54 protein-coding genes and 1 other RNA gene (2 of these 55 only partly in view) are annotated in these 56,013 nt (G+C 64.1%); 19 read left to right on the plus strand and 36 right to left on the minus strand.

Translation table 11 applies throughout. From position 1 onward, the window contains the following. The 17 genes from lpxC to mraZ all read right to left on the minus strand — a co-directional run. Window positions 1-454, minus strand: partial view of a UDP-3-O-acyl-N-acetylglucosamine deacetylase gene (lpxC, locus tag KVT37_RS02960; protein ID WP_217569452.1) — the 5' end (the start) only. 494 nt of this gene lie to the left of the window's left edge; the window shows 454 of its 948 coding nt (coding positions 1-454); the start codon lies at window positions 452-454; the stop codon falls past the left edge of the window. A gap of 379 nt (window positions 455-833) precedes the next feature. Continuing rightward, entirely contained in the window at window positions 834-2,495 is a 1,662-nt protein-coding gene (gene ftsZ, locus KVT37_RS02965; protein WP_217569454.1) for a cell division protein FtsZ, read from the minus strand. Between the two features lie 67 nt (window positions 2,496-2,562). Then, a complete protein-coding gene (gene ftsA, locus KVT37_RS02970; RefSeq protein ID WP_135872273.1) occupies window positions 2,563-3,870 on the minus strand; it encodes a cell division protein FtsA in 1,308 nt (435 codons plus the stop codon). Next, window positions 3,867-4,811, minus strand: coding sequence for a cell division protein FtsQ/DivIB (locus tag KVT37_RS02975; RefSeq protein ID WP_217569456.1), 945 nt, complete (start codon window positions 4,809-4,811; stop codon window positions 3,867-3,869). Before KVT37_RS02975 ends, ftsA begins: the two co-directional genes overlap by 4 nt. Further along, window positions 4,799-5,725 carry a D-alanine--D-alanine ligase gene (locus KVT37_RS02980; RefSeq protein ID WP_217569458.1) on the minus strand — a complete coding sequence of 309 codons (927 nt, stop codon included), beginning with the start codon at window positions 5,723-5,725 and terminating at the stop codon, window positions 4,799-4,801. Before KVT37_RS02980 ends, KVT37_RS02975 begins: the two co-directional genes overlap by 13 nt. Window positions 5,726-6,342: 617 nt before the next feature. Next, window positions 6,343-7,308 (minus strand): UDP-N-acetylmuramate dehydrogenase, encoded by a 966-nt coding sequence (gene murB / locus KVT37_RS02985; protein ID WP_217569460.1) that lies wholly within the window; start codon window positions 7,306-7,308, stop codon window positions 6,343-6,345. Then, window positions 7,305-8,711: a UDP-N-acetylmuramate--L-alanine ligase gene (gene murC / locus KVT37_RS02990; protein WP_217569462.1), complete on the minus strand. Its 1,407-nt coding sequence runs from the start codon at window positions 8,709-8,711 to the stop codon at window positions 7,305-7,307. Before murC ends, murB begins: the two co-directional genes overlap by 4 nt. Then, entirely contained in the window at window positions 8,708-9,832 is a 1,125-nt protein-coding gene (gene murG, locus KVT37_RS02995) for an undecaprenyldiphospho-muramoylpentapeptide beta-N-acetylglucosaminyltransferase (RefSeq protein ID WP_217569464.1), read from the minus strand. Before murG ends, murC begins: the two co-directional genes overlap by 4 nt. A gap of 6 nt (window positions 9,833-9,838) precedes the next feature. After that, window positions 9,839-10,990, minus strand: coding sequence for a putative lipid II flippase FtsW (gene ftsW / locus KVT37_RS03000; RefSeq protein ID WP_217569466.1), 1,152 nt, complete (start codon window positions 10,988-10,990; stop codon window positions 9,839-9,841). Further along, entirely contained in the window at window positions 10,990-12,393 is a 1,404-nt protein-coding gene (murD, locus tag KVT37_RS03005) for a UDP-N-acetylmuramoyl-L-alanine--D-glutamate ligase (RefSeq protein WP_217569468.1), read from the minus strand. Before murD ends, ftsW begins: the two co-directional genes overlap by 1 nt. 10 nt (window positions 12,394-12,403) lie before the next feature. Continuing rightward, entirely contained in the window at window positions 12,404-13,486 is a 1,083-nt protein-coding gene (gene mraY, locus KVT37_RS03010) for a phospho-N-acetylmuramoyl-pentapeptide-transferase (protein ID WP_217569470.1), read from the minus strand. A gap of 26 nt (window positions 13,487-13,512) precedes the next feature. Then, on the minus strand, window positions 13,513-14,946 hold the full coding sequence (locus KVT37_RS03015; RefSeq protein WP_217569472.1) for a UDP-N-acetylmuramoylalanyl-D-glutamyl-2,6-diaminopimelate--D-alanyl-D-alanine ligase: 1,434 nt from the start codon (window positions 14,944-14,946) through the stop codon (window positions 13,513-13,515). Next, entirely contained in the window at window positions 14,943-16,397 is a 1,455-nt protein-coding gene (locus KVT37_RS03020) for a UDP-N-acetylmuramoyl-L-alanyl-D-glutamate--2,6-diaminopimelate ligase (RefSeq protein ID WP_217569474.1), read from the minus strand. Before KVT37_RS03020 ends, KVT37_RS03015 begins: the two co-directional genes overlap by 4 nt. 54 nt (window positions 16,398-16,451) lie before the next feature. Further along, window positions 16,452-18,176 (minus strand): penicillin-binding protein 2, encoded by a 1,725-nt coding sequence (locus KVT37_RS03025; protein ID WP_217569476.1) that lies wholly within the window; start codon window positions 18,174-18,176, stop codon window positions 16,452-16,454. Next, entirely contained in the window at window positions 18,173-18,568 is a 396-nt protein-coding gene (locus KVT37_RS03030) for a hypothetical protein (RefSeq protein WP_217569478.1), read from the minus strand. Before KVT37_RS03030 ends, KVT37_RS03025 begins: the two co-directional genes overlap by 4 nt. A gap of 4 nt (window positions 18,569-18,572) precedes the next feature. After that, a complete protein-coding gene (gene rsmH / locus KVT37_RS03035) occupies window positions 18,573-19,589 on the minus strand; it encodes a 16S rRNA (cytosine(1402)-N(4))-methyltransferase RsmH (RefSeq protein WP_217569480.1) in 1,017 nt (338 codons plus the stop codon). Then, window positions 19,586-20,044: a division/cell wall cluster transcriptional repressor MraZ gene (gene mraZ / locus KVT37_RS03040; RefSeq protein ID WP_135885531.1), complete on the minus strand. Its 459-nt coding sequence runs from the start codon at window positions 20,042-20,044 to the stop codon at window positions 19,586-19,588. Before mraZ ends, rsmH begins: the two co-directional genes overlap by 4 nt. A gap of 394 nt (window positions 20,045-20,438) precedes the next feature. Between mraZ and KVT37_RS03045 the strand changes: the two genes are divergently transcribed. Then, a complete protein-coding gene (locus KVT37_RS03045; protein ID WP_217569482.1) occupies window positions 20,439-21,554 on the plus strand; it encodes a cystathionine gamma-lyase in 1,116 nt (371 codons plus the stop codon). Between the two features lie 4 nt (window positions 21,555-21,558). Here the strand turns inward: KVT37_RS03045 and KVT37_RS33445 are convergent, their stop codons facing one another. The 7 genes from KVT37_RS33445 to KVT37_RS03080 form a co-directional block, all read right to left on the minus strand. Further along, window positions 21,559-21,756, minus strand: a complete 198-nt coding sequence (locus KVT37_RS33445) for a type II toxin-antitoxin system RelE/ParE family toxin (RefSeq protein ID WP_306796729.1) — start codon at window positions 21,754-21,756, stop codon at window positions 21,559-21,561. Window positions 21,757-21,798: 42 nt separating this feature from the next. Beyond that, on the minus strand, window positions 21,799-22,083 hold the full coding sequence (locus KVT37_RS03055) for a type II toxin-antitoxin system ParD family antitoxin (protein ID WP_254633753.1): 285 nt from the start codon (window positions 22,081-22,083) through the stop codon (window positions 21,799-21,801). A 144-nt stretch (window positions 22,084-22,227) separates the two neighbouring features. Continuing rightward, window positions 22,228-22,624, minus strand: an RNA gene (gene rnpB, locus KVT37_RS03060) — RNase P RNA component class A. Window positions 22,625-22,783: 159 nt separating this feature from the next. Continuing rightward, a complete protein-coding gene (locus KVT37_RS03065) occupies window positions 22,784-23,488 on the minus strand; it encodes a lytic transglycosylase domain-containing protein (RefSeq protein WP_217569484.1) in 705 nt (234 codons plus the stop codon). A 185-nt stretch (window positions 23,489-23,673) separates the two neighbouring features. Beyond that, window positions 23,674-24,441: an N-acetylmuramoyl-L-alanine amidase gene (locus KVT37_RS03070; RefSeq protein WP_217569486.1), complete on the minus strand. Its 768-nt coding sequence runs from the start codon at window positions 24,439-24,441 to the stop codon at window positions 23,674-23,676. Continuing rightward, the gene (locus KVT37_RS03075) at window positions 24,438-25,157 is read right to left on the minus strand and encodes a DnaJ family molecular chaperone (RefSeq protein ID WP_217569488.1); all 720 of its coding nucleotides are present in this window, start codon (window positions 25,155-25,157) and stop codon (window positions 24,438-24,440) included. The genes KVT37_RS03070 and KVT37_RS03075 overlap by 4 nt, the downstream gene beginning before the upstream one ends. 132 nt (window positions 25,158-25,289) lie before the next feature. After that, window positions 25,290-25,496 (minus strand): hypothetical protein, encoded by a 207-nt coding sequence (locus KVT37_RS03080; protein WP_217569491.1) that lies wholly within the window; start codon window positions 25,494-25,496, stop codon window positions 25,290-25,292. A 175-nt stretch (window positions 25,497-25,671) separates the two neighbouring features. On the opposite strand from KVT37_RS03080, the gene KVT37_RS03085 reads away from it, so the two are divergent. The 5 genes from KVT37_RS03085 (at window position 25,672) to KVT37_RS03105 (ending at window position 32,056) form a co-directional block, all read left to right on the plus strand. Further along, window positions 25,672-29,304 (plus strand): hydantoinase B/oxoprolinase family protein, encoded by a 3,633-nt coding sequence (locus KVT37_RS03085; protein WP_217569493.1) that lies wholly within the window; start codon window positions 25,672-25,674, stop codon window positions 29,302-29,304. A gap of 43 nt (window positions 29,305-29,347) precedes the next feature. Further along, window positions 29,348-30,646, plus strand: a complete 1,299-nt coding sequence (locus tag KVT37_RS03090) for a DUF3419 family protein (RefSeq protein ID WP_217569495.1) — start codon at window positions 29,348-29,350, stop codon at window positions 30,644-30,646. Continuing rightward, a complete protein-coding gene (locus KVT37_RS03095; RefSeq protein WP_217569497.1) occupies window positions 30,643-31,308 on the plus strand; it encodes a class I SAM-dependent methyltransferase in 666 nt (221 codons plus the stop codon). The genes KVT37_RS03090 and KVT37_RS03095 overlap by 4 nt, the downstream gene beginning before the upstream one ends. A gap of 161 nt (window positions 31,309-31,469) precedes the next feature. After that, window positions 31,470-31,739: a type II toxin-antitoxin system RelE/ParE family toxin gene (locus KVT37_RS03100; RefSeq protein ID WP_254633800.1), complete on the plus strand. Its 270-nt coding sequence runs from the start codon at window positions 31,470-31,472 to the stop codon at window positions 31,737-31,739. Between the two features lie 8 nt (window positions 31,740-31,747). Continuing rightward, entirely contained in the window at window positions 31,748-32,056 is a 309-nt protein-coding gene (locus tag KVT37_RS03105; RefSeq protein WP_217569499.1) for a HigA family addiction module antitoxin, read from the plus strand. A gap of 16 nt (window positions 32,057-32,072) precedes the next feature. Here the strand turns inward: KVT37_RS03105 and KVT37_RS03110 are convergent, their stop codons facing one another. Next, entirely contained in the window at window positions 32,073-33,455 is a 1,383-nt protein-coding gene (locus tag KVT37_RS03110) for a serine hydrolase (RefSeq protein WP_217569500.1), read from the minus strand. 290 nt (window positions 33,456-33,745) lie between these two features. Between KVT37_RS03110 and KVT37_RS03115 the strand changes: the two genes are divergently transcribed. From KVT37_RS03115 to KVT37_RS03125, 3 genes are all read left to right on the plus strand, one after another. Beyond that, window positions 33,746-34,537, plus strand: coding sequence for a glycoside hydrolase family 25 protein (locus KVT37_RS03115; RefSeq protein WP_217569502.1), 792 nt, complete (start codon window positions 33,746-33,748; stop codon window positions 34,535-34,537). 182 nt (window positions 34,538-34,719) lie between these two features. Continuing rightward, complete coding sequence (locus tag KVT37_RS03120) at window positions 34,720-35,898, plus strand: lytic murein transglycosylase (protein WP_217569504.1); 1,179 nt, start codon at window positions 34,720-34,722, stop codon at window positions 35,896-35,898. Window positions 35,899-35,916: 18 nt separating this feature from the next. Beyond that, entirely contained in the window at window positions 35,917-36,300 is a 384-nt protein-coding gene (locus KVT37_RS03125) for a hypothetical protein (protein ID WP_217569506.1), read from the plus strand. A 4-nt stretch (window positions 36,301-36,304) separates the two neighbouring features. Here the strand turns inward: KVT37_RS03125 and KVT37_RS03130 are convergent, their stop codons facing one another. Beyond that, window positions 36,305-37,198, minus strand: a complete 894-nt coding sequence (locus KVT37_RS03130; RefSeq protein ID WP_217569508.1) for a LysR family transcriptional regulator — start codon at window positions 37,196-37,198, stop codon at window positions 36,305-36,307. A 120-nt stretch (window positions 37,199-37,318) separates the two neighbouring features. On the opposite strand from KVT37_RS03130, the gene KVT37_RS03135 reads away from it, so the two are divergent. Beyond that, a complete protein-coding gene (locus tag KVT37_RS03135; protein WP_217569511.1) occupies window positions 37,319-38,050 on the plus strand; it encodes an SDR family oxidoreductase in 732 nt (243 codons plus the stop codon). A gap of 165 nt (window positions 38,051-38,215) precedes the next feature. Here KVT37_RS03135 and KVT37_RS03140 read toward each other — a convergent pair whose 3' ends face one another. Next, on the minus strand, window positions 38,216-39,436 hold the full coding sequence (locus tag KVT37_RS03140; protein ID WP_217569513.1) for an alanine racemase: 1,221 nt from the start codon (window positions 39,434-39,436) through the stop codon (window positions 38,216-38,218). A gap of 213 nt (window positions 39,437-39,649) precedes the next feature. On the opposite strand from KVT37_RS03140, the gene KVT37_RS03145 reads away from it, so the two are divergent. Further along, window positions 39,650-40,570: a DMT family transporter gene (locus KVT37_RS03145; protein ID WP_217569518.1), complete on the plus strand. Its 921-nt coding sequence runs from the start codon at window positions 39,650-39,652 to the stop codon at window positions 40,568-40,570. Between the two features lie 388 nt (window positions 40,571-40,958). Here the strand turns inward: KVT37_RS03145 and metF are convergent, their stop codons facing one another. Further along, window positions 40,959-41,876, minus strand: a complete 918-nt coding sequence (metF, locus tag KVT37_RS03150) for a methylenetetrahydrofolate reductase [NAD(P)H] (RefSeq protein WP_217569519.1) — start codon at window positions 41,874-41,876, stop codon at window positions 40,959-40,961. Continuing rightward, the gene (locus tag KVT37_RS03155) at window positions 41,876-42,883 is read right to left on the minus strand and encodes a metalloregulator ArsR/SmtB family transcription factor (protein WP_217569520.1); all 1,008 of its coding nucleotides are present in this window, start codon (window positions 42,881-42,883) and stop codon (window positions 41,876-41,878) included. The genes metF and KVT37_RS03155 overlap by 1 nt, the downstream gene beginning before the upstream one ends. Before the next feature lie 141 nt (window positions 42,884-43,024). Here KVT37_RS03155 and tsaA point away from each other — a divergent pair, with 141 nt between their 5' ends. The 4 genes from tsaA to KVT37_RS03175 all read left to right on the plus strand — a co-directional run bounded on the left by tsaA (window position 43,025) and on the right by KVT37_RS03175 (window position 45,945). Beyond that, window positions 43,025-43,531 (plus strand): tRNA (N6-threonylcarbamoyladenosine(37)-N6)-methyltransferase TrmO, encoded by a 507-nt coding sequence (tsaA, locus tag KVT37_RS03160; protein ID WP_217569521.1) that lies wholly within the window; start codon window positions 43,025-43,027, stop codon window positions 43,529-43,531. Then, entirely contained in the window at window positions 43,528-43,842 is a 315-nt protein-coding gene (locus KVT37_RS03165; protein ID WP_217569524.1) for a DUF2293 domain-containing protein, read from the plus strand. Before tsaA ends, KVT37_RS03165 begins: the two co-directional genes overlap by 4 nt. A gap of 84 nt (window positions 43,843-43,926) precedes the next feature. Further along, window positions 43,927-44,886: a D-amino acid aminotransferase gene (locus tag KVT37_RS03170; protein ID WP_217569525.1), complete on the plus strand. Its 960-nt coding sequence runs from the start codon at window positions 43,927-43,929 to the stop codon at window positions 44,884-44,886. Between the two features lie 216 nt (window positions 44,887-45,102). Beyond that, a complete protein-coding gene (locus KVT37_RS03175; protein WP_217569527.1) occupies window positions 45,103-45,945 on the plus strand; it encodes an SDR family oxidoreductase in 843 nt (280 codons plus the stop codon). 45 nt (window positions 45,946-45,990) lie between these two features. On the opposite strand, the gene KVT37_RS03180 is transcribed toward KVT37_RS03175, so the two are convergent. Then, a complete protein-coding gene (locus KVT37_RS03180) occupies window positions 45,991-46,605 on the minus strand; it encodes an MOSC domain-containing protein (RefSeq protein ID WP_217569529.1) in 615 nt (204 codons plus the stop codon). A gap of 5 nt (window positions 46,606-46,610) precedes the next feature. Continuing rightward, a complete protein-coding gene (locus KVT37_RS03185; protein WP_254633754.1) occupies window positions 46,611-47,318 on the minus strand; it encodes a TetR/AcrR family transcriptional regulator in 708 nt (235 codons plus the stop codon). 33 nt (window positions 47,319-47,351) lie between these two features. Here KVT37_RS03185 and KVT37_RS03190 point away from each other — a divergent pair, with 33 nt between their 5' ends. Both KVT37_RS03190 and KVT37_RS03195 read left to right on the plus strand, forming a co-directional pair. Then, window positions 47,352-47,771, plus strand: coding sequence for a hypothetical protein (locus tag KVT37_RS03190; RefSeq protein ID WP_217569531.1), 420 nt, complete (start codon window positions 47,352-47,354; stop codon window positions 47,769-47,771). A 92-nt stretch (window positions 47,772-47,863) separates the two neighbouring features. Next, complete coding sequence (locus KVT37_RS03195; protein WP_217569533.1) at window positions 47,864-48,430, plus strand: isoprenylcysteine carboxylmethyltransferase family protein; 567 nt, start codon at window positions 47,864-47,866, stop codon at window positions 48,428-48,430. A 15-nt stretch (window positions 48,431-48,445) separates the two neighbouring features. Here the strand turns inward: KVT37_RS03195 and KVT37_RS03200 are convergent, their stop codons facing one another. The 4 genes from KVT37_RS03200 to ettA all read right to left on the minus strand — a co-directional run bounded on the left by KVT37_RS03200 (window position 48,446) and on the right by ettA (window position 52,655). Further along, window positions 48,446-49,567 (minus strand): beta-ketoacyl-ACP synthase III, encoded by a 1,122-nt coding sequence (locus tag KVT37_RS03200; protein WP_217569535.1) that lies wholly within the window; start codon window positions 49,565-49,567, stop codon window positions 48,446-48,448. A 187-nt stretch (window positions 49,568-49,754) separates the two neighbouring features. After that, the gene (locus KVT37_RS03205; RefSeq protein ID WP_254633755.1) at window positions 49,755-50,051 is read right to left on the minus strand and encodes a hypothetical protein; all 297 of its coding nucleotides are present in this window, start codon (window positions 50,049-50,051) and stop codon (window positions 49,755-49,757) included. Window positions 50,052-50,199: 148 nt separating this feature from the next. After that, entirely contained in the window at window positions 50,200-50,967 is a 768-nt protein-coding gene (gene tam, locus KVT37_RS03210; RefSeq protein ID WP_217569539.1) for a trans-aconitate 2-methyltransferase, read from the minus strand. Between the two features lie 38 nt (window positions 50,968-51,005). Continuing rightward, the gene (gene ettA, locus KVT37_RS03215; RefSeq protein ID WP_217569541.1) at window positions 51,006-52,655 is read right to left on the minus strand and encodes an energy-dependent translational throttle protein EttA; all 1,650 of its coding nucleotides are present in this window, start codon (window positions 52,653-52,655) and stop codon (window positions 51,006-51,008) included. Window positions 52,656-52,921: 266 nt separating this feature from the next. On the opposite strand from ettA, the gene KVT37_RS03220 reads away from it, so the two are divergent. Then, a complete protein-coding gene (locus KVT37_RS03220) occupies window positions 52,922-54,199 on the plus strand; it encodes a diguanylate cyclase (RefSeq protein ID WP_217569543.1) in 1,278 nt (425 codons plus the stop codon). Between the two features lie 27 nt (window positions 54,200-54,226). On the opposite strand, the gene KVT37_RS03225 is transcribed toward KVT37_RS03220, so the two are convergent. After that, the gene (locus KVT37_RS03225) at window positions 54,227-55,237 is read right to left on the minus strand and encodes a ribonuclease (RefSeq protein WP_217569545.1); all 1,011 of its coding nucleotides are present in this window, start codon (window positions 55,235-55,237) and stop codon (window positions 54,227-54,229) included. A 251-nt stretch (window positions 55,238-55,488) separates the two neighbouring features. Between KVT37_RS03225 and KVT37_RS03230 the strand changes: the two genes are divergently transcribed. Then, window positions 55,489-56,013 carry the 5' portion of an alpha/beta fold hydrolase gene (locus KVT37_RS03230; RefSeq protein ID WP_217569547.1) on the plus strand. Its footprint extends 408 nt past the window's final position, so only the first 525 of its 933 coding nucleotides appear in the window; the start codon lies at window positions 55,489-55,491; its stop codon lies off the right edge, out of view.

The raw sequence follows: 56,013 nt of genomic DNA on the forward strand, positions 1-56,013 counted from the left end.
ACTCCGCCCAGGAAGCGCCGGCTTCCACGCGCACCGGCTTGACCACGCGGATATAGCGCCGCTTCATCGCCAGCGTCTCGATGCCGGCCTGGTCGAAGGCTTCGACGAAGGCCATGGCGCTGCCGCCGAGAATCGGAACTTCCGAACCGTCGATCTCGATGACGAGGTTGTCGATGCCAAGACCGAACACAGTGGCCATCAGATGCTCGACGGTGCCGATATGCTCGCCTGCCGGATCGCCGAGCATGGTGCAAAGATCGGTGGCGCCGACTTCCGCGACCAGAGCGCGGAACTCACGGGCTTCGCCGCCATTCGAAAGAAGGAAGACGATGCCCGTATCGGCGTCGGCCGGCAGGAAATGAACGGTGACGGGTTTGCCGCTATGGACGCCGATGCCAGTCAGCGTCGCGCGCGATTTCACTGTCGTCTGATAGTCGTGCAAGAGTAACCCCATACGCCCAAAATGCCTGCGTCCGCTCTATCGGCCTTGGGTATCTTGCAGCCAGATGGATGGTCTGGCGCTCGCACAAAGGCGGCAAAATAAGCAAGAGCATGCGGCTCTGTATGATCGGCAGGCAGGGCTACTCCCCGAATCCCGGCAAACCGACTTTAGTCCGTGGCGAAGATAATGGTCCCCTTGGGAGACTCCAAATCACGGTTTCTTACCCCGTGTAACCACCGGAACGCGTCAGAAATATCTCGTAACGCATTGTTATAAATACCCTTTATAAAAGCAACAGGCAGACGATTTCTCGCCTGCCTGTTAACAACCGTTATATATCGTTAACGATCGGCGGTCCGCCGTATCGGCGATCGGCGGTCCGCTGTATCGCTCAGTTGGCCTGGCGGCGCAGGAAAGCCGGGATCTCCAGCTGGTCGTCTTCCTGGACCGTGCGGGCCTGCGGCGTCAGCCGGCCCTGATCGTCGAGCTGGCCACGGCGCGGCGCGTAGAGCTGCGGATCCTGGCTGGCGAGGCGGCGCATCTCCGGTGCCGCCTGGCGCAGCTTCGGCTCGCGCGGCTGCGCCGGCTGGAGCCGGGCCGGCTCTTCCTCGCGGCGGGTCAGGCCGTTGGTCAACCGCTTGATCAGCCCCATCGGACCGCTGTTTTCATGATCCGCGGGCCGCGTCTTGGCTTCGACTTCAGCCCTTACGACCGGCGGAAAGTCTTCCACGCGCGGCATGCGCTGCGGCGCCACGGCCACCGGCTGCGGCATCTCGCGCTGCGGCGCGGGCTGCTGCATGACCTGCTGCGGCACCACAGGCTGTGGCTGCGGCTGGGCCGGCGGAGCCTGGAAGATCTTGCTCTGCGGCCGGAAGTCGTCGACCGGCATGGGGCGCGCCTGCGCCATGGCGGCGGCGTTTGCCTCGGCGAGTTGGATCGCCTCGGCGACGGGATCGACCGCGCGCGGTTCGTAGACCTGCTGCTGAACCGGTGCCGGGCGGATTTCAGCCACCGGAGCCGCCGCCGGACGGCCGGCCGGCTTCTGCGGCGCGCGGATCGAAATCGGCGCCGCGGCGATTTCGGCGGCCGACTTGTCGATGCCGGTGGCGACGACCGATACGCGGATCACGCCTTCCAGCTCCTCGTCGAAAGTGGCGCCGAGGATGATGTTGGCGTCCTGGTCGACCTCTTCGCGGATGCGGGTCGCGGCTTCGTCCACCTCGAACAGGGTCAGGTCGCGGCCGCCGGTGATCGAGATCAGCAGGCCCTTGGCGCCCTTCATCGAGGTCTCGTCGAGCAGCGGGTTGGCGATCGCGGCTTCCGCCGCGGCCATCGCGCGGCCTTCGCCCGAAGCCTCGCCGGTGCCCATCATCGCCTTGCCCATCTCGCGCATCACCGAGCGCACGTCGGCGAAGTCGAGGTTGATCAGGCCTTCCTTGACCATCAGGTCGGTGATGCAGGCGACACCCGAATAGAGCACCTGGTCGGCCATGGCGAAGGCGTCGGCGAAGGTGGTCTTGTCATTGGCCAGCCGGAACAGGTTCTGGTTGGGAATGACGATCAGGGTATCGACGCATTTCTGCAGTTCCTCGATGCCCATATCGGCCGTCTTCATGCGGCGCTGGCCTTCGAAATGGAACGGCTTGGTGACGACGCCGACGGTGAGGATGCCCTTCTCGCGCGCCGCGCGGGCAACGACCGGAGCAGCGCCCGTGCCGGTGCCGCCGCCCATGCCGGCGGTGACGAAGCACATATGCGTGTTGGACAGGTGATCGATGATCTCGTCGATGCACTCTTCCGCCGCCGCGCGGCCGACTTCCGGCTGCGAGCCGGCGCCAAGGCCTTCGGTGACATGCGCGCCGAGCTGGATCAGCCGCTCGGCCTTCGACATGGTCAGCGCCTGCGCGTCGGTGTTGGCAACGACAAATTCGACCCCGCGCAGACCGGCGGTGATCATGTTGTTGACGGCATTGCCGCCGCCGCCGCCGACACCGAACACGGTGATGCGGGGCTTAAGCTCGGTGATGTCCGGCTTTTGCAGATTGATGGTCATTGTCTCCGTCCTTTGCCTTTCCCGCCGCCTCGCCGCTGCGGCCGCCTATGGGGCTGTCCCCGTCAAATTAAAAACTGTCTCTCAACCACTGACTCATGCGATGCAGTTTTCCGCCCGTCCCGGTCATCCTGAAACCGGAAAGTCCTTTCGCCGAATGGCTCTCGAAGCTCGCCATCTGCGGATAGATCATCAGTCCGACCGGGGTCGAGAACGCCGGTCCCTTGGCCGCTTCCGGCAGGCCGGCCACGCCGAGCGGCCGGCCGATGCGCACATTGCGGCCCAGAATGCGGCGCGCCGCTTCCGGCAGGCCGGAGAGCTGGCTGGCGCCGCCGGTCAGCACGACGCGTTTTCCCACGGCGTTGCCGTAGCCGGACTTGTTCAGCCGGTCGCGCAGAAGCTCCAGCGTCTCGTCGATGCGGGCGCGGATGATGCGCGTCATCACCGAGCGCGGGATCTGCAGCGGCACATCGCCTTCCTCGCCGATCGGCTGGATCGAGACGAGGTCGCGGTCGTCGGCGCTGCCGGGCAGCGCCGAGCCGTGCATCACCTTCAGCCGTTCCGCGGCGTCGAGCGACGTCGACAGGCCCTTGGCCATGTCGAGCGTCACATGGTTGCCGCCGATGGCGATGGCGTCGCCATGGACGAACTTGCCTTCCGAGAACACCGAAATGGTCGTCGTGCCGCCGCCCATGTCGATGCAGGCGGCGCCCATTTCGAGCTCGTCATCGACCAGCGAGGCAAGCCCGCTGGCGTAGGGTGTCGCCACCATACGCTCGACCGACAGATGCGAGCGGTTGATGCAAAGCTCCAGATTGCGCATGGGTGCGGCATCGCCCGTCAGCACATGCATGTCGACGCCAAGCGCATCGCCGACCATGCCGCGCGGATCGCGCATGCCGCGCTCGGCATCAAGCGAGAAACCGACCGGCAGCGAATGGATCACCTCGCGCTCGGCCCTCAGCGCCTGCTTGGCGCCGGCCGCAAGCACGCGCTTGATGTCGACTTCCTCGACCTGATGGCCGCCGAGATTGATGGTCGCCGAGAAGGCTTCGCTCTTCAGCCGGCCGGCCGTCATGTTGACGATGAGGGAATCGACCGTGAGCCCGGCCATGCGCTCGGCTGCATCGACGGCCAGGCGAATGGCATGTTCGGCGCGGTCGAGATCGACCACGACGCCCGACTTCACGCCCTGCGACTTCTGGTGACCGATGCCGATCACCTGGATGCGGTGCGAACGCCCGCGCAGCAGCTTGCCGTCTTCGTTCGGCTTGAGCTTCGCCACCACGCAGCAAACCTTGCTGGAGCCGACATCGAGCACCGTGAGCGTGCCCGACCGGCGCGAAGAAGCATCGGCACTGCCGCCAAGCCAGTTCATATCTTTGTCCCCGCCTTGCGCTTGGCCAGGTTCTTCGGCTTGTCGCTGAGCGCGGCCTCGCGCTGCGTCGCGGCTTCCGGCGAAAGCTCCACGACCAGCCGGTCAGGGAGCCGCATGTCGACGGCAGCGATGTCGCGCGTCAAAAGCCCGTTGTCATGATCGATCTTGACCAATTCGGCGACCGCCTGGCCCTCGTCGTCTTCCGGCAGCTTGATCGTGATGCCGTTTTCAAGCCTCAGATCCCAGCGGCGCTCGCCGACCCGGATGTAGCCTTTGACCCGCGCCTCAAGCTCAGGATAGCGCTTGATCTTCTCCAGAAAGGCCGGCGCCATGGCCGGCGCGCCCGTGCCGATGATCAGCGGCAGCTGTGCCTGCTTGCCGCCCGAGAACGGCGCGATCACTTCGCCCGACCGCTCGATGACCGAGACCGAAGTGCCCTGCTGCCAGAGCGCAAAAGCCTCACGCTCCTCGATGCGAACCTCCAGCGTGTGCGGATAGATCTTGCGCACCGCTGCGCCCTCGACCCAGGGCAGCGTCGCGATGCGCTCGCGCGCGGCCTCGGCGTCGAAGCCGATCAGCGAGGTCCAGCCATCGAGGCCGAGCCGGTCGAGCACATCGATTTCGGACGTCTGGCGATTGCCGACCACCTTGATCTGGTCGACGGCAAAACCGGTGCGGGCCGTGATGCCCTGCACGACGGCGTCGGTGTAGCCGCCAAGATAGGCGCCATAGGCGCTGCTCGACGCGATGAGCGCGGCGGAAAGGATCGCCGCCGAAAAGCGCGGCGCTTCATACTCGCCGCCGCACAGGCGCCCCAGCACCCGCACCGGCCGGCGAAGCTGACGCGGCAACACGAAACGGTCGAATGACAGCGACATGCCGAACAGCGCGAAACCAGCCGCGCCTCCGCCATTACCCTGTCCCCACCTCAACGCAGACACGAAGCGTCCTCCACCATCCAACTCAACAAATCGCCGAACGAGTGTCCCGCTTGCGCGGCGATTTCGGGCACCAGAGACGTCGGCGTCATGCCCGGCTGGGTGTTGACCTCAAGCCAGACAACCTCGCCGTTTTCGGAGTGGCGGTCGTCGTAACGGAAGTCCGACCGGGAGACGCCCCGGCAACCGATGGCAAGATGAGCCTTAAGGGCCAGTGTCTGTATTTTTTGGTAAATATTCGGTGAAATTTTAGCAGGGATTTCGTGTTTTGATCCGCCCGGAACGTATTTTGAATCGTAGTCGTAGAAGGAATGCCCGGTCGGGATGATTTCGCAGACGCCGAGCGCCACATCGCCCATCACCGCGCAGGTCAGCTCCCGTCCATGGACGTAGCGCTCGACCATGACGATCTCGCCATATTTCCACTCGGTCGAGCCGATCACCTGCGGCGGATGCGACTGCCCCTCATGCACGATGACGACGCCGAAGCTCGACCCCTCATTGACCGGCTTGACCACATAGGGCGGTTTCATCGGGTGCTTGTTCTGGACAGCGAAGCGATTGACCACCTTGGATTCCGCAACCGGAATGCCGGCCGCCTTGGCGACTTTCTTCGCCTGCTCCTTGTTCATGGCCAACGCCGAGGCGAGCACGCCCGAATGGGTGTAGGGAATTGCGAGATATTCGAGAATTCCCTGGATGGTGCCGTCCTCGCCGAACGGGCCGTGCAACGCGTTGAAGGCAACGTCGGGCTTGAGCTCGGCAAGCACAGACCCGACATCGCGCGAAACATCGACGCGGGTGACCTGATAGCCTTCAGTCTCGAGCGCATCCGCACACGCCTTCCCCGAGGACAGAGACACGGGCCGCTCCGAGGAGAATCCACCGAGGAGAACAGCCACATGCTTCTTCTTCATTTCCCGTCATCCCCTCTCACGCCGGGCCTGCAACCGATATTCCCGCACGACATTCCCAAGCATTGAGTCCGAGTCTTCCGGCAGGTTGCCCCCCCAGACGGAAAACGCGGCTGAACGCGTCGAACGACTCAAATCAGGAAACGCTTTAGGGCAGAGAATCAGAGAGTTGATTCGCTGGCAAGTGCCTATGATTCCGAGAGATTCACTTTCCGCGAAAACAGCCGAGAAAAGTGTGTTGTTGAGTCTTTGCAGCAACGGTTGACGCCGCCGCGGAGCACCGAAGTTCAAGTACTACTTGAACTTCACGAGGCGCTGAGGTGCGTTGAGATTCAGGTCAGGCCGAGTCGGAGTCGAACACGGGCGCGAAGCGACCAAACAAGGTGGCATGCGAGAACCGGCCTACGCCGGCCGTAGCCTTCATCGGGCGGAGACACTTATGAGGGCTTTGGCCGGCGAAGGCCGGAGCGGAGCGTATTAAAAGTACGTGAGCACCGGCCTACGCCGGCCGTAGCCTTAACTGCCACGCCACTCCCAGGAACACATGCTTCGGCCGGCAAAGGCCGGAAGCGCAGGAGGCCGCCGTTTGCAGGCCGGCATCACCTGAATGTCAACGCACCTCAAAGGAGCTGTCCGAGGAACTCTTGCACGGCGTGGCCCGGCCGGAAATTGCCGAGGCGCTTGATCTCCCAGTGCAGGCGGATGCCGGAATTCTCGAGCACGCGCGCCCGTACCGTCTCGCCGAGATATTCGAGGTCGTAGCCGGTGGCCGTGCCGGTGTTGATCATGAAGTTGCAATGCATCGGCGACATCTGCGCGCCACCGATCATCAGCCCGCGGCAGCCGGCCTTGTCGATCTCCTTCCAGGCCGAAGTGCCTTCCGGATTCTTGAAGGTCGAGCCGCCGGTCTTTTCGCGGATCGGCTGCACCGTCTCGCGATGGTTCTGCACTGAATCCATCGCCGCCTTGATCGCCGCCTTGTCTTCGGCAACGCCTTCGAAGGTCGCCGAGGTGAAGATCAGTCCGGCGGGCGCCGATGAGTGGCGATAGGCGTAACCCATATCGGCATTGCTCAGCGTATGGAGATTGCCCTTGCGGTCCAGCGCCCTCACCTCGACGACCCGCTCGCGCGTCTCGACGCCGTTGGCGCCGGCATTCATCCTGAGCGCCCCGCCAATGGCGCCGGGAATGCCATGGTAGAAATGGAAGCCGCCGATGCCGGCTTCATACGCCACCGCGGCGACACGCTTGTCCGGCGTTGCAGCACCGGCCTTGATCGTGGTCGCCCCGATGACCTCGGCCTCGCCAAAACCCTTGGCCGAGAGCCTGACGACAAAACCCGGAATGCCGCCGTCACGAACCAGAAGGTTCGAGCCGACGCCGACCACCATGACCGGCACCTCTTCCGGCACCGCCCGCAGGAAGGCAGCAAGGTCCTCCTCGTCGGCGGGCTGAAACAGCGCCTCAGCCTGACCGCCGGCCCGGAACCAGGTGATCTTGTCCATCTCGGCGTTCGGCGTGACACGGCCGCGCAGGCCGGAAAGCTTATCGCCAAGCCTGTCGATGAGATCCTGGCCGCGCATCATGAGGGCGTCCCGCCAAGTTCCTTGGGCAGCGCATAGGCCCATTGCGTGATGTTGCCGGCACCGAGGAAGACGACAAAGTCGCCGGGCTTGGCCAACTCGCGAATGGCTGGCGCGATCGCCGCCGCGCCGTCGATATAGCGCGCATCGCGATGACCGCCGGAGCGGATGCGCGACACCAGCGCGTCGGAAGTGACACCTTCGATGGGTTCCTCGCCTGCCGGGTAGACCGGCGCCACCATGACGGTGTCGGCGTCGTTGAAGCAGACCGAGAATTCCTCGAACAGGTCGTGCAGCCGGGTGAAGCGATGCGGCTGCGCGATGGCGATGACGCGCCCCTTGGTCGCGCTGCGCGCGGCCTTCAGCACCGCCGCGATCTCGACCGGATGGTGGCCGTAATCGTCGAACACCTCGACGCCGTTCCAGGAGCCGGTATGGGTGAAGCGCCGCTTGACGCCGGCGAAGGAGGACAGGCCCTTCTTGATCGCTTCGGCCGAGAGGCCGAGCTCATGCGCGACCGCGATCGCCGCCGTCGCGTTGGACACGTTGTGCCGGCCGGGCATCGGCAGGCGCAGCCCCTCGATGATCGAGGTGCCGCGCCCCTTGCGGTCGCGGATGACGACATCGAACTCCGAGATCGCGCCTTGCGTGCGATGGTTGGTGAAGCGCACGTCGGCCTGCGCGTTCTCGCCATAGGTGATGACGCGCCGGTCCTCGATGCGGCCGACCAATGCCTGAACCTCGGGATGGTCGGTGCACATCACGCCGAAGCCGTAGAACGGCACGTTCTCGACGAACTGGCGGAAAGCCTCCCGCACCTTGTCGAAGCTGCCATAGTGGTCGAGATGCTCAGGGTCGATGTTGGTGACGACGGCGATGTCGGCCGGCAGCTTGAGGAAAGTGCCGTCGCTCTCGTCCGCTTCGACCACCATCCATTCGCCATCGCCCATGCGCGCATTGGTGCCATAGGCATTGATGATGCCGCCATTGATGACGGTCGGGTCGAGCCCGCCGGCTTCGAGCAGCGTCGCCACCATCGAGGTGGTCGTCGTCTTGCCATGCGTGCCGCCGATGGCGACCGCCTGGCGGAAGCGCATCAGCTCGGCCAGCATCTCGGCCCGGCGCACGATCGGCAGCAGCTTCTCGCGCGCGGCCTTGAGCTCGGGGTTGGACTTCTTGATCGCGGTCGAGACGACAACGACTTCGGCGTCGCCGAGATTCTCGGCCCTGTGGCCGACGAAGCATTCGATACCCTTGTCGCGCAGCCGCTGCACATTGGCGCCGTCGGCCTGGTCGGAACCCTGCACCTTGTAGCCGAGATTGTGCAGCACCTCGGCGATGCCGCTCATGCCGATGCCGCCGATGCCGATGAAATGCACGAGGCCGATCGTCTGCGGCATCTTCATGCGCGCGTCCTCCTGTAGTCTGAAACCGTTTTGCCGGACGCAATAGCCTCTGTCAGATCGGCGAGCAACCGCGCCGCGTCGGGTTTGCCGGCGGAGCGGGCCGCGGCGGCCATGGTCGCCAGCCGGTTCGGATCCTGCATCAGCCCGCCGACCAGCTCGGCAATCCGTTCGGCCGACAGGGTCGACTGCGGATGGAGCTCCGCGCCACCGGCCGCGGCAAGTGCCGCGGCATTCGCCGCCTGATCGTGGTCGAGCGCATGCGGGTAAGGCACCAGCAATGCCGGCCGGCCGATGACGGCGATCTCCGAAACGGTAGAAGCACCGGAGCGCGACATCACCAGATGCGCCGCCGCCATGCGCGCCGCCATGTCGGTGAAGAAGGGCGAGACCTGGACGTCGACGCCGAGCTCGGCATAGGCGGCCTTCACCCGCGCCACATCCTCGGCGCGCGCCTGCTGGGTGATCGCCAGCCGCTTGCGCAGGTCTTGCGGCAAGAGCGCGATCGCAGCCGGAACGGCATCGGAAAAGAATTGCGCGCCCTGGCTGCCGCCGAACACCAGGAAGCGGAACGGCTCACTCTCGTTCGATGCCACGTAAGGCGTTTTCGCCGCCTCTCGCACCTGCGGCCTGACCGGATTGCCGGTGGTCACGGTTTTGGCGCCGTCCGCGCTTTCCCCTTCCGGCAGGAAGCCGCCGGCAATCGCATCGACGCGACTTGCCAACGCCTTGTTGGCGCGGCCCATGACCGCGTTCTGCTCGTGGATCAGCGTCGGCACCTTGCGCCGTGTCGCCGCATAAAGCGGCGGCAGCGTCGGATAGCCGCCGAAGCCGACGACCGCCTCCGGCTTGATCCGGGCGATGATGCGTCCGGCTGCGCGCACGCCTTGCCAGATCTTCCAGAAGGCCGAGATCACGGCGACCGGATTCTTCGAGCCCAGCGTCGCCGACGGGATCGCATGGATGTCGGCGGCGGGAAACTGGCCGGAATAACGCTCGGCGCGACGGTCGGTGGCAAGATGCACCTTCCAGCCGCGCTCGATCAGCTCATGCGCAAGCGCTTCGGCCGGGAACAGATGTCCGCCCGTTCCGCCGGCTGCAAGCAGGATGACACCCTTTGCCATCCCGCCTCATTCCGCCGGCATTGCGCGTTGCGCAAGGACGAAGCCCATCTGCTTGCGCTTTTCCGGCCGCTTGCGCGTCAATGCCAGCACCATGCCCATCGAGACGGCGATGGCGATCTGCGAGGAGCCGCCATAGGAGATGAAGGGCAGCGTCATGCCCTTGGCCGGCATCAGTTGCAGGTTCACGCACATGTTGATGGCCGATTGCAGGCCGAACACGGTGACCAGCCCACCGACCGCGTAGCGGGTGAAATCGTCATGCTCCTTGAGGGCGATGTTCAATCCGCGCAGCACGATGAAGGCGAAGATCGACATGATGAAGAAGCACATGATCAGCCCGAACTCCTCACCCGCGACCGAGAAGACGAAGTCGGCATGGCTGTCGGGGATGACCCGCTTCACCGTGCCCTCGCCCGGGCCGACGCCGAACCAGCCGCCATTGATCAGCGCCTCGCGGCCCATATCGACCTGAAAGGTGTCGCCTTCGCCGGTGAGGAACTTGTCGATGCGCGCGGCAACATGTGGAAAGACCGTGTAAGCAGCAAACAGACCGCTTGCCCCGGTGATGCCGAGAGCCATGATCCACAGCCACGGCAGGCCGGCCATGAAGAACATGACGCCCCAGGTGCCGGTCACGAGCATGGTCTGGCCGAGATCGGGCTGAGCGACCAGCAGCGAGACCACCAGGACAAGAAGCAGCAGGGCGAACAGATTGCCGGGAATGTCGGGCTGGCGCCTGTGCTCGGCAAAGAGCCAGGCGCAGATGACGACGAAGGCCGGCTTCAGGAATTCGGATGGCTGGATCGAAAGGCCGGCGAGCGACACCCAGCGCCGCGCGCCCTTGACCTCGACGCCGATGTAGAGAACCGCCACCATCAGCACCAGCATGATGCAGAGCATCACCAGCGACATACGTCTTATCTGCCGCGCCTCCAGGAAGGAAACCGCAAGCATGACGATGAGCGCGGGGATGGTGAAGATGATCTGCCTGGTGGCGAAGTGGAAGCTGGTGAGGCCGATGCGCTCGGCGACCGCCGGGCTTGCCGCGAAGGACAGGATGATGCCCAGTCCCATCAGCGACAGGAATGCCGCCAGGAACCAGCGATCGATCGTCCACCACCAGGTTGCGACGGGACTTTTGTCGAGACGGCTTTGCATCAACGTGGCCCTCCGATGGGTTTCACCCCATCAATAGCAGTCGCAGCTTGCCTGAAGGCTTCGCCGCGAACCTCGAAATTCTTGAACTGGTCGAAGCTGGCGCAGGCCGGCGAAAGCAACACCACCGCCTCGCCGCCGGCATCATTTGCCGCGTCGTTGGCGGCATGCTCGACCGCCGCGGCAAGTGTTCCCGATATCTCGTAGGGCACGGCCTCGCCGAGCGTCGCGGAAAAGGCGGGCGCCGCCTCGCCGATCAGATAGGCCTTGGCGATGCGCGGGAAGAAGCCGCGCAGCGGCTCAATGCCGCCTTCCTTGGGAAGACCGCCGGCGATCCAGTAGATGCGGTTGGGGAAACTCGACAGCGCCGGCGCCGCCGCGTCGGCATTGGTCGCCTTGGAATCGTTGACGAACAGCACATGGTCCTTGCGGCCGACCTGCTCCATGCGGTGCGCCAATCCCGGGAAGCTCTCGAGCCCGGCCTGGATTTCGCCAAGCTCGAGCCCGACCTTGAGGCAGGCGACCACGGCGGCCAGCGCATTCTGCGCATTGTGCTGGCCGCGCAGCGAGCCGATGCCTTCGAGGAAGGCGACGCGGCTGTAGCGGCCGTGCTCGGCTTCCATCAGATTGCTGCCGTCGGCGAAATAGCCGTCGGTCAGCGGCAGGCGCTTTGAGATGCGGACGACCTGCCGGCCGGCGCGCTCCAGCCGGTCGGCGATCTGGGCGCCCCAGGAATCGTCGACGCCGACGATCGCGGTGTCCGAACCGGCGACCAGCCTTTCCTTGATCGAGGCGTAATGCGCCATCGTGCCATGCCGGTCGAGATGGTCGGGCGTGAGGTTGAGCAGCACGCCGGCGGTCGGATTGATCGAGGGCGCGAGATCGATCTGGTAGGACGAGCACTCGACCACATAGTGCCGCCGCGGCTCGAGCGGATCGAGCGTCATGATGGCGCGGCCGATATTGCCGCCCATCTGCGTGTCGCGGCCGGCCGATTTCAGGATATGCGCCGTCAGCGCCGTCGTCGTCGACTTGCCGTTGGTGCCGGTGATCGCAATGAACGGCGCTGCCGGCGCTTGGGCGATGCGCTCGCGGCAGAACAGCTCGATGTCGCCGATCACCTCGACGCCGGCGCCGCGCGCCAGTTCCACCGCCCAATGCGGCTTGGGATGCGTCAGCGGCACGCCGGGCGACAGGACGAAGGCGGCAAAGTGCTGCCAGTCGGCGGCGCGCAGATCACCGGTCGCAATGCCCGCGGCTGCTGCCTTGGCGACGCTGTCTGGATTGTCGTCCCAGGCCAGCACCTCGGCGCCGCCCGCGATCAGCGCATGCGCGGTGGCAATCCCCGAGCCGCCAAGCCCGAAGAGCGAAACGCGTTTGCCTGAAAAGGAAGCTGCGGGGATCAAACGGGGCGTCCTATCTGAGCTTGAGGGTGGAGAGGCCGACCAGCGCCAGGATCACGGCAATGATCCAGAAGCGGATCACCACCTGGCTTTCGGTCCAGCCCAGCTTTTCGAAATGGTGATGGATCGGCGCCATCAGGAAGACGCGCTTGCCGGTCATCTTGAAGTAGCCGACCTGGATGATGACCGAGAGGATCTCGACCACGAACAGGCCGCCGACGATGACCAGCACGATCTCGTGCTTGGTGGCGACCGCGATGGTGCCGATCAGGCCGCCCATCGCCAGCGAGCCGGTGTCGCCCATGAAGATAGCGGCCGGCGGGGCGTTGAACCAGAGGAAGCCGAGGCCGGCCCCGATCACCGCGCCGAGCACGACGGCGAGCTCACCGGTGCCGGGAACGAAATGGATCTGCAGATATTCGGCGAACACCGCGTTGCCCGAGAGGTAGGCGATGACGCCGAAGGACGCCGCCGCGATCATGATCGGCACGATCGCCAGGCCGTCGAGGCCGTCGGTCAGGTTCACCGCATTGCCCGCGCCGACGATGACGAAGCAGGAGAACGGCACGAAGAACCAGCCGAGATTGATCAGGAATTCCTTGGCGAAGGGGAAGGTCAGCGATGACGAGAACGGCGCCTGGCCATTGTGCATGATCACCCATGCCGCGATGGCGGCGATGATGAACTCGATCGCCAGTCTCGCCTTGCCGGAAAAGCCCAGATGCGACTGCTTGGTGACCTTGAGATAGTCGTCGTAGAAGCCGATCGAGCCGAAGCCGACGGTGACCAGAAGCACCACCCAGACATAGATCGAGGAAAGGTTCGCCCACAACAGCGACGAGCCGATGATTCCGGACAGGATCATCAGGCCGCCCATGGTCGGCGTTCCGGCCTTCTTGAAATGCGTTTGCGGACCGTCGGCGCGGATCGGCTGGCCCTTGCCTTGCCGCAGCCGCAGCGAGTTGATGATCGTCGGCCCGAAGATGAAGACAATCAGCGCCGAGGTGATCAGCGCGCCGCCGGTGCGGAAGGTGATGTAGCGGAAGACGTTGAAGAACGAGATCCGATCCGCGAAATCGACGAGCAGTGTGAACATGGTCTTTCCGTCCCCCGGAGCCCGACCTAGGTCGGTTCGATGTTTGCGGCTTCCGCCGGAAATTTGCCGAGCAACGCCTCGACCAGCTTTGAAAACCCGATGCCCTTCGACGACTTGACCATCACCACGTCGCCAGGCCTCAGCGCGGAGATCACGATCGGTTTCAGTTCCTCGGCGCCTGGCCGATACTCGGTCTGGACATCGGCGGGCAAAACCTCGGCCAGCGCCTGCATTTCCGGGCCGCCTAGAAAGACATTGCGTGTGCCCGTGCCGACGATCAGCTCGGCAAGCGCGGCGTGCAGCTTCGCCGAATGGCTGCCGAGCTCAAGCATGTCGCCGAGCACGGCGATGCGCCTGCCGTCGCCCGTGACGGGCGTCGCGTTGAGCAATGCCATGGCCGCCGCCATCGACGCCGGATTGGCGTTGTAGCTCTCGTCGATCAGCGTGATCGGCCCGTTTGGATGGTGCAGGACATGGCGCCGGCCGCGCCCGCGCTCGGCCGCAAGATCGGCAAGCGCGGCGGCCACTTTTTCGAGATCGGCGCCGACAAGCTTTGCTGCTCCCAGCACGGCCAGCGCGTTCTGCACCATGTGGCGGCCGGGCGCGCCGATCCGCGCCGCGACATCCTCCTTGCCGATCTTGGCGGTGATGTCGGAATGGTCGGCGTGAAGCTCGCAGCCGGTGAGCCGGAAGGTCGAGCGGGTGTTTTCGCCGAAGCCGAAGATATGCTCGACACCGGCTTCCTTCGCCATTTTCTCGAGCAGCTTCCAACGGCCATCGTCGCGGTTGAGCACCGCCGCGCCGCCGGGTTCCAACCCTTCGAAGATTTCCGCCTTGGCCTTGGCGATCTCGTCGAGATTCTTGAAGAAGCCGAGATGCGCGGCGGCGATCATCGTCACTATGGCGACATGCGGCCTGACCATCTTGACCAGCGGCCTGATCTCGTCCGGATGGTTCATGCCGATCTCGAAGACCGCGTAATCGCAATCCTGCGGCATGCGGCCGAGCGTCAGCGGCACCCCCCAATGGTTGTTGAACGACTGCGCCGAGGCGTGCACCTTGCCGACCGCCGACAGCACATGGCGCAGCGCTTCCTTGGTGGTCGTCTTGCCGGCCGAGCCAGTGACAGCAATGATCTTCGCCTTCGAGCGCGCGCGGGCCGCGACGCCGAGTTTCTCCAGCGCCGCGAGCACATCGGGAACGACGATCATCGGCGCCGTCAGCCGGCCGAGCGACGGCAGCTTGCCCTCGGCGACGACCAGCACGGCGGCACCCGCTTTTACCGCCGCTGTCGCGAAATCGTGGCCGTCCATCGCCTCGCCCTTGATGGCGAAGAAGGCGTTTCCCGGCTCCAGGCTGCGACTGTCGATCGAAATGCCGGTGATGCCTTGCGGCAGCGAGCCGATCGGCCTGCCTTCCATGGCTTCGACCAGGGCTTCCGACGTCCACAGCAGGCTCATGCGGCGCGCTCCTTCAGCGCTTCGCGCACTTCCTCATGGTCGGAGAAGTGGAAGGTTTCGCTGCCGATGGTCTGGCCCTCCTCATGCCCCTTGCCGGCGACGATCAGCGTATCGCCGGCGCGGAGCATCGCCACCGCGTCATGGATCGCCCTGCGGCGGTCGCCGATCTCGATGGCGCCGGGCGCGGCGGCAAGGATCGCCGCGCGGATGGTTTGCGGCACTTCCGTGCGCGGATTGTCGTCGGTGACGATGACGATATCGGCAAGGCGCGTCGCGATCTCGCCCATGATCGGCCGTTTTCCGCGGTCGCGATCGCCGCCGCAGCCGAACACCACGACGACGCGGCCCGTGGTGAAAGGCCGGACCGAGGTCAGCACGTTCTCCAGCGCGTCCGGCTTGTGCGCATAGTCGACATAGACCGGAGCACCGGCGGCGGTGGTGCCGACGAGGTCGAGCCGGCCCGGCGCGCCTTTCAATTTTTCCAATGCCGCCAAGGCTTTGCCGGCGGATGTTCCAGTCGCGATGGCAAGGCCGGCCGAGACCAGCGCGTTGGCGATCTGGAAATCGCCGGCCAAAGGCAAATCGACCTCGTAGAGCACCCCGTCCGCCACGACCTCGGCGCGCTGCCGGTGGCGTTCATGCTCGACCCGCTTCAGCGTCAGGAAATCGCCGTGACGGCCAACCGTCAGCACCTTCAGCCCCGCCGCCTTTGCGGCCTTTATCGTCGGCTCCGACCACGGATCGTCGGCAAAGACGATCGCGGGCGCGCCCTTGGGCAGCAGCGTGTCGAACAGGCGCAGCTTGGCGCGGTGATAATCCTCGACCGTCGGATGGTAATCCATATGGTCGCGGCCGAGATTGGTGAAGGCGCCGGCCGCGAGCTTCACGCCGTCGAGGCGGCGCTGGTCGAGACCATGGCTCGAGGCCTCCATCGAAGCGTGGGTGACGCCGGCATCCGCCAGTTCCTTGAGCAGTCGGTGCAGCGCCACCGGATCGGGCGTCGTCAGCGAGCCATATTCGTTGCGGCCGGGCGCGACCACGCCGGTCGTGCCGATCGAGGCGGCGGCAAGACCGGCCTGCTCCCAGATCTGGCGGGTGAAAGCCGCGACGGACGTCTTGCCGGCGGTGCCGGTGACGGCGACCATGGTCTGCGGCTGGCGACCGAAGAAGCGCGCCGCGCTGAGCGCCAGCGCCTGGCGCGGATCCTCGACTGCGATGACCGGGATCGACAGGCCGGAAACGACCGTCCCCTTGCTGGTAACGATCGCGGCAGCCCCACGGGCCGCGGCATCGGCCGCATAGGTCGACCCATCGGCCTTGCTGCCGGCGAGCGCGAAGAAGACGACGCCGGTCTTGACCGCGCGGGAATCGGAGGAAAGTCCGGTCACTTCCAGATCGGGGGAAGCTGTTCCCTCGACAGGCAGGACGCCGGCTAGATCTTTTAGATGCATTGAGTCCCGTTCACCGCAACAAAATAGCGCGCAGTTGCCGGCGCGCCCCAAGAATCACTGATAGGAAACCAGCGTTGCACCATTTTCATGGCTGAAATCTGGCTTCACGCCAAGCATGGCCGCCGAGCGCCTGATGATATTGCCGGCGATAACTCCCGCATTCGCGGCCGCGACGTCCGTCATGCCGGGCTTTTCCGGATGCGGAGCGTCGGCGATCGTAAACACCAGAAATTGCGGATCGTCCATCGGGAAGGCGGCGACGAAGGTGTTGAAGTTCAATTCCTTCGAGTAACGGCCGTTGATGACCTTCTCGGCCGTTCCGGTCTTGCCGCCGACGCGGTAGCCGGGAACCCTGGCGTTCCTGGCCGAGCCCTTTTCGGCGTTGAGCGAATAGAGGTAGCGCATGCCTTCGACCGTCTTGTCGCTGACCACTCTCTTGGCCACCGCCATGGCGTCCTGCTCGCTGCGGACCAGGAATGTCGGCTGGATCAGAAAGCCCTGCATCAGCGCCGCGCAGCCGACAGCGGCCTGCAGCGGCGTCGTCGACACGCCGTGGCCGAAAGCGATGGTGAACGAATTGACCTGTTTCCAAACCTTGGGTTCGGTCGGGCGGGCGATTTCCGGCAGTTCGGTCTGCATCTTTTCCAGAATGCCCAAGCGATGCAGGAATTCGCGGTGGCCCTCGATGCCGACCAGTTCGGCCTCCCTGGCCGACCCGATGTTGGACGAATAGAGGAACACCTCCGGCAACGACAGCACACGGTTCTTGCCGTGGAAATCGTGAATGGCCTGATGGCCTACCCGGATCGGATGCGAAGCGTCGAAACGACTGTTCATCGTCGCCTTGCCGGAATCCAGCGCCATGGCCGAGGTGAAGCTCTTGAAGGTCGAGCCCATCTCGTAAAGGCCCGCCGACATGCGGTTCAGCCGGTCCTTTTCCTGGGCGTTATAGGGATTGTTCGGATCGAAATCCGGCACCGAGGCCATGGCGATCACTTCGCCGGTCTTGATGTTCAGCACGACCGCGCCGGCGCCCAGCGCGCGATAGCGCTCCAGGCCGGCGGCGATCTCGTCGCGCACCACATGCTGGACGCGCAGGTCGATCGAGAGCCTGACCGGCTTCAGATCCTTGGCCACCGCCAGGCCCGACGCCTGCAGGTCGCTCAACCCCTGCTCGTCGATGTATTTCTCCATGCCGGAGATGCCCTGGTTGTCGATGTTGGTGAGGCCAACGATGTAGGACGACGTCTCGCCGCTCGGATAGAAGCGGCGCTTTTCGGTGCGGAAGCCCAGGCCGGGGACGCCCAGCGCCATGATGTCGGACTGCTGCTTCGGCGTCAGCTGGCGCTGCAGCCAGACGAATCCGGCACCGCTCTTGAGCTTGCGGTAGGTCTGCTCGTAGTCGATCTCCGGCAGCACGCTCGACAATTTCTCGATCGCTTCGTCGGCGTCGACGATGCGGCGCGGTTCGGCAAACAGCGACGCCGTCTTGATGTCGGTCGCCAGCACCTCGCCGTTGCGGTCGACGATATCCGGACGCGACGCCGTGACCCGGTTTTCCGGACCGCCCGAGAGGTCCGGATTCTGCATGCCGAGATAGACGAGCCTGCCGGCAATGGTCGAATAGATGGTGAAGAACACCGCCATCGTCATGATGATGCGCGTCTTGGCCCTGCCGCCGGTCGCCTTGCGGGCTGCATCGACGACGATCGAGCCGTCCTCGGCTGCCTTCTTGCGGCGCTTCAGCAGGTTGCCGATCCTTGGAAGCCTGCCGATCATTGCACGGTGCTCCCGGTGACGACCGGATCCTTGTCGTCCGAAGGGTCTTTGCCGGAGTTGTCGGCCATGCCGCCGAGCCGCTGCGAGGAGAGGTCCTCGATGGTCACGGGCTTCACCGGAATGTCGTCGAGACCGCCGATCTGATGCGCGTTGACCGGTTCGAGCCCAAGCTGGCTCTTGTAGACGTCGGTAAGTTTCTGCAGCCGCGACGGCTGGGTGAGCAGGCTCCAGTCCGCCTTGAGGAGATCGATCGTTTCTTCCTCGTAGCGGATCTGCGCCTGGATCTTCTGCACCGCCGCCAATTGCTCTTCGGCATCGCGCTTCGTCTTGTAGGTCAGGGCCGCGGCCGAGACCATGACGGCGATCAGGACTATGTCGCTGGTACGAAACACGTGCTCACCTCTCCCCCAGCCGCTCGACGGCGGGAAGCTTTGGAAGGCCGAAAATCGAAAAATCGCCGGTGCGCGCCGGCGCCTCGGTGCGGATCGCCGCGCGCAGCCGGGCCGAGCGCGCGCGCGGATTGGCTTCCGTCTCGGCCTCTCCCGGCGTCACGCCGCCACCGGACTTGCGGAAGGTGGCAATGCGCATAGGCGCATCGGGCATGTGCCGCGAGCCACTGGCGGCCTCGGAACGATCGGCGATGAAGCGCTTGACGATGCGGTCTTCCAGCGAATGGAACGTCACCACGGCAAGCCGCCCGCCGGGTTTCAGCACCCGCTCGGCAGCCAGCAGCGCCCGTGCCAGCTCGCCCAACTCGTCATTGACGAAGATGCGCAGCGCCTGGAAGACGCGCGTTGCCGGATGGATCTTGTCCTTCGGCCCTCTCCCGATATGCGTCTCGATGGCGTCGGCGAGATCGAGCGTGCGCTCGAAGGGCTTCTTCTCGCGCCGGCTCTCGATCATGCGCGCGATGCGGCCGGCATGACGCTCCTCGCCGAGAAAGCCGAAGATCCGGGCAAGATCGCCGGCTTTGAAAGTGTTGACGACGTCGGCGGCGCTGAGGCCCGCCTGCGCCATGCGCATGTCGAGCGGTCCGTCGGCGCGAAAGGAAAAGCCGCGCTCCGCCTGGTCGAGCTGCATGGACGAAACGCCGATGTCGAGCACGACGCCGTCGGCGCTCTCGGCATGTTCGTCCAGCGTCGAGAACGGCGCCTGGACAAGCTTCAGCCGTCCGCCGGCCCGCTGCTCGAGCGCTCTGCCCGCCGCGATTGCGTCCGGGTCGCGGTCGATGGCGATGACGGAGGCGCCGCGATCGAGGATGGCGCTGGTATAGCCGCCGGCGCCGAACGTCCCGTCGACGATCGTCTCGCCTGCCTTCGGCGCGAGCGCGTCGAGCACCTCGGCAAGGAGGACCGGAATGTGACGGGCCGGTCCGCCAACGGCGTGAGGGTCATCGCCGTGGCCAGCCATCATTCCGATCGCTCCCCAGGCTTCGTCCCCTGCCGAAGCTGCAACAGCCTGGTCCGCGCCTGCGCCCCATAGGCGGCAAGCCGTCCCGGCTCCCAAACCTGAAAGAAATTGCCGCGGCCGACAAAGGCCACCTCGTTCGCGATGCCTGTATGCTCGCGGATGAAATCGGTCATGGTGATGCGGCCGTCCTGGTCCAATTTCAGAAACGTCCCGTCGCCATGGCAGAAGAACGACATGTCGTCCGCCGTCTGCAGGAATGGGTCTTCCAGCGCGATCCGCTGCTCGTAGCGGTCGAGCAGATCGAGCCCGCCGACATCCATCGCCGGCAGGTCCAGGCAGCGTAGCGCGTAGAGTTCCGAATACCCGCGCTTCTGCACCACGGCACGGAAATGCGCCGGAACGGACACCCGCCCCTTCGCGTCGATCCTGTTCACCGCATTTGACAGAAATCGGTCCAATGAACACTACAGCCGCTTCCGCCGCCGCACCCCTTCCCATGTTGTTCTCCGCGCCCCCGCGCTCGCGATAGATCGCTTCGTTCACCGAGGCGAAAACCGACGAACGCGCAGCCGCCGCGACTGCCCGATTGGCGTACGCTTCACCCTGACGCGGAACGAAAGCTTGATTTAAGTGGGATATCATGGGGCACTATGGGCGTCAACGGGAACAGGCATCACAAACACGCAGGCCACAACCAGAAAGCGCAGGCTGAAGGCACGTCTCGTCTTTATCCTCTATTAAGCCTAACGAAGCGTTTAGAGCCCTCTGGCCCAAAAAGACGTGGCTTGCTGCGAATGCCTGCCGCGCATAGCGTCGGCGGCGATTTGCCGCCCAGCCGAAGGATCGAGCCTCATGTCCGAAACCGCGAAGTCCCGCGCCGCCGCGCTTGCCCATCTGCGCAGCCGCGATTTCGCCAAGGGCGACCCGATCCCCTTGCCGCTGACCATGGCCTCGATCTTCCACACACCGGGCGCAGAGGCCGGCTTCGATCAGTATGGCCGTTACGATAATCCGACCTGGCGCGCGGTCGAGCACGCGCTCGGTCACCTTGAAGACGCCCAATGCGTCGCCTTCCCGTCCGGAATGGGCGCGATCTCGTCGGTGTTTTTCGCGCTGCTGAAATCGGGCGACCGTGTGCTTTTGCCGTCCGACGGCTATCACGCCACACGCGCCATGGCGGAGCGCTTTCTGGGACCGCTCGGCATCGCCTGCGACACCAGGCCGACACCGACCTTCCTCGACGGCGGGTTCGACAGCTACCGGCTGGTTTTTGCCGAGACGCCGTCCAATCCGCGGCTGGACATCTGCGATATCACGGCGATGGCCGAAGCCGTCCACAGGCAGGATGGGCTGCTGGCCATCGACAACACGACGATGACGCCCTTCGGCCAGCGCCCGCTCGACCTCGGCGCCGACATCGTCGTCTCGGCCGACACCAAGGCGGTGAACGGCCATTCGGACGTACTTTTCGGCCATGTCGCGAGCCGCGATGCCGACATCATCGCCAAGGTGACGGACTGGCGCAGCCTGGTTGGCGGCATTCCCGGGCCGTTCGAGGCATGGCTGGTGCATCGCGGCCTGGAAACGCTGGAGGTGCGTTTCGACCGGATGTGTTCCTCGGCCGAAACGATCGCGCGGCGATTGAAGGACCATCGCGCCGTCAGCGGCCTGCGCTATCCCGGGCTCGACGGTGATCCTTCGCACAATCTGGCCCGAGCCCAGATGGAGCGCTTCGGCTTTCTCATCTCCTTTGAACTGGCCTCGGAGCAGAAGGCCGAGGCATTCATCGACAATTGCCCGCTGATTGAATCGGCGACGTCCTTCGGCGGCGTGCATACGTCGGCCGAGCGGCGTTCGAAACGCGGCGACGCCGTGCCGCCGGGCTTCGTTCGCCTGGCGATCGGCTGCGAACCGGTTGAGGAGTTGTGGCAGGCGATGGAGGCATCGCTTAACAGCGTTGCCGGTTGACGGGTTAGGGTGCCAGATCCTCAGCTTCGATCTTACGCCTGCCGTGCAGCACGCGAACGATTTCGATAGCGTCGTCGCCAATTCGGTAAAAGGTAAGGTATTCACCGACAACGAGGTGGCGGATGCCAAGTGAATCGCCGCTGAAGCATTTCAACAAGGCGCACTGCAGCGTTTGGATTATCTGAAGCGATATAATCGCCAATAGCTTCGAGATCGACGAGAGCCCGTGGAAGCAGGCGGTATTTCACTCGCCAGCGCCCTTGGCTTCCACCATCTTCGCGTACTTGGCCCGCAAACGCTCCATTATCGGAGGTCCCTCCAGCGCCGGCCCACTATCGATCCCTTCCTGCACCAGCTTGCGCAACTCTTCCACGGTGTAGCCGAGCAGGTCGCGGCGGTCTTTCCACTGCCTAAGCGCATCGCGGATCACTTCGCTCGCGGAGGCATATTCTCCGGCGGCGACCACATCGTCGACCGCCTGCGCCAGTTCCGGCGAAAGCGTGATGCTGCGTTTGTCGACCTGTCCCATGGCACGCTCCTGTCTTTCGCAGAAGGTACGATTTAATCGCACCAGCTTCAAGGAGAGGATTGACGGAGGCTTGGGCGGCCATCGCGCCAACGCCTGATTCAAAAGGCACACCCATCGGCGCAACCTTCTGATTTACGAGAGAAAAATGCCAGCTGGCCTGTAAGCCGGGTTCTGTATGGCCCTCGCCTTGCGGCGAGAACGTGGCGGCCATTCATCTTGGGCGCATGTTGCCATGCGCCTCACGCAACCTACCCGGGCGGTGGGCCGGAAACAGCCCTCGAAGGTTTCCCCTCGCACCGCCCCTATTCGGTTTTGCTCCCGGTGGGGTTTGCCGTGCCGCTTCCGTTGCCGGTCGCGCGGTGGGCTCTTACCCCACCCTTTCACCCTTACCGCGGCGGATGCCGCGGCGGTTTGCTTTCTGTGGCACTTTCCCTGGGGTCGCCCCCGCCGGCCGTTAGCCGGCACCGTGTCTCCATGGAGCCCGGACTTTCCTCACCCGCAGCCTTTCGGCTCTCGCGGGTGCGGCCGCCCGGCCAGCTGGCAAGGGCGTATAAAGGGATTCCCGCCTGAAAACGCAAACGAAAAAGCTGACCTATCCCGCCCAAAGCCCTCGGGCCGACCTGAGCGTCCGCGACGGGTTTTGGGACGACGACATGCATAACGAACACGCGCAGCCCAAATCCGCCTCAATGGATAAGCCTCAGGCCGGTGAGCCCAGCGCCACCATCTGCACCTTCACCTTGCTGCAATAGGCGGCCGAAACCGGGTTCATCCGCGTCGCGCCATGACCTGCGTTGTATTTGAGGATCGTGCCGCAGGTGGTGCCGCCGCCGAGGTCTCGCGCCATGGCAAGGTACTTCATGCCGTATTTGATGTTGGTATCGGGATCGAACAATCCCTTGGCCGAGCCGGTGTAACCCATCATGCGCGCCGTCGCCGGCTTGATCTGCATCAGGCCGATCTCGCCAGCGCCGCCGACCAGGTTCGGCCGATAATTGCTTTCGATCTTGATGACGGCCTTGGCCAGCGATACCGGGACGCCATAGCTCGCGGCATAGCGGGCAATGATCGCCGAATACTGGCCGTCGCCAGCCGCGGCAGGGATTGCCGGGGTGATCTTGCCGGGGTTGATCGAGGCCGTCGTGGTGAGATCGATGGCCTTTCTGCCACGCTTGGCGCGCTTGGCCGTCGATTTTGTCACCCGGGCCGCGGCGGCCTTCTGCACCTTTGCTGGCGCCGCCCTCGCGGTTTTTGGTGTTTTGGCGTTCGCCTTCGACGTTACGGGAACGGCTGCGAAGCCATTGTCCACTGCCCTGGGGCTCAGCGGGGCGCTGTTGGCTTGATTGAAGGCAAAACTTATTACTCCGGCAGCAACAGCTGCCGCTACAACGGTCAATTTCTGCATGTAGTCCTGTTCTGTTAGAACCGCGCGAAGAACTTCACGCGGCTGCGCCAATTCAACATCGGATCATCCGGGGGGATAGATGCCCGACGACTTGCGGGAGAGGCATTTGGCGGTGGAATTGGCGGCAATGAGGGCGGCGCAATTCACTTTAAGTGACAGATTGTAATTTAAGGAACTTGTAGCGGCTATTTTGCCGGGAGTGCCTTTACGGAAGCCAGAAGCCTCTGCAGCGTGCGGATTGTCGAATTGTCCGCCACGCCATCGACCAGCCGCCGCCGGAAGTGCCGCTGGAACGCCGCCACAACGATTTCCGTCGGCTGGTCGTAAACACCCGATATCTCGACGCCATAGCCATAGAGCGCCAGCATCGATTGTAGCGCTTCGACATCAGAGCCGGTGTCGCCGGTCTTCAGCGCAGCGCCCGGTTTTATCGGCGCCGCCGGCACGAGCTGACCGACACCGGCCGCGAACAGCGCCTTCCAAGGGAATTTCTCACCCGGGTCGACCTTGCGGCCCGGCGCCACGTCCGAATGCGCGAGCACCCTTGTGGCAGGAATGGAATGACGACCCACGATACCCGCGCATAGATCGATCACGGCGCCGATCTGCCGCCTCGGGAAGGCTTTGTAGCCCAGCGTATGCCCGGGATTGACGATCTCGATGCCGACCGAGCAGGAGTTGATGTCGGTTCGCCCAAACCAGGAACTCTTGCCGGCATGCCAGGCGCGGTCACTCTCGCGCACCATTTGCACGATACGGCCGTCCTCATGGACGAGGTAGTGCGAAGACACCTCGCTTGCCGGATCGCACAGCCACGCCTCGGCGCTCTCGCCCGTCGCCATGCCGGTATAGTGCAGCACGATCATATCGGGCCGGAGGGTCTCGCGGCGCGGGCCGAAATTCGGCGACACCCGGACCTCGGCACCTGGCTGGTCGGGCAGAAAGCCGCTCATGCGTGCCTGAGGCCCCGCTCGATCATCTCATAGGCGGCGTTGATCGCCGCGACCCTGGTCGTGGCGATCTTGATGAATTCCTGCGGCAGACCGCGGGCGATCAACCTGTCGGGATGATTGTCGGAGATCAGCTTGCGATAGCGTTTCCTGATCTCCTCGAACGGTTTGCCGCGCTCGATGCCTAGAACGACATAAGGATCGGCGGCACCCAGATTGACGTGCCGCGACAGGATCACCTCGTAATGCGCTTCGTCGATGCGAAAAATCTCGGCGATCCGATGCAGGAACTGCCCTTCCCGCTCGTGGATCAGGCCGTCCGCCTTGGCAATGTGGAACAGACCGTCGAGGATGTCCTCCAGCATCATGCAGTTCGCGTGGCCGGAACCGCACAGCTGCGCCATGCGCTGGGCGTAGATCTCGAACCCGGCAACGTCCTGCTGGGCGATGTCGTAGAGCCGTGCCACGTTGCGTGTCTCGCTTGGCGGCACTTCGAAGATTTCCTGGAAGGCGCGCACTTCGTCCTGGGTGACGATGCCGTCGGCCTTGGCCATCTTGGCTGAGAGCGCGATCATCGCCACCGAGAAGGCAACGCGCCGGCGCAGGTCCGGGTCGCCGGAAAACACGGTGCGCACGGCTTCCACGACATCCGCGACGCCCGAGGACGCCGATGACGAAACACGAGCGATGAAGTCGCCAAGGCGGTCCCAAATCGACATGTCGGCTTCATAGTGCGAACCGGGCGGTTCTATCAAGCCGGGACGATGCCGCAGGTAACCTGGGAATGGTACGGACCGGTGCGAAAGGAAGGCCGGCAATGGCCGGCCTTCCTTGAATTCGTCGGTCAGCTCTTACTGCGCGGGCGCGGCAGGAGCCGGATTTGTTGCCGGAGCCGGTTCAGCGGGCTTCGAAGCGTCGGGCGAGGCCGGCTTCATCGGCTGCTCGCTGGCCGGGGGATTGGTGCTTTGGGTTGTGGTCTTATCGGTGCCACTGTCGCTACAAGCCGCGACCCCCAGCAGGGCGAGCGCCGACACAGACGCCAGAATGAGCTTCTTCATGGTATCTCTCCTTCAACAGACGCTCACGTTTCGGTGAGCGGTCGCAAGGGAAATGCATCAACAGGCCGCCGGTTTCGTAACGTTGCATTTCGATCTGTAACATCAACTTGCAATTGCTGGCGCCGAAATCCCGAACTAACAGAACATACGCTCGAAGAGATGGTGGATAAGCAGAATGCCGGCAGAAGCGGGAAGAGACAAATGGGACTTCTGGATCGACCGCGGCGGCACTTTCACGGATGTCATCGGCCGTGACCCGCAAGGCCGGCTGCATCCGCGAAAACTGCTGTCCGAGAATCCCGAGGCCTATGCGGATGCCGCCATCCAGGGCATCCGCGATCTGTTGGGCTTGAAAGCCGGCGCCGCCATTTCCGCCGATGCGATCGGCGATGTCAAAATGGGCACCACCGTTGCCACCAATGCGCTGCTCGAGCGCAAGGGCGACCGTGTGCTCCTGCTTATCAGCAAGGGTTTTCGCGACGCTTTGCGTATCGCCTACCAGGCGCGGCCGGATATCTTTGCCAAGGAAATCATCCTGCCAGAGCAGCTTTACGAGAGGGTGATCGAGGTCAACGAACGTGTGCGCGCCGATGGCTGCGTCGAGCGGTTGCTCGACATCGCCGCCTGCCGCCCGGCGATCGAACAGGCCAAGGCCGACGGTATCGACGCGGTCGCCATCGCCTTCATGCACGCCTGGAAGTACCCGGACCACGAAAAGGCCGTGGCAAAAGTCTGCCGGAAGATCGGCTTCGGCCAGATCTCGGTCTCGCACGAGGTCTCGCCGCTGATCAAGCTGGTGGGCCGCGGCGACACCACCGTGGTCGACGCCTACCTGTCGCCGATCCTGTCGCGCTATGTGCAGCAGGTGGCAGGAGAGTTGGGCGCCGGCCCGCGCCTGATGTTCATGATGTCGTCGGGCGGGCTCACCGCCGCCGACATGTTCCAGGGCAAGGACGCGCTGCTGTCCGGTCCGGCGGGCGGGGTCGTCGGCATGGTCGAGACGGCAAAACTCGCCGGCTTCGAAAAGGTCATCGGCTTCGATATGGGTGGCACTTCGACCGACGTCGCCCACTATGACGGCGACTATGAGCGCGCCTTCGACACCGAGGTGGCCGGCGTGCGTATCCGCGCGCCGATGATGCGTATCCATACGGTCGCCGCCGGCGGCGGCTCGATCCTGCATTACGAGGCGGGCCGCTTCCGCGTCGGCCCCGATTCCGCCGGCGCCAATCCCGGCCCGGCCGCCTACCGGCGCGGCGGCCCGCTCGCCGTCACCGACGCCAATGTCATGCTCGGCAAATTGCAACCCGATTTCTTCCCGGCGATTTTCGGCGCCGGCCAGGACCAGCCGCTCGACGCCGGCACGGTCCGCGAGAAATTCGCCTCGCTTGCCGCTGAAATCGGCGATGGCCGGACGCCCGAGGCCGTCGCCGAGGGTTTCGTCACCATCGCCGTCGAGAATATGGCCAACGCCATCAAGAAGATCTCGGTGCAGCGCGGTTACGACGTCACAGAATATCTCTTGAACTGTTTCGGCGGCGCCGGCGGCCAGCATGCCTGCCTGGTCGCCGACGCGCTCGGCATGGAAGCCGTGCTGATCCACCCCTTCTCCGGTCTGCTTTCGGCTTACGGCATCGGCCTGTCTTCGGTCTTCGCCTCGCGCCAGCAGGGTCTGCTGCAGCCGCTCGCCGAGGAATCGCGCGCGGCGATCGAGACACTCATCGCGGCCCTGCGCGGCGACGTCATCGCCGAACTCGGCGAACAAGGCATCGCCGAAGACGCGGTTTCAACCAAGCCCGTCCTGCATATCCGCTATGACGGCACCGATACGGCACTGCCGGTGAATTTCGAGCATGGCTCGATCTTCCGCGCCAGAAGCGATTTCGAGGCCGCGCACAAGGCACAGTTCGGGTTCGTCTATGACGACAAGCCGATCGTCGTCGAGACCGTCGCCGTCGAAGGCATGGACGCGGCTGGGCAGGACAAGGCCGAAGCCTACGCTCCTGCCGGACCGGCAGGGATCGAGGCCAGGCCTTTGGAGAGCAGGCGTTTCCACACCGAAGGCCGCTGGCATGAGGCCGGCGTCTATCGCCGTGAAAATCTGCGGCCGTCCCACACGGTCGCTGGCCCCGCCCTGATCATCGAGCCGAACCAGACCATCGTCGTCGAGCCGGGTTGGCGCGCCGAGATCACCAATCTCAACCACGTCGTGATCCGCCGCACGGAAAGAAAGGCGCGTGCCGCAGCCCTCGGCACCGAGGCCGATCCGGTGATGCTCGAGGTCTTCAACAACCTCTTCATGTCGATCGCCGAACAGATGGGCGTGACGCTGCAGAACACCGCCTATTCGGTGAACATCAAGGAACGGCTCGACTTCTCCTGCGCCGTGTTCGACCGCCATGGCGCGCTGGTCGCCAACGCGCCGCACATGCCGGTGCATCTGGGCTCCATGGACCGTTCCGTCGAAACCATCATCCGCCTGAACTCAGGCGACATCCACCCCGGCGACGTCTTCGCGCTCAACGCCCCTTACAATGGCGGCACGCATTTGCCCGACATCACGGTGGTGACGCCCGTCTTCGACGATGCGCAAAACGAGATCCTGTTCTGGGCGGCGTCGCGCGGCCATCACGCCGATGTCGGCGGCACCGCGCCCGGCTCGATGACGCCGCTGGCTACCACGGTCGACGAGGAAGGCGTGCTGTTCGACAATTTCCGCATCGTCGATCGCGGTCGCTTCCGCGAAAAGGAACTGGAGACGCTGCTTACCGACCACCCCTACCCGGCGCGCAATCCCGTCCAGAACATCGCCGACCTCAAGGCCCAGATAGCCGCCAACGAAAAGGGCGTGGCGGAGCTGCGCAAGATGGTCGTGCATTTCGGTCTCGATGTCGTCGAGGCCTATATGGGCCATGTCCAGGACAATGCCGCCGAGAGCGTGCGCCGCGTGATCGAGCGGCTTCCCGACAGCGCGGCTTACGAATACCCCACCGACACCGGCCAGGTGATCAAGGTCAAGATCACCGTCGACCGGCAAAAGCGCGAGGCGACCGTCGATTTCACCGGCACCTCGAAGGTGGAGAAGAACAATTTCAACGCGCCGGAGCCCGTCGCCCGCGCCGCCGTGCTCTATGCCTTCCGCGTCATGGTCGAGGACATGATCCCGATGAATGCCGGGTGCCTGAGGCCGATCAACATTGTCATCCCGGACGGCTCGATGCTGAAGCCCGCCTACCCTGCCGCCGTCGTCGCCGGCAACGTCGAGACCTCGCAGCATGTCACCAATGCGCTGTTCGGCGCGATGGGGGCTATCGCTAACGCGCAAGGCACGATGAACAACCTCACCTTCGGCAACAAGAAATACCAGTATTACGAGACGATCTGCTCCGGCTCGCCGGCCGGCCGGATGAATTCGGGACGCGGCTTTGCCGGCACCTCCGGCGTTCACACCCACATGACCAACTCGCGCCTCACCGATCCGGAGGTACTGGAGCTGCGCTTCCCCGTCGTGCTGGAAGACTTCCACATCCGCGAGGGTTCCGGCGGCAAGGGCAAATGGAATGCCGGCGACGGCACCAGGCGCACCATCCGCTTCCTCGAAAAGATGGAATGCGCGATCCTGTCCTCGCACCGCAACCGGCCGCCCCAAGGTCTAGATGGTGGCGGCGACGGCGAAGCCGGCTCGACCAAGGTCCGGCGCAATGACGGGTCGGTCGACGTGCTGAAGGCCTGCGACCAGACGGTGCTCGAGGCCGGCGAGGCCGTCATCGTCACCACGCCAACGCCCGGAGCGTTCGGAAAAGTGTGAAATCAACATCAGCCTGCCGTCAACAGGTTGTCACCTGCCTGTCATGACGCTGCGCTACCCGCTTGCGCCAAAGCAAACGGGGAATCACCTTTCCATGTCGGACGTATCCGGAGAACTCGTTTACCGTCGAGGCAAGGAAGTCGGAAAGGCCGTCTACCAGAACCGCGCATTGTCGAAGGACGGCATTTCCGAGCGGCTCTTTGCCTTCCTGTTCTCCGGCCTGGTCTATCCGCAGATCTGGGAAGACCCGGATGTCGACATGGAGGCCATGCAGCTTGGGCCCGGTCACCGGGTCGTCACGATCGCCTCCGGCGGCTGCAACATTCTGGCCTACCTGACCCGCTCGCCAGCCCGGATCGACGCCGTCGATCTCAATGCCGCGCATATCGCGCTGAACCGCATGAAGCTGGAAGCGGTGCGCCATTTGCCGTCGCAGGGCGATCTGTTCCGCTTCTTCGGCGCCGCCGGCACCAGCCACAATTCGGATGCCTATGACCGCTTCATCGCGCCGCATCTCGATCCGGTCAGCCGACACTACTGGGAGCGCCGCAGCTGGCGCGGCCGCCGCCGTATCTCGGTCTTCGACCGCAATTTCTACCAGACCGGCCTGCTCGGTCTCTTCATCGCCATGGGCCATCGCGTCGGCAAATTGTTCGGCGTCGATCCGGCCGGCATCATGAAGGCGCAGAATATCGGCGAGCAGCGACGCTTCTTCAACGAGGAGCTGGCGCCGGTCTTCGACAGGAAGCTGCTGCGCTGGGCGACGTCGCGCAAGGCCTCGCTGTTCGGCCTCGGCATCCCGCCGGCGCAGTATGACTCGCTGATCACCTCCGGCGACGGCTCGATGGCGAGCGTCTTGAAGGCGCGGCTGGAAAAGCTCGCCTGCGACTTCCCGCTGGAGAACAACTATTTCGCCTGGCAGGCCTTCGCCCGCCGCTACCCCGAGCCCGGCGAGGCGGCGCTGCCTGCCTATCTGGAACAGCGCAATTACAAGACGATCCGCGCCAACATCGACCGCGTTGCCATCCACCACGCCAATCTGATCAAGTTCCTGGCCGCCAAGGATGCGGGCACCGTCGACCGCTTCGTGCTGCTCGACGCGCAGGACTGGATGACCGACGACCTGCTCAACGCGCTGTGGACCGAGATCACCCGCACGGCTTCAGCCGGCGCGCGCGTCATCTTCCGCACCGCGGCCGAGCCCAGCCTGCTGCCAGGCCGCGTTTCCAGCTCGCTGCTCGACCAGTGGACCTATGAGAGCGACGCCTCGCGCGAATTCTCGGCAAAAGACCGCTCGGCGATCTATGGCGGCTTCCACCTCTATGTGAAGCGCGCCGCATGAGCACGACGGAGCTGCCGGCCAGCCATGCCGAGCTGATGGACGGCGTCTACCGCTGGCAGCGCCATATCTACGACCTGACCCGCAAATACTACCTGCTTGGCCGCGACCGGCTGATCGACGGGCTGGACGTGCCACCAGGCGGCACCGTGCTGGAGCTCGGCTGCGGCACCGGCCGCAACATCGTGCTTGCCGCCCGCCGCTATCCGGGCGCCCGCTTCTTCGGCCTCGACATCTCGGCCGAGATGCTGGAGACGGCGGGCGCGGCCATCGCTCGTGAAGGCCTGTCCGGCAAGGTCGATCTGGCGCGCGGCGACGCCACCGATTTCGACACCAAGGCTCTCTTCGGCGTCGAGCGTTTCGACCGCGTCTTCGTCTCCTATTCGCTGTCGATGATCCCCGGCTGGGAAAAGACGGTATCGGCTGCCCTTGCCGCGCTCGCGCCCGGCGGCTCGCTGCACGTCGTCGATTTCGGCCAGCAGGAAGGCCTGCCGCGCTGGTTCAGGGCCTTGCTCCGCGGCTGGCTGCGGAAGTTCCATGTCGAGCCGCGCGCCTCTTTGCGTGACGTGCTTGAATCGGAATCGCAGCGTGCCGGCGCAACCTTCCGATTCAGAACGCTTTATCGCGGCTATGCTTGGCTGGCGATAATCAAGACCGCCATCTGATTCGGCATTCTCAAGTTTATTACCCGCGAGCCTGTCCGAACCCGCCGTCGGTGCGCAGCAACTGGAACCTGCACATCGCATGTTGCTGCATGACCCAAGGAGTGGTACATTAACTCAGAACTCGGGCGCATGTGATGATCATCGGCTTCAGAGATTGATGGCTGCGAGCCTTCTTTTTGGATGATACCCACTCTCGCAACATTCCGTCCGATCTCGAAAGCCGTTTGTTCCGCAAGCTTCAGATGATCGACGATGCGGCAACAGACCAGGATTTGCGGGTGCCGCCCAGCAATCATTTCGAGAAGTTGCGCGGCAATCTCGAAGACTACCATTCAATCCGCGTCAACAAGCAATGGCGGCTGGTCTTCCGCTGGGACGGCGGCCGCAGTGAGGCCACGGACTTATATCTGGATGACTACAGCTACAAGTGAGGTGAGACATGTTGATGACCGCGCGCAAGCCTGCAACGGTTGGGGAAATCCTTACTGAAGAATTCATGCAGCCGCTTGGTCTGACACAGGCGGCTTTGGCTGAGGCCATGGGCGTCCAGCGCAAGCATGTGAATGAATTGTGCAACGACCGCCGCAGCGTCACCGCCGCGACAGCGCTCATCCTGGCGCGGGTATTCGGCAACAGCCCGGATTTCTGGCTGAACGTCCAGCGCCGCAACGATCTTTGGCTGGTGATGAATTCGCCCGATGAACGGGCGCGTGTTGCCCGCGCCAAGCCTTTGCCGACCGCTGCCTAAGCAACATCATTGGACGCTAGTGCAATGCTTTCACCAGCGCGCCGACCATCGTCTGCGGTCGATATCCCAGCTTTGCCGGCGTCAGCCCCAGCCGCACCACCACCAGTTGCTCCGACGGGATGATCGCCACCGTCTGGCCGTCATGGCCCTCCATCCAGTAGATGTCCCTGGGCAGGCCGGCGGCGGTGCCCGCGCCGGGTTTTTCCTCATCTCCCGGTCCTTCGATCCAGAGCTGACCCTTGCCGTAGACCTTCGACGCCGGCGCCGGCTCGCGCATCCAGTCGACGAAGCCGGCGGGCAGGATCTGGTTGCCGTTCCAGATACCGCCCTGCAGCAGGAACTGGCCGAAGCGCGCCCAATCATGCGCCGTGGCATAGAGATAGGACGAGCCGACGAAAGTACCCTGCTCGTCGGTTTCGAGCACGGCGCTCTTCATGCCGAGCGGCTCGAACAGCGCCGTGCGCGGCCATGCCAGCGCCTTGGCCTTGTCGCCGATCGCATCCTGCCACAGCCGCGACAGCATCACAGCCGTGCCGCTCGAATAGGAAAACACTTTTCCGGCCTCGCCGGTCAGCGGCTTGGCCTCGGCGAAACGCGCCATGTCCGGCTCGAGATAGAGCATGCGCGTCACGTCGGCGACGTCACCATAATCCTCGTTAAACTCCAGCCCGCTCGACATCGCCATCATGTCAGCAAGGCTGACGGCGGCGCGGCCGTCGGCCTTCCACGGCGCGAACAGGCCCTTGTTGTCGACGGCCATCTTGCCGTCCTTGACCAGTGTGCCGACGATCGCGGCATTCACCGTCTTGGTCATCGACCAGCCGAGCAGCGGCGTCCTGGCTGAAAAGCCCTCGCCATAGCGCTCCGCGACGATGCGGCCGTTTTTCACCACCACGATGGCGCGCATGCCGGTGCCGGCCATCGCCGCGTCGTCGACGATTTTCGCGATTTCGGGATTTTGCGAGGCATCCACGCGCTCGCCGTCGGGCCAGAGCGCGTCCGCCTGCGCCGGCGTGGACGCCGCCGCGCGCAGCGACGTCTGCCGCGCCTTGCCGGTGTCGCCGTCGGGAACCGAGGCGCAGCCGACACCGTCACGCTCCACCGCGACGCTCTTGCCCAGCACCCAAAGCAGGCCGGCCGAAACCAGTCCCCGCTCCTTGTCGACGGAGACTTTCATCAACCTGAGCAGCGGATGTCCGGGCGCCTGCACGTCGACGGCCAGGACCTGGTTGGCGTCACGCCCGGCGATGAACACATTCGAGCAGACGATCTTGGCCGAATAGCCCGAGCCGACCCGGATCAGTTCCGGCGGCGCGAAATAGAGCCAGGCGAAGAGCGCTGCCACCGCCAGGATCACGAGGCCAAGCAGCCATTTGAAGAACTTCGCGACAACCCGCATCTTTTCCGCCCTTTGGATTCGCCGGCACGATTTATGTCATCGATTTGCCGCCATTGCTTCCGCAAAATCATCGGTGTCGGCGAGCGTCGTCAATGGATTGTCAACCATGTTCGGCGATCTACTTTGTCCATGTCGCCCAAAAGTGCGCAGCGGTTTTGGGACAACGACTTGGACAGACAAATGAGACTAGGACGGTCCTGTGGGGCGATCGTCCGGAGGGGGCCTGCGTAAGCGACCGCCATCGGTAAAGGACCCATCAGCGGCCGGCTGAACCCGGCTGGGGGAATATCATGCGCCGGCTTGCGGCCATTCTGATGCTGACGCTGCTGGGCGCCTGCTCGACGGTGGACGATCTTTCGCCGCTGTCGCCGTCCGCGCCGACGGTCGCCGTGCGCGCGCCCAAATTCGAGGATTCCAAGCCGCATGAATGGGACAGCGGCGCGCCGTGGAACTACGCCATCCACGGCACGGATGTCTCCAAATACCAGACCTCGGTCGACTGGCCGGCGGCCAGGGCCAGCGGCATCTCCTTCGCCTTCATCAAGGCGACGGAAGGCGGCGATCGCTTCGACGACTATTTCAACGAGCACTGGACGCGCACCCGGGCCGCCGGAATTCCGCGCGCGGCCTACCATTTTTTCTATTTCTGCACGCCGGCCGAGACCCAGGCGCGCTGGTTCATCGCCAATGTTCCGAGAGACCCGTCGGCGATGCCGCCGGTGCTCGACATGGAGTGGAATCCGAAATCGCCGACCTGCAGGCTGCGGCCGGACCCGGCGACGGTGCGCGCCGAGATGACCACCTTCCTCGAAATCGTGGGGCGCCATTACGGCAAGAAGCCGATCATCTACACCTCGATCGACTTCTTCGACGACAATCAGCTGGCGACCTTCCGCGGCTATCCCTACTGGCTGCGCTCGGTCGCCGGCCACCCGCGCGAGAAATACGGCAGCCACCCCTTCACCTTCTGGCAGTACACCGGAACCGGCATCGTGCCCGGCATGACCGGCAAATCCGACATCAACGTCTTCAACGGCTCGGAAGCCGCCTGGAAGAAGTGGCTGCGGCAGAACACCCGTTGACATCCGATCTCCCGCCTGCTTTTCGACACGGCGGGCGGCGAAACATGCAACCGCTGGTAATCTGGAGCGGCGCACTCGTGCGAGTGCCTGGCGTCTCCTGAGCTTTGAAATCCTCGCATGCACCTGTCCGATCCCGGTCCGGGGTCACGATGGGGCCATGCGCCGGTCTCGAAAGGGAAGCGATGCGATTGCGCGTTGAAATCCTGGCGGCGCTGTTTGTCGGCGCGCTTGCACTGCCCGCCATGGCGCAGGAATGCGGCGGCGACTTCGACGCTTGGAAACAGGGCGTGGCGACCGAAGCCAAGGCGGCCGGCGTCGGCGCCGAAGGGCTCGACGCGCTGGAAGACGCCACCATCGATGAGCGGGCACTGGCGCGCGACCGTGCCCAGGGCGTCTTCACCCAGACTTTCACCGAATTCTCCAACCGCATGATCTCGGCCTATCGCCTGAAACAGGGCGCGGCCAATCTGAAGAAATATGCCGACGTCTTCGCCCGCGCCGACAAGGAATTCGGTGTCCAGCCGGCCGTCATCACCGCTTTCTGGGGGCTGGAGACCGATTTCGGCGCCGTGCAGGGCGACTTCCATACGCTGGATGCGCTGGTCACGCTTTCGCATGATTGCCGCCGGCCTCAGCTCTTCCGGCAGCAATTGGTGCCGCTGCTGACGCTTATCGACCGTGGCGTGCTGCCGGCCGACGTCAAAGGCGCCTGGGCCGGCGAGATCGGCCAGACCCAGATCCTGCCGACCGACTATCTGTCGCACGGTGTCGACGGCGACGGCGATGGCAAGGTCGACCTCAGGAACAGCGTGCCGGATGTCATCATGACGACGGCCAGCAAGATCCAGTCGCGCGGCTGGAAGCGCGACCAGCCATGGGTCCAGGAAGTGCGCGTCCCCGACGAAATGCCGTGGGACCAGACCGGCCGCACCAACAAGCTGCCGCTGTCGCAGTGGGCTCAGTGGGGGGTGACCGAGCCCAACGGCAACCCGCTCATCGACAATGGTCTGAAAGCCGGCCTGGCGCTGCCGATGGGCCGCAAAGGTCCCGCCTTCCTGACCTACGACAATTTCGACGTCTATCTGGAATGGAACCAGTCCTTCACTTATGCGCTGACCGCCGCCGTCATGGCGACGCGGTTTGCCGGCGCGCCGCAATTCGACCCGCGCACGCCCGAGCAGGGCCTCAACGGCGACCAGATGAAGGCGCTGCAGACCAAGCTCGAAGCCAAGGGTTACGACGTCGGCACGGTGGACGGTATCCTTGGCACCAACACGCGCGAAGCGATCCGCAAGGAGCAGATGCGGCTTGGCATGGCCGTGGACGGCTGGCCGACGCCGGAGCTGTTGGCCAAGCTATAGATTCTTCGGAGGCGGTGAATGAGCCGTTTCGACTCAAAGAGCAGCTACAATCCGCTTACTGCATCTCCAAAGCCGTGGGCAGAGATCGAGGGCTTTTATGCCTCACTCACACAAACGGCGTTCGATCAGCAGTCAATGGTAGAGTTGGTTCGGCACATACGTTCCGCATATGCGGAAGGCAGATTCCATGCCCTCACCTCGATGCACACGCTGGTTGTTAGCGTGAACAATCCCATCGAACTCAATCGCGAAAATCTTCGAGTGGATTACCACTTCGACTCTCGGGAATGGGCTTTCGGCTATTTTTCGAAGCCGTTCAAACCAGCCGAATTTTTCAGGCGCTACCATAAGCCGTTGGGAATCGAAAAGTTCGATAGTTTCGTAACAATGATCGGCTGGTAGGCCCTTATCGTCTCGACCGCACGAAATCAATGAAGGCGCGCAACGCCGGCGGCACATGCCGCCGGCTTGGATGATAAAGATAAAAACCCGGAAAGCTGGGCGACCAGGCTTCGAGAAACCGGACCAGCCTGCCCTTTTCGATCCATGGCTGGACCTGATAGTCAATCATGTAGGCCACCCCTGCCCCATCCAGCGCCGCGTTGAGCATCAGATCCGTATCGTTGACGGTCAGACTTCCCTTGACTGCGATTTCCAACGATCGCTTGCCGCGCGAAAACTCCCATCGGTAGATGCTGCCGCTGCCGGGCCATTGGAAGTTGATGCAGCGGTGCTGGTATAGGTCCTGTGGGCGACGGGGGACTGCCCGGCCTTCCAGATAGGCCGGAGCGGCCACCGCTGCCATTTGCAGATCGTCACTCAGCTTCACCGCCACCATGTCTTTTTCCAGCCGCTCGCCGAGGCGGATACCGGCGTCGAAACGCCCCTCGACGATGTCGGTCAGCATGTCGTCGACGATGACAGTCAGGGCAAGGTCAGGATAGGCGCGCTGGAAATCGCCGAGGACTGGCGCGATGAACCGCATTGCGGCAACGCGCGGAACATTGATGCGCAACGAACCGGCTGGCCTGTCCCGCGCGGCCTGAACCTCGGCGACAGCGTCCTCCAGCTCTCCGAAGGCAACGCCAAGGCGCTTAAACAGTGTCTCGCCAGCCACGGTTGGCGAGACACTGCGTGTCGTGCGATTGAGCAGCCTCACGCCGACACGCGCCTCCAATTGTCGGATCGTCTGGCTTAGCGCCGGCGGCGACACCCGCAGCCGCGCCGCCGCGCGAACGAAACTGCCTTCTTCCACGATTGCCGCGAAAGCCTTGAGCTCGGTGAATTCGGGTCCGCGCATTATGTATTCCTGGATTAACAAGTTAGTCAGATAATAGGCGATTATGCGATCAATTGCAGATCACTATCTCTCAACCGGCCGCCACATCGGCGACCCGCGAAGTGTTGAAGGAAATCGATCATGCCTCAATCGCTGCAAGGCAAAACCGCAATCGTCACCGGCAGCTCGCGCGGCATCGGCCGCGCAATAGCCGAAGGGCTTGCGGCCAATGGCGCGGCCGTCGTCGTCAACTATGTCGGCAACAGAAATGCCGCTGACGAAGTCGTCGCCGCCGTCGCCGGCAAGGGCGGCAAGGCAGTCGCCGTTCAAGCCGATGTTTCCGTTCCGGGCGATGTCCGACGCTTGTTCGACGAAGCGGAGGCCAAGCTCGGCGCGATCGACATTGTCGTGGCCAATGTCGGCGTCGCGGTCATCAAGCCGCTCGTCGAGGCAACCGAGGCCGACTTCGACCTCGTTTTCGGCACCAATGCCAAAGGGACTTTCTTCACGCTTCAGGAGGCGGCCAGACGTGTCCGCGACGGCGGCCGCATCATCGCCGTCTCGACTGGCGGCACCAAGATGTTCTTCACCCAGACGGCGCTTTATCTCGGCAGCAAGGGCGCTGTCGAACAGTTCGTTCGCGTGCTCTCGCGCGAGCTGGGACCGCGCGGGGTCACCGTGAACGCGCTGTCGCCAGGCTTTACCGATACCGATCTGTTGCCCGAACGCGATCGCGCCGTGGCAGCCGGCATGTCGCCGTTCGGCCGGATCGGTGCCCCGCGTGACGTTGCCGATGTCGCTGTCTTCCTGGCCAGCGATGAAGCGCGCTGGCTGACCGGGGAGAACATTCAGGCCGGCGGCGGGGTGGCGTGAGGATAGGCGGTAGGCAGTAGGCAGTAGGCAGTAGGCAGTAGGCAGTAGGCAGTAGGCAGTAGGCAGTAGGCAGTAGGCAGTAGAAAAATACCAAGGCGATACTCAAAGGGATAGGGATAATGTCTAATCCCTACTCCCTACTCCCTACTGCCTAATCCCTACTTCCTAATCCGCCATCGTCTCCAGGCTGGCAAAGCCCTGCGGCGCGTCGCCTTCGTCGAACGGCGTCGTCACCTCGACGAAGGTATCGGGGAAGAAGCCGTTGAAGCGGGTTCTGAGCGACAGCGAGTAGGCGCCGATATGGCCGATCTCGATCCAGTCGCCGGTGTCGACCGTTTCGGGCAGCCAGAACGGCCTGGACAGGATGTCGACGGAATCGCAGGTCGCGCCGCAGACCTTGAACGGCACGATGTTTTTTTCCGCGCCGTTGCGCGTGCGGATCGCGGGATCCGGAATGAAGCGCGCCGGCAGCGTGATCTTGCCGGTCCACGAATCCGACAGCGACGCCCAGATGCCGTCATTGATGTAGAGCCGCTTGCCCTTGCGCAAGAGCACGCGCACGATCAGGGACAGGCAGCGCGCCACGATCACGCGGCCGGGCTCCGCGACCAGCGGCATCTGGTCGAACTGATACTCTTTCAGGTCTCCGGCGAGCCGCGACATCAGCTGGCCGAGCGACGGCATCTCGATGTGCTTGCGGTTGGGATCATGGCCATACTCGGCCGGAAACCCGCCGCCGACATCGAGCCCGGCAATGTCGAAGGTCAGGCGGTTGCGCACCCAGTCGGCCGAGGCGAGCGCCCGCTCATAGGTGTCGGGATCCTCGATCTGGCTGCCGACATGGAAGCAGAGCCCAACCTTGTAGCCCGTGCGATTGAGGCGTTCCGCAAGCTCGACCGCATTGGCCGGCCCGGCACCGAACTTCTTCGACAATTCGTAGGCTGCATGGCCCTTGGTCTGAATGCGCACGAAGACGGTGATGGCGCCGGGGTCGATATCGAGCGCCCGCACCACGCGCGTCAGCTTGGTGATCTCGTCCTCATGGTCGAGCGAGATCACGCGGATACCGTATTTCTCCAGCGCAAGCTTGATGTCCGACTGCGCCTTGACCGGATGCATGTAGAGCATCTCGGCATCCGCCGAGACCGCGCGCACGGCGGCGAACTCACCTGGCGAAGCGACATCGAAGGTGCCGACGCCCGCTTCCACCAATGTCCTCAGCACGATCTGCTCGCCATTGGTTTTCACCGCATAAGCGGTCTTGCCGGGAAACATGCCCATGAACTGCAAGGCGTCCGCCTTCAGCACCTGCGGGCGAAAGCAGTAGACCGGATCGTCCGGACGAAGCGCCAGTGCCGCCTCGCGGGCATTTTCGAATCGCTGCATGGACGAATCCTCAAGTCTGGAGCGCGCACAATTAATCCTAGCTAGCCGCCAAAGAAAACAGTTCTGTGTCTGGCTATCGCGCGCGCCCGGCGCAAATCTCTGCCGACGCTAAACCAGCGGTCAGGTTTCGGGTGGCCCTTGCCGTCAAACCCGATATCGGTTGGTGAGGTGTTGACGGGCCGGGATTGCGGTCGGCCCCGGGAGGAACAGGATATGTCCACCATAGCCGGCGCCGCGCCGACGCGCGGACCGATGACGCTCAAGGATTGGGCGCAGCTTCTCTTGCTCGGCGCGATCTGGGGCGGTTCGTTCTTCTTTGCCCGCATTGCCGTGTCCGAAATCCATCCGCTGGCGCTGGTGCTGTTTCGTGTCGCCATCGCCGCGGCAGCGCTTCAGCTTTATCTGGCGATCCGCGGCCCGTCCTTCCGCCTCGCCTTCCCGCATGCCGGCCTGTTCTTCCTGCTTGCGCTCACCAACAACGTCGTCCCCTTCTCGCTGATCTTCGCCGGCCAGACTGAGCTCGGCGCCGGCGTCGCCTCGGTGCTCAACGCGACCACGCCGTTCTGGACATTGATCCTGGCCAATGCGCTCACCACCGACGAGAAGCTGTCCTGGAACAAGCTGGCCGGCATCGCGCTCGGCTTCGCAGGCACCGCGGTCATGATCGGCCCGGGCCTTATTGCCGGGCTGGGCGGGCCGGTCTGGGCCAAGTTCGCGCTGATCGGCGCTTCGCTCTCCTACGCCGTCGCCCTGATGATCGCCCGCCGCTTCAAGGGCGTGCCTTCCCCGGTCATCGCAACGGGACAGCTGACGGCCTCAACCATCATCATGATCCCGGTGGTGCTGATCGCCTACGGCCCGGCCGGGCTGCTTGCCGCCTCGCCGTCGGTCTGGGCGGCGGTGCTGGCGCTGGCGCTGCTTTCCACCGCCTTCGCCTACATCCTCTATTTCAACCTCGTCGCCTCGGCGGGCGCCACCAATGCCTCGCTGGTCACGCTGGTCGTCCCGGTCAGCGCGGTGCTGCTCGGTTTCCTGTTCCTTGGCGAACGGCTGGCGCTGTTCGAAATCGGTGGCATGACGCTGATCGGACTCGGCCTCATCACCATCGACGGGCGGCTGTTCGGCCGATGGTAGCGGTGTCATGCCACACCGCCGCCACAATTTATTCACAACCGCTGAGCCGGCTTTTGCCGAAGAGTTTCAACGGCTAACGGCAAATCCCAAGTCGCAAATTCCACAATCATGTCGCATTGCAGCACGTTTTCCGCTTGCCTGTGGCACAAATGACCCTAGACTCCTGCCCATAGCTCTGAAGAGGAGGCTATGACATGGGACTGACGAGGCCAATCAACGCTTTGATGATTTGTGCCGCATTCGCATTCATCGGTGCCCTTATCATAGGCGTTCTTCCCTGACCCGCCAAAGCCGGGAAGACTAAGCACCGAAGATAGTCCAACAGTTCGAAAAGGCCGGGTTCCACCCGGCCTTTTCCATTAAAGGCTCACTTCCCTCGCAGCCTGCTTCACGCCGCGGCCGAACCGGCCGCTTCCGCCTCATGCGAGCGGATGCCGATCATATGGCAGACGGCGAAGACGAGATCGGCGCGGTTCATCGTGTAGAAATGGAAGTCGCCGACGCCGCGCTCGACGAGGTCGAGCACCTGCTCCGCCGCAACGGCCGAGGCGACCAGCGCGTGCGTCTGCGGATCGTTCTCCAGCCCCTCGAAGCGCTCAGCGAGCCACGCCGGCACCAGCGCCCCGCAGCGCGACGAGAAATTCGCGACCTGGGTGAAATTATGCACCGGCAGGATGCCCGGCACGATCGGGATATAGATGCCGGCGCGGCGCGCCCGCTCGACATAGCGCTCGTAAAGATCGTTGTCGAAGAAGAACTGGGTGATCGCCCGCGTCGCGCCATTGTCGACCTTGCGCTTCAGCATGTCGATGTCGGTGGCGAAATCCGGGCTTTCCGGATGCTTTTCCGGGTAGGCCGAAACCGAGATATCGAAATCGCCGGCGCTCTTCAGCGCCCCGACCAGCTCGGCGCCATTGGCGTAACCGTCCGGATGCGGGCGATAAGCGGTTCCGACGCCGGCCGCCGGATCTCCGCGCAGCGCCACGAAACGGGTGACGCCGAAGTCGACGAATTCCCGGATGACGGCATCGACCTGGTCACGCGCCGCGTCGACGCAGGTCATATGCGCCGCCGGCGTCAGCGTCGTCTCGTTGAGGATGCGCTTGACCGTGCGCGCCGTGCGCTCGCGGGTCGAGCCGCCGGCCCCATAGGTCACCGAGACGAATTTCGGCTTGAGCGGCTCCAGCCGGGTGACCGTGTCCCACAGCCTTGCTTCCATCTCATCATTCTTCGGCGGGAAGAATTCGAACGAGACCCTGACCTTGTCGCCGATGTCAGGGCGGCGGGAAAAGCGGAACTGGTTCATCAGGCTGTTTCCCTCACTGGCAAGGAATCGTTGGACGGATCGGCGATCAGCAGGCGGCGGTCACGGCCGAGCCAGAGCTTGACGGTGAGCCTGGCCTCGTTGCCGCCGCGCGGCTCGAATTCCTGGCTGTCCTCGAGGTCGAGCCCGGCCTCCGCGAACCATTCCGAAATCTGGCGGTCGGAGAAGCCCAGCCGCATATGCGCATGCTGGTCGCGCAGGAACTCGAGCGAATGCGGCGCGAAGTCGACGACGATCAGCCGGCCCGACGGGCGCAGCAGCCGCGCCGCCTCGGCGATGGCGCGGGCCGGATCGTCGAGATAGTGCAGCACCTGGTGGATGGTGACGAGGTCGAAGGCGTTGCGCTCGACCGGCGGCGAGAAGATGTCGCCCTGGCGCACCTGCGCATTGGCGACGCCGGCCTTGTCAAGATTGGCGCGCGCCACCGTTAGCATCTCGCGCGACATGTCGATGCCGACGCCGCGCCGGTAAAGTGGGGCGAAGATTTCGAGCAGCCTGCCCGTGCCGGTGCCGAGGTCGAGCATCGACTGGAACGGCCGCTTGCCGACAAGCTTGATGAGTGCGGCTTCCACTGCGCGATCCGGCACATGCAGCGAGCGGATGTGATCCCAGCTCGCGGCGTTCTCGGAGAAATATTCGGCGGCCCGGTCCTGCCGCTTGCGCTTCACCGCCGCCAGCCGCTCGAGATCGCGCACCACCTGCGGATCGGTCTCGCTGATGCCGGAGACCAGACGCTGCACGAAGTCGCGCGAATTGTCCGTATCGGTCAGCCTGAAAAAGGCCCAGGATCCTTCCTGATAGCGGCCGATCAGCCCGGCATCGAGCAGCAGCTTCAAATGGCGCGAGACGCGCGGCTGCGATTGCCCCAGGATCTCGGTGAGGTCGGAGACGGTAAGATCGCCACGCGACAACAGCACCAGGATGCGCAGCCGGCTGGATTCGGCCGCCGCCTTCAATGTATCTACCATTGTGTCGAGCGAGACATGCATGAGCGGGTTCTCGTTGAAAGATATAAAGATATGTTTATGTCGATTTTGAAACTCTGGCAAGCACCTATGTCGCTTCCGGACAAGAAAATGGCGCAGCCGTGATCCGCGCCTGGCGGGCCGCTCCTCCGGAGGATGAATAGGATGTTTGAGACGCGCGAAGGCGAAACTCTTCTTGAAGTTGATCCTGGGCAAATCCGGCCGGACGGCCATGTCGTCTTTATCGGCCGCATTGCCTCACCTTGGGCGAGCCGCGAGGATTGCCCCAAAAACATGCGCGCCGCCCGCGAATCCGGACGGGCCGCGACCGTTCTGATCGACGAGCCCTATCGCCCTGGGCTGCGCAACCTCGACCGCGCCAGTCACGTCGTCATCCTGTCCTGGCTGCAGCACGCGCCGCGCAATCTGATCGTGCAGAAACCGCGCCATGCGGCTGAACCGAAAGGCGTTTTCTCGCTGCGCTCCCCTGCCCGGCCGAACCCCGTCGGCCTTCATGTGGCGAAGCTCGTCGCGCTCGACATAGCGGCCGGCCGGATTGGGATCGACGCCATCGATGTGCTCGACGGCACGCCGGTCATCGACATCAAACCTTATTACGCTTCGACCGACGCCTTTCCCGAAGCGACGATCGCCGGACGCGACGAGAAATGAGCGCCCCCACTGGCCGCCGCCGCGCCATCGCCAAGGCGCTGACCGCGCTCTTGCCGCTCGCACCCTATGCCGACATGGAAAAGATCCGCGCCGATGCGGGTTCGGTGCACATGAAGACCTTGCCGCCGACGATCGCGGTGTGGCTGGCGACCATCGCCCATATCCGCCACGCCCATACCGATTACGAAAAGCTGCTCGCCGAAGGCTACGATCGGGATTCGGCGCGTTTCTTCGTCATCGAGCAGACCAATGTGGTGCTCACCCGCTGGCGCGCGACGCGGCTGCTGGAGGACGACGACGAGAACGAATGAGGCCAAGCAGCGCTGCCTGCCTGGCTCTACTGTATCCGCAACCGGACGCTAGCCTGCCTCGTCGGAACAGAGAGGACGAATGAAATGAGCCAGGCCGCCGCCACGCCAGCCAAGCCGTTGCCCTTTCTCTCCGAACGCCATCTCGACCCGCATGCCTATCCCGACGGCGTCGCCTTCCTCGACGGGCAATATCTGCCGATGTCGCAAGCCAAGGTCTCGGTGCTGGACTGGGGCTTTCTGCATTCCGACGCCACCTACGACACCGTCCATGTCTGGGACGGCCGCTTCTTCCGCCTCGACCTGCATCTCGACCGCTTCTTCGGCGGGTTGGAGAAACTGCGCATGACGATCCCGTTCGATCGCGACGGCGTTGCCGAGATCCTCCACAATTGCGTTGCACTCTCCGGCCATCGCGCGGCGTACGTCGAGATGCTGTGCACGCGCGGTGCCTCGCCGACCTTCAGCCGCGATCCGCGCCAGGCGATCAACCGGTTCATGGCTTTCGCCGTCCCCTTCGGCTCGGTCGCCAATGCCGAGCAACTGCGCAGCGGCCTGCATGTCGCGATCAGCGACAAGGTGCGCATCCCGCCAGCCTCGATCGATCCTTCGATCAAGAACTACCACTGGCTCGATCTCGTCCGTGGCCTCTACGACGCCTATGACCGTGGTGCCGACACCGCGCTGATCCTCGACTTCAACGGCAATGTCGCCGAAGGCCCGGGCTTCAACGTCTTCTGCGTCAAGGACGGCAAGCTGTCGACACCGGCCGTCGGCGTGCTGCCCGGCATCACGCGCCGCACCGTGTTTGACCTGAGCGCCGAGGCCGGCCTTTCGGCTTTGGCCGCCGATGTCAGCGTCGCCGCGCTCAAGACGGCTGACGAGGTATTCATCACCTCGACCGCCGGCGGCGTCATGCCGGTCACGACGATCGACGGCGCGCCTGTCGCCGACGGCAAGGTCGGTCCGATCACCGAGCGCCTGATGGGGCTCTATTGGAAAAGGCATGAGGATCCGGCCTGGTCGAGCGCGGTGCGCTATCCCTGACGCCAAATAAATCCGGCGGCGCCTCTGGAAAAACGCTCAGGGCGCCGTACATGCAGCAAGCGGAGTATCCTCCGCTTATATCCGGAATACATCGCCCCCAGAGCAATTCAAGGAAAATCAGGCAGCGATTTTCCGCCCGGAATTGCGTAAAAACAAAGAGTTGGAGCAGTTCAGCGTTTCTATGGAACGCTGCTCCGACAGCAAGGATCACAGATCATGACTGATAAGGTTTGGTTCATCACCGGATCATCGAAGGGCTTTGGCCGCGTCTGGGTCGAGGCCGCGCTCGCCCGCGGCGATCGCGTCGCCGCCACCGCCCGCGATGCGGGCACGCTCGCCGATCTCGTCGAAAAATACGGCGACAATATCGCCGCCATCAAGCTCGACGTCACCGACAAGCAAGCGGTCGATGCCGCGATCGCCGCGGCGCACAAGCGCTTCGGGCGGCTCGACGTCGTCATCAACAATGCCGGCTACGGCCATTTCGGCGCCATCGAGGAAGTCACCGAGCAGGAGGCACGCGACCAGATCGAGACCAACGTCTTCGGCGCGCTCTGGGTGACGCAGGCGGCGCTTCCCATCATGCGCGCGCAGCGCTCCGGCCACATCATCCAGATCTCGTCGATCGGCGGCGTCAACGCCTTTGCCTCCATCGGCCTCTACCACGCCTCGAAATGGGCGCTGGAAGCCTTCAGCCAGTCGCTCAGCCTCGAGGTCGCGCAGTTCGGTATCCACGTCACGCTGGTCGAGCCCGGCGGTTTCTCGACGGACTGGGCCGGACCGTCGGCCAAGGTCTCCAAGCCGTTGGACGTCTATGAACCGGTCCGCGCGGCCATGGCCGAGCGCCGCAGCCGTTCCGTCGCCGGCGATCCGGAAGCAACCGGCCCTGCGATGCTGGCGATCGTCGACGCCGCCCAGCCGCCGCTGAGGGTCTTCTTCGGAGATGGCGGCCTGCCGATGATCAGGCAGGAATACGCCAACCGCATCGCCACTTGGGAAAAGTGGGACCATGTCTCGGTAATGGCGCAGGGCGCCAACAAGAACCGTAAGGCAGCCTGATCCAAAACACTCTGCCATGTCGCCCTGCGCGGCATGGCCCTTCAGTCAGCGATAAACCCACTGCTCCGGCACCCGCACGGAAATCTCTTCGCCGGCCCGAATGACGCCCGGCTTTTCGACCCAGGCGACCAGGCCGCGCAGGCGCTTCGCCTCCTTAGGAAAAAGCAATGCGGTTGCCTCTTGATCCGCGGCGCCGACATGCTCCGCGATCGACTGTCCGGCAAAGCGGCACGGCTTGTTCTGGCCGTCGACCTTGAGCGTCACGCCGCCCTTGAAGAACATCAGCGATCCGGCCGGTAGCATCGACAGATGCGGCACGCCCTCGACCACGAGATTGGCGCCGATCCACTCGGGCTTGATCTCCTCGAGGCCCATGCGTTGGGCGACGATGGCAAGCTCATCCGCGGCGACAAGCGACAATTGCCGCTCGTTGCGCATCTCGGTGCCGCGCGGATACCAAGGCTCGCGCCCGCCGGAACGCCGCGTCGTCCCGCCGTGGAAGTCGCCGGCGATGCCGTCGAAGCCGAGCCGCAGTTCATCGACCGCCCGCGTCTCGAAATGATCGTGCGGCGCGGCATAGAGCGCCGCCGCCGTTGCCGTCAGCTTGCGGCCCGGCACGATGTCGGCGACAGATTCAGCGGTGGGAAACAGTTCCAGCATCGGTCTCATCCAGTGGGTCGAACCGCCTTTTGCACTTCGACTGCCGATGCGGCAAGAGCGGTCTCGGCCATGGCGCGCAGATCATCGGCCGAAGCGCCGTCACGAGCCTGGATCGACATTCCGTTCATGACGCCGGCCAGGTATTTGGCCAGCCGCTCGACTGGCAGGCCCGTCGGCAACTCGCCGGCTTGACGCGCCTTGTCCAGCCGCTCCGCAATCGCCGCTTCGGTCATCCGGCGATAGGCCCTGAGTTCATCCGCTATACCTTGTGCTTGCGGTGACGTCGCCAACGCGCCGCTGATGAACAGACAACCGCCGGGCTTATTCGGCCGCGTATAGGCTTGTGCCGCCCCCATCAGCAGCAACCGGATCGCCTCCTCGGCCGTGACCGGTGCGCCGAGCGCATCCAGCGCAAAGCCGATCTCCCTCTCGTGGTAGCGCTTCAACGCCTGGCGGAACAGCGTCTCCTTGTCGGTGAAGGCGTTGTAGATCTGCGGCGGCGTCAGGCCCATGGCCTGGCGCAGCATGGCAAGCGAGGTCGCTTCATAGCCGTGTTCCCAGAACAGCAGCATCGCCGCGTCGAGCGCGGCTTCCGGATCAAACGCTCGCGGCCTGCCGCCGCGTGGCTTCTCAGAGTTTTCCATAATGATCGATACGAAACCTGTTGACTCGTCGCTTTTGAGTAACGTAACAATCAATACGTAACCTGACAAGCGGAGCCATCCGCAGCACGAAGGAGAACAAACATGCCGATCACCGTGACCGCCCCCGCGGGCGTGCTGACCGCAGCCGGCGAGCGTGAAATCCTGCCTCGCCTCAGCGCCGCCCTCATCGAAGCCTCTGGCGCCACCGGGAATTCATTCTTCACCGCGATTGTCGGCGGAACGGTTCATATCCTGCCCCTTGATCGCATCTATGCGGGCGGCGCCAACCGGCCCGTCGTCATGGTGGAATTGAAGCTGCCGAATATCGGCCTTGCGACCAACGAGGCGCGCGAGGCCTTCATCACGGCGGCCACCACGATCGTCGCCGAATATTGCGTGCCCGGCCACAAGCCCGAGAACACCTGGATCAACATCCTCAACGCGCCCGACGGCGGTTGGGGCATCGGCGGCCGGCAATATTCGGGCGAGGCGCTTGTCGCGGCGGCGATGGCCGCCGCGTGACGGCGCCGGTCTGATCACGACATTCTTACCGGCTTCGACTTTCTTTCGTCTGCCGCGCCGTCTTAAACGCATGGCAGACGAAAGGTTCGATCATGCAGGTTGGACAAGCTGTCGCCGCCCTCTGGCTGTTCTGGCTGGTATCCTGGCTTCTTGCCGCGTCCTGGGCCGATCCGGCGCAAAAGCGAGCGGACTTCAAGTCAGAGGCACGCTATCGAGTCTTTTGGGTAGCCGGCACCGCGCTGCTGTTCGTGCCGGCGCACGGCTATGCCGGCCGGCTGCGGCTCTGGATGCCGACGCTCACCGAGGCCTGGATCTGCGTTGCCCTGATCGCGATCGGCATTGCCTTCGCCTGGTGGGCGCGGCTGCATCTCGGCCGCTTGTGGTCGGCCAATGTCACCGCCAAGGCCGATCATCGCATCGTCGACACCGGCCCCTATGGCCTGGTCCGCCACCCGATCTATACCGGTCTGATGCTGTCGATCCTCGCCACCATGGCCGTCAAGGGCACGGTCTGGGGCATCGCCGGCGCTGCCCTGCTGCTCGTCGGCGTCGTCGTCAAGGCGAAGCTGGAAGAGCGCTTCCTGCGCGGCGAGCTCGGCCCGGCCTATGACGACTACGCAAGGCGCGTGCCGATGCTGGTGCCCTTCGCGCCGGCTTAAAGGATGCGTTGAAGTTCAGAGCATGCGCAGCAGCGCACCGCCAATCGAATAGCCGGCGCCGAAGGCGCAGATCAGCCCGAAATCGCCGGCCTTCATGTCGGCATGGTTTTCCGACAGCGCCACGATCGCGCCGGCGCCGGCAGTGTTGCCGAGCCGCTCCAGCACCATCGGCGCGCGGTCGTGATCGACATCGTGGCCGAAGGACAGTTTCAGGATCATCGCATTCATGCGCGCATTGGCCTGATGCAGCCAGAAGCGGCGGATGCCCTGCGGCGTCAGCCCGTGCTCGGCCAGGAACTCGACGATGAACTTCTGGCCGGCGACGGTGACTTCCTTGAACACCTTGTTGCCGACCTGCTTGATGAGGTTGCCTTCCAGGTTGATCATGTAGGGATCGTCCTGGGCAGTGCGCGTGTGATAGCCGAGATTGGTGCGGATGTTGTTGGACATCTGCGTCCAGGTGCGCGTGTCGAGCACCTCGAAGCGCCCCGGCCGCTTCTCGCCCTGCGCCAGCCCCTCGACGACCATGGCGACCGAGGCGTCGCCGAAGATGAAATGCGTCTGCCGGTCGCGGAAGTTGAGATGGCCGGTGATGATCTCAGGCGTCGACACCAGGATGCGCTTGTGCGCCCCCGACCTGACCAGGTTCACGGCGACATGCAGCGCGGCCGCCGCCGAAGAGCAGCCCAGCCCCATGTCGAAACCGGCGCCTTTTGTGCCGAGCGCCTCCTGCATCTCGATGGCGATGGCCGGATAGGGCCGCTGATGATGCGAGGCCGAGCAGATGACCAGATCGATGTCCGACCCGTCGACGCCTGCATGGGCGAGCGCCTTCCTGGCCGAGGCGATGCCGAACTCCGCCTCCAGCGACAGCGCGTCGTCCGCCCGCGCCGGAATGCGTGGCGTCATGCGGGTCGGGTCGAGAATGCCTTCGCGCTCGATGACATGGCGGCTCTTCACGCCCGAGGCATGCACGATGAAGTCGCTATCCGATTTCTGCAGCGGCGTTTCGCCGGTGGCGGCGCGGCGCGCATTCTCGGTGTCGACCCAGCTGTTGAAGGAGGCGACCAGCTCTTCATTGGTGATGACGGGTTTAGGGATTTCGGCGCCGATGCCGCTGATGATGACGCGGTGCATGTCCAATCCGTCTAGAGCAATTCCAGGAAAAGTGGGAACCGGTTTTCCGTCCGGAATTGCGTTGAAACCAATGGCCCGGGCGTAACGGGCTCTGATGTGGGCGCGGAAATGGCCCGGCGCAACCCTTGTCGCATTTGGCCGGTTTATGCCAGCTTAAACTAGGGACCCCACAAATCCGTGAGGGCGTTCACCAGGCGCAGACTTTGGTGTTGGTTTGCGGATTGTTCCAGCAGGCGCCGTCGTCGCGGCTGCGCACGAATTGCCCGGGCAGCGATCGGTTGCGGCTGCCGAACCTGGCATAGCCGAAGGCAAAGCCAGGCTGGTCGATTTCAAGCGTGATGGTGGGATAACCGGGCGCCGAGACGCGAAAACTGCCCTCGCCGTCCAATGCCTTGTAGTTGCAAGGATAGTAGCCATCATCGGTGGTGAAGCAGCGTGCCGGCTTGGCTTCGGCTGCTGCGAAAAAAGAAATCACTGCAGCCATGCACAGGCTGCTTGCGAGCGCGATTTTGCCCCGTGTCATCCCTCACCCCCTGCCCTATGGCCCCTCTGCGGGATAGCCGACTATGGTCCAGATGGATGAAATGCGCATGACGGCGCGAAGGGGTCAAGCGCCCCGGAAGCAGGGAAACCTAGGCGCGCTTGGCGACAATGAAGATGCGGGGGAAGCGCAACAGCACCTTGCCGTTCGCCGTCTTCGGATAGGCCTTGGCGATCCTGGCGGTGTAGCTGTCGAGAAACACCCTCTTCTCATCCGCATCGAGCGGATCGAGGAACGGCTTCAGGCCAGTCGACTTGACCCATTCGACAATCGCTTCGGCGTCGGCCAGCGGATGGTTGTAGGCGGTGTGCCAGATATCCAGCCGGTCGGCGAGCGGTGACAACAGATCGTAGTAGAACGACACCGGCGGCAGCGGCCCGCGCGCCGCGCCCTCGAGCTTGGCCGCAAACGGCACTTCCGCCGCGGTCTCGCGCATCAGTTGATGCGAGGGCTCGCCGAGATTGTCGGGCATCTGCACGGCCAGCGCGCCGCCCGGCGCCAAGAGTCCCATCAGCCGCTGGAACACCGCCGGATGTTCCGGCAGCCACTGGAAGACGGCGTTGGCGAAGATAACGTCGACCGGCTGCTCCGGCTGCCATTTGGCGGCGTCGGCCAACTCGAAATTGACGTTCGGCAGCCGCGCCCTCGCCTTTTCGATCATATCGGGCGAGGTGTCGAAGCCGCTGACCTGCGCATCCGGCCAGCGCTCGACGAGAAGCTCGGTCGAGTTGCCTGGGCCGCAGCCGATATCGACGACGCGGCGCGGAAAATCGACCGGCACTTGCGCCACGAGATCGCGCGCCGGCCGCGTGCGCTCATCCTCGAACTTCAGATATTGGGCGGCGGACCAGTCAGCCATTGGGAACCTCCTCCTGTTCGCCGCCCTTTGGACTGATGTTACCGCGTCAGCCGCTTGTGCGTCATGCGGTGCGGGGCGGCCGCTTCGGCGCCCAGGCGCCGCAGCTTGTCCTTTTCATATTCCTCGAAATTGCCTTCGAACCATTCGACATGCGCGTCGCCCTCGAACGCGAGCATGTGGGTGGCCATGCGGTCGAGGAACATGCGGTCGTGGCTGATGATGACGGCGCAGCCGGCATAGGCTTCCAGCGCGTCTTCAAGTGCTGCCAGCGTTTCGGTGTCGAGGTCGTTGGTCGGTTCGTCGAGCAGCAGGACGTTGCCGCCGCCTTTGAGCATCTTGGCCAGATGCACGCGGTTGCGCTGGCCGCCTGAGAGGTTGCCGACCTTCTGCTGCTGGTCGCCGCCGCGGAAGTTGAAGGACGAGCAATAGGCGCGGCTGTTGACCTCGTGCTTGCCGAGCTTGATCACCTCGGCGCCGCCGGAGATCTCTTCCCACACCGTCTTGTTCGGATCGAGCGCGTCGCGGCTCTGGTCGACATAACCGAGCTTCACCGTCTCGCCGATGCGGATCGAGCCGGAATCCGGCTTTTCCTGGCCGGTGAAGGTCTTGAACAGCGTCGTCTTGCCGGCGCCGTTCGGCCCGATGACGCCGACGATGCCGCCCGGCGGCAGCCGGAACGACAGGTTCTCGATCAGAAGCTCGTCGCCAAAGCCCTTGTTGAGGCCTTCGACATCGATGACGACGTTGCCGAGACGCTCGCTCGCCGGGATGACGATCTGCGTGTCGGTCGGCTTGCGGTTCTGCGACTGTTCGACCAGTTCCTCATAGGCCTTGATGCGCGCCTTCGACTTGGTCTGACGCGCCTTCGGCGAGGACTGGATCCACTCGCGCTCGCGCCAGATCGACTTCTGGCGAGCATCGTCCTCGCGGCCTTCCTGGATCAGGCGCTTGGCCTTGGCGTCGAGATATTTGGTGTAGTTGCCCTCGTAGGGGATGCCGCGGCCGCGGTCGAGCTCGAGGATCCAGCCGGTGACGTTGTCGAGGAAGTAGCGGTCGTGGGTGATGATCAGCACCGAGCCCGGATAGTCGCGCAGGTGCTTTTCCAGCCACTGCGTGGTCTCGGCGTCGAGATGGTTGGTCGGTTCGTCGAGCAAGAGAAGGTCGGGCTGCTCGAGCAGGAGCCGGCACAGTGCCACGCGGCGGCGCTCGCCGCCCGAGAGGTTGGTCACTTCGGACTCCGGCGGCGGACACTGCAAGGCGTCCATCGCCATCTCGACCTGCTGTTCGAGGTCCCATAGGTTGAGACGGTCCATCTCGTCCTGGAGCTTGGCGGACTCGTCCGCCGTCTCGTCGGAATAGTTCATCATCAGCTCGTTGTAGCGCTCGATGATGGCGGTCTTCCGGGCAACGCCGTCCATGACGTTTTCACGCACGGTTTTGCTGTTGTCGAGCTGCGGCTCCTGCGCCAGGTAACCGACGGTCGCGCCCTCGGCCAGCCAGGCCTCGCCCTGGAACTCCTTGTCGAGCCCGGCCATGATGCGCAGGATCGTCGACTTACCCGAGCCGTTGGGGCCGAGAATGCCGATCTTGGCATCCGGATAGAAGGAGAGATGAACATTATCGAGCACCTTCTTGGTGCCATAGGCCTTCGACAGGCCGGACATGTGATAGATGAACTGGCGAGCCACGCGCGCTTTCCCTGGAAACTGAAGTGTCAAGGTGGATGGGGGTTGCGCGCTATGTAGGCGATGAAGCGCCGAACGGCAATCGCTTTCGGCGCGGCGGCGGCCAAACGGCGCGCATTCGCCGGTTTTATGCCCCCAACTACGTCCACGGCTTTTCATCGCTGCCGGCGATTGCGCGAAATCAGTGGTTAACCATTCGCCTGCAAAACGCTAATAGGTTGTGAAATCACGGCCAAGCCGCGGTTTCGGGAAAAGATCGGATCGACGACGTGCTGAACGGTGTCCTGCTCCTTGCCGAAGCGGTTCTGTATTTCGGCGCCATGGTCACGCTTTTCCGCTTCCGGCGCCGCATCGGGCTTGGCGTGTTCATCTGCGCGCTCGGCGTCATGCATTTCCTCGAAACCTATCTCGCCAGCGTCTTCTATGTCGCGCTTCCCTTCGGCATGGTTTCGCCGGGCTCCGCCGTTCTGTTCTCCGGCAAGCTGGTGATGATCCTCCTGCTTTACATGAAGGAAGACGCCGCGACCGTGCGCCAGCCGATCTACGGCCTGCTGCTCGGCAACGCGCTGATGATCGGCTTGGTGCTGATCCTGCGCCTGCACGCGATCGCGCCGCTTCCCAACGGCAGGCTTCCCGATATCGGCTTCATCGACGAGATGGGCTGGCTGATGGTCTGGGGCACGACGCTGCTCTTCATCGACGCCATCCTGATCATCCTGCTCTACGAGAAGCTCGGCGCCCATCTGCGCGCGAGGCCGTTCATCCGCATCCTGGCATCGGTCGCCTGCGTGCTCACCTTCGATCAGGCCGGCTTCTTCACCGCGCTGCATTTCGTTGCCGGCGCGCCGATCGCGGTCTTCTTCGGCGGCTGGTTCGCCAAGATGGGGGCCGCGCTCGCCTATAGCGGCATGCTCGTCGCTTATCTCAAAAGGGTCGAGGACAACGATATCGCCGTGCCGCGCGGCCTCTCCGACATTTTCGACACCCTTACCTATCGCGAGCGCTATGAGGCCCTGATCAAATATGTCGGCCGCGACGGCCTCACCGGCCTGCTGCACCGCGGCAGCTTCGACGCGGACGGCGAGTCCGCCGTCTCGGCCGCCATCAGGATCGGCAAGCCGCTCAGCTTGCTCATCGTCGACGTCGACCATTTCAAGTCGATCAATGACCGCTTCGGCCACGCCGAGGGCGACAAGGTGCTGAAATCGGTGGCCGCCCTGCTGGCCGAGACGGTTGGCGCCAACGATCAGGTGTTCCGCATCGGCGGCGAGGAATTCGCCGTACTGACGCAACAGTCGCATGCGCCCGCCAGGCTGCTCGGCGAGACCATCCGGAACGCGGCCAAGACCTCGGCGCACACCGCCCGCTTCAACCTCACGGTAAGCGCCGGCGTCTCCACCGTCAGCGAGACGACGCGTAGCCTCGCCGACATTTTCGCGCTGGCCGACCAGCGCCTCTACAAGGCCAAATTGAGCGGCCGCGACCGCGTGGTCGGCGAGCCCGGCGGCGAAGCGATCATCCTGCAGGCGGCCCCGAGGACTGCCTGACCGGACGACGGCCTGATCAAAAATCTATTATTGGAAGCCGATCGCGTCGACCGTCCCCTTCGGGCAACCGGCCTTGCCTGTCGGCGCGGACGCCATCAAGAGATCGGCGAGCTTGCTGTCGGGCCCGATCGGACCGGAAAGGCCAAGCGTCAATTCGCCGATCATGCGCCGGCCGCTCGAAGGATCGACCAGGCAGGAGACGCGCACACGATCGCCGGCGCCGGCACCGAAGGCCGTGTTGAAGGCGCCGCGGATCTCGTCCGAGGTCAGTTGCTTGCCGATGTTCTTGGTGAACAGGTCGCGCACCGCCGAGGCATTCACCGCCCGCATCAGGTTGAGCGCGTCGGCGAAATACTCCTGCTGGTTCTTGCCGTAGCAGGTGCCGTGCTTGATCCATTCGTGCCGCTCCAGCTTGGAGGCGGTGCCCGGCATCACCTGGTCGAGCTCGGCGCGCGTCTTGGCGTCGAGATCGACCGGCGGCAAGTCCGTCCAATGCGCCGGGTTGTCGTTGGCCTTGTCGCTCGCCGAAACCTGGCAATAGAAATTGCCGTTCGGCTGCGGCCAAAGCCCATGCAGCGTAAAGTGCGAAGCGTCGAACTCGCTCGGGCTCTGGGCCTTGCATTCGGGCTTGCTTGCCTTGGTCTCGCAGAAAGCCGGCTGCCAGCTCAGCGCAAAGACATATTCCGGTTTTCCGGAGGCTGACGGCGACGGCTTGGTCTGGCCGGACGGCGCCGGCGTGGTCGCCGCGCTGCCGCCGGTGACATGGCCGCACCCGATCTTCACCCAGCGCCGCTCGGGATCGGCGCCCGGCACCTGGATGAGATAGTGCGTGGGCTCGTCCTTGTTGCCGGCAAGAAGATCGTAGCTCTTGCCCGTCTCGGTCGAGATGTTGCCGGGGTTCTTGCCGTTCTTGATGGCCTGCGTCGCCGGACAGGCGCTGTCGGCCACAAAGGTGCCGCTCATCTTCACGTCGGCCTGAGCCACGCCGGCGCCGGCCAGAGCCAGCACCATCGAACCCCACAATGCCCAAACCCGCATTCGCGCTCTCCCGGCGATCATTGATCCGTATTGGATTCGGCACACTAGAACAGGCGACGTGTCAGAATTGCGATTTTTTTCACGGCGCCAAGAAACAATCCCCAAATCTCAACGCTTTCGATCCGCGAACCCGCGCGCTGCCCTCACCGTCTCCGCGAGGCGGCGGGATTTCCAGCGTAGCATATCGTCAAACGCCTCATCCACTTGACGCCGGCAAAAGCCTCGCCCAACAGTCGAGGAGGGAGCGAGACATGCCATTCGACAAACAGACAAGGCTGGCCTCACCGACCGGGGCAGAGCTCAACCTCTATGTGAGAGAAGCAGCGGGAAATCCGCGCGCCGTGGTCCAGATCAACCACGGCCTGGCCGAACATGCGGCGCGCTATGCCCGCTTTGCCGATTTCCTCAGCGGGCGAAGTTTCCACGTCTACGCCCATGACCATCGCGGCCATGGCGCGACCAAGGCAGCCGACGCGCCGCTCGGCAAGTTCGCGGTCAGCGACGGCATCGCCAAGGTGATCGCCGATGTCGACGCCGTGCACGATCTGATTGAGAGAGAACATCCGGGACTGCCGGTGGTCGTGTTCGGCCACTCGCTCGGCGCCTCGATCGCATTGAACTTCGTGCTGCGCCACTCGCAACGCATCCACGCCGCTGCGATCTGGAACGGCAATTTCTCGCAAGGCCTGCTCGGCCAATTGGCACTGCTCATCCTGGGCTGGGAGCGGATGCGGCTGGGCTCCGACGTGCCTTCCCGCCTTCTGCCCAAGTTGACC

This window comes from Mesorhizobium sp. GbtcB19 (assembly GCF_019091085.1).
Taxonomy (GTDB): Bacteria; Pseudomonadota; Alphaproteobacteria; order Rhizobiales; family Rhizobiaceae; genus Mesorhizobium.

Excerpts from the sequence above, each read along its gene's own strand:
- ftsZ (WP_217569454.1), bottom strand. The coding sequence starts at position 2,495 with ATGACCATCAATCTGCAAAAGCCGGACATCACCGAGCTTAAGCCCCGC.
- ftsA (WP_135872273.1), bottom strand. The coding sequence starts at position 3,870 with ATGAACTGGCTTGGCGGCAGTGCCGATGCTTCTTCGCGCCGGTCGGGC.
- KVT37_RS02980 (WP_217569458.1), bottom strand. The coding sequence starts at position 5,725 with ATGAAGAAGAAGCATGTGGCTGTTCTCCTCGGTGGATTCTCCTCGGAG.
- murB (WP_217569460.1), bottom strand. The coding sequence starts at position 7,308 with ATGATGCGCGGCCAGGATCTCATCGACAGGCTTGGCGATAAGCTTTCC.
- murC (WP_217569462.1), bottom strand. The coding sequence starts at position 8,711 with ATGAAGATGCCGCAGACGATCGGCCTCGTGCATTTCATCGGCATCGGC.
- murG (WP_217569464.1), bottom strand. The coding sequence starts at position 9,832 with ATGGCAAAGGGTGTCATCCTGCTTGCAGCCGGCGGAACGGGCGGACAT.
- ftsW (WP_217569466.1), bottom strand. The coding sequence starts at position 10,990 with ATGCAAAGCCGTCTCGACAAAAGTCCCGTCGCAACCTGGTGGTGGACG.
- mraY (WP_217569470.1), bottom strand. The coding sequence starts at position 13,486 with ATGTTCACACTGCTCGTCGATTTCGCGGATCGGATCTCGTTCTTCAAC.
- KVT37_RS03015 (WP_217569472.1), bottom strand. The coding sequence starts at position 14,946 with ATGAGCCTGCTGTGGACGTCGGAAGCCCTGGTCGAAGCCATGGAAGGC.
- KVT37_RS03020 (WP_217569474.1), bottom strand. The coding sequence starts at position 16,397 with ATGCATCTAAAAGATCTAGCCGGCGTCCTGCCTGTCGAGGGAACAGCT.
- KVT37_RS03025 (WP_217569476.1), bottom strand. The coding sequence starts at position 18,176 with ATGATCGGCAGGCTTCCAAGGATCGGCAACCTGCTGAAGCGCCGCAAG.
- rsmH (WP_217569480.1), bottom strand. The coding sequence starts at position 19,589 with ATGATGGCTGGCCACGGCGATGACCCTCACGCCGTTGGCGGACCGGCC.
- KVT37_RS03045 (WP_217569482.1), top strand. The coding sequence starts at position 20,439 with ATGTCCGAAACCGCGAAGTCCCGCGCCGCCGCGCTTGCCCATCTGCGC.
- KVT37_RS03055 (WP_254633753.1), bottom strand. The coding sequence starts at position 22,083 with ATGGGACAGGTCGACAAACGCAGCATCACGCTTTCGCCGGAACTGGCG.
- KVT37_RS03065 (WP_217569484.1), bottom strand. The coding sequence starts at position 23,488 with ATGCAGAAATTGACCGTTGTAGCGGCAGCTGTTGCTGCCGGAGTAATA.
- KVT37_RS03070 (WP_217569486.1), bottom strand. The coding sequence starts at position 24,441 with ATGAGCGGCTTTCTGCCCGACCAGCCAGGTGCCGAGGTCCGGGTGTCG.
- KVT37_RS03075 (WP_217569488.1), bottom strand. The coding sequence starts at position 25,157 with ATGTCGATTTGGGACCGCCTTGGCGACTTCATCGCTCGTGTTTCGTCA.
- KVT37_RS03080 (WP_217569491.1), bottom strand. The coding sequence starts at position 25,496 with ATGAAGAAGCTCATTCTGGCGTCTGTGTCGGCGCTCGCCCTGCTGGGG.
- KVT37_RS03085 (WP_217569493.1), top strand. The coding sequence starts at position 25,672 with ATGCCGGCAGAAGCGGGAAGAGACAAATGGGACTTCTGGATCGACCGC.
- KVT37_RS03090 (WP_217569495.1), top strand. The coding sequence starts at position 29,348 with ATGACGCTGCGCTACCCGCTTGCGCCAAAGCAAACGGGGAATCACCTT.
- KVT37_RS03095 (WP_217569497.1), top strand. The coding sequence starts at position 30,643 with ATGAGCACGACGGAGCTGCCGGCCAGCCATGCCGAGCTGATGGACGGC.
- KVT37_RS03105 (WP_217569499.1), top strand. The coding sequence starts at position 31,748 with ATGTTGATGACCGCGCGCAAGCCTGCAACGGTTGGGGAAATCCTTACT.
- KVT37_RS03110 (WP_217569500.1), bottom strand. The coding sequence starts at position 33,455 with ATGCGGGTTGTCGCGAAGTTCTTCAAATGGCTGCTTGGCCTCGTGATC.
- KVT37_RS03115 (WP_217569502.1), top strand. The coding sequence starts at position 33,746 with ATGCGCCGGCTTGCGGCCATTCTGATGCTGACGCTGCTGGGCGCCTGC.
- KVT37_RS03120 (WP_217569504.1), top strand. The coding sequence starts at position 34,720 with ATGCGATTGCGCGTTGAAATCCTGGCGGCGCTGTTTGTCGGCGCGCTT.
- KVT37_RS03125 (WP_217569506.1), top strand. The coding sequence starts at position 35,917 with ATGAGCCGTTTCGACTCAAAGAGCAGCTACAATCCGCTTACTGCATCT.
- KVT37_RS03130 (WP_217569508.1), bottom strand. The coding sequence starts at position 37,198 with ATGCGCGGACCCGAATTCACCGAGCTCAAGGCTTTCGCGGCAATCGTG.
- KVT37_RS03135 (WP_217569511.1), top strand. The coding sequence starts at position 37,319 with ATGCCTCAATCGCTGCAAGGCAAAACCGCAATCGTCACCGGCAGCTCG.
- KVT37_RS03140 (WP_217569513.1), bottom strand. The coding sequence starts at position 39,436 with ATGCAGCGATTCGAAAATGCCCGCGAGGCGGCACTGGCGCTTCGTCCG.
- KVT37_RS03145 (WP_217569518.1), top strand. The coding sequence starts at position 39,650 with ATGTCCACCATAGCCGGCGCCGCGCCGACGCGCGGACCGATGACGCTC.
- metF (WP_217569519.1), bottom strand. The coding sequence starts at position 41,876 with ATGAACCAGTTCCGCTTTTCCCGCCGCCCTGACATCGGCGACAAGGTC.
- KVT37_RS03155 (WP_217569520.1), bottom strand. The coding sequence starts at position 42,883 with ATGCATGTCTCGCTCGACACAATGGTAGATACATTGAAGGCGGCGGCC.
- tsaA (WP_217569521.1), top strand. The coding sequence starts at position 43,025 with ATGTTTGAGACGCGCGAAGGCGAAACTCTTCTTGAAGTTGATCCTGGG.
- KVT37_RS03165 (WP_217569524.1), top strand. The coding sequence starts at position 43,528 with ATGAGCGCCCCCACTGGCCGCCGCCGCGCCATCGCCAAGGCGCTGACC.
- KVT37_RS03170 (WP_217569525.1), top strand. The coding sequence starts at position 43,927 with ATGAGCCAGGCCGCCGCCACGCCAGCCAAGCCGTTGCCCTTTCTCTCC.
- KVT37_RS03175 (WP_217569527.1), top strand. The coding sequence starts at position 45,103 with ATGACTGATAAGGTTTGGTTCATCACCGGATCATCGAAGGGCTTTGGC.
- KVT37_RS03180 (WP_217569529.1), bottom strand. The coding sequence starts at position 46,605 with ATGCTGGAACTGTTTCCCACCGCTGAATCTGTCGCCGACATCGTGCCG.
- KVT37_RS03190 (WP_217569531.1), top strand. The coding sequence starts at position 47,352 with ATGCCGATCACCGTGACCGCCCCCGCGGGCGTGCTGACCGCAGCCGGC.
- KVT37_RS03195 (WP_217569533.1), top strand. The coding sequence starts at position 47,864 with ATGCAGGTTGGACAAGCTGTCGCCGCCCTCTGGCTGTTCTGGCTGGTA.
- KVT37_RS03200 (WP_217569535.1), bottom strand. The coding sequence starts at position 49,567 with ATGCACCGCGTCATCATCAGCGGCATCGGCGCCGAAATCCCTAAACCC.
- KVT37_RS03205 (WP_254633755.1), bottom strand. The coding sequence starts at position 50,051 with ATGGCTGCAGTGATTTCTTTTTTCGCAGCAGCCGAAGCCAAGCCGGCA.
- tam (WP_217569539.1), bottom strand. The coding sequence starts at position 50,967 with ATGGCTGACTGGTCCGCCGCCCAATATCTGAAGTTCGAGGATGAGCGC.
- KVT37_RS03225 (WP_217569545.1), bottom strand. The coding sequence starts at position 55,237 with ATGCGGGTTTGGGCATTGTGGGGTTCGATGGTGCTGGCTCTGGCCGGC.